55 protein-coding genes, 5 tRNA genes, 1 pseudogene, 1 riboswitch and 1 other annotated feature (1 of these 63 running past the window's edge) are annotated in these 57671 nt (G+C 39.3%); of the genes and pseudogenes, 58 read left to right on the forward strand and 3 right to left on the reverse strand.

Features of this window, described 5'->3' with window-relative positions; genetic code table 11:
* Positions 1-370: 370 nt before the first annotated feature.
* From hpf to VER_RS09210, 38 genes are all read left to right on the forward strand, one after another.
* Complete coding sequence (gene hpf, locus VER_RS09025; protein WP_162100502.1) at positions 371-901, forward strand: ribosome hibernation-promoting factor, HPF/YfiA family; 531 nt, start codon at positions 371-373, stop codon at positions 899-901.
* 487 nt (positions 902-1388) lie between these two features.
* On the forward strand, positions 1389-2411 hold the full coding sequence (locus tag VER_RS09030; protein ID WP_162100503.1) for a methionine ABC transporter ATP-binding protein: 1023 nt from the start codon (positions 1389-1391) through the stop codon (positions 2409-2411).
* Positions 2408-3070 (forward strand): methionine ABC transporter permease, encoded by a 663-nt coding sequence (locus tag VER_RS09035; RefSeq protein ID WP_202922156.1) that lies wholly within the window; start codon positions 2408-2410, stop codon positions 3068-3070. The genes VER_RS09030 and VER_RS09035 overlap by 4 nt, the downstream gene beginning before the upstream one ends.
* 53 nt (positions 3071-3123) lie before the next feature.
* Positions 3124-3954, forward strand: coding sequence for a MetQ/NlpA family ABC transporter substrate-binding protein (locus VER_RS09040; RefSeq protein WP_162100504.1), 831 nt, complete (start codon positions 3124-3126; stop codon positions 3952-3954).
* 212 nt (positions 3955-4166) lie between these two features.
* Positions 4167-6611 (forward strand): preprotein translocase subunit SecA, encoded by a 2445-nt coding sequence (gene secA / locus VER_RS09045; protein ID WP_162100505.1) that lies wholly within the window; start codon positions 4167-4169, stop codon positions 6609-6611.
* 91 nt (positions 6612-6702) lie between these two features.
* A protein-coding gene (prfB, locus tag VER_RS09050) for a peptide chain release factor 2 (RefSeq protein ID WP_238390202.1) occupies positions 6703-7810 on the forward strand; the annotation gives its coding sequence in 2 pieces (ribosomal slippage) (positions 6703-6759 and positions 6761-7810; 1107 coding nt in all).
* A gap of 13 nt (positions 7811-7823) precedes the next feature.
* Positions 7824-8513 carry an LmeA family phospholipid-binding protein gene (locus tag VER_RS09055; protein WP_162100506.1) on the forward strand — a complete coding sequence of 230 codons (690 nt, stop codon included), beginning with the start codon at positions 7824-7826 and terminating at the stop codon, positions 8511-8513.
* 13 nt (positions 8514-8526) lie between these two features.
* On the forward strand, positions 8527-10569 hold the full coding sequence (locus tag VER_RS09060) for a DUF5693 family protein (RefSeq protein WP_162100507.1): 2043 nt from the start codon (positions 8527-8529) through the stop codon (positions 10567-10569).
* Positions 10562-11656, forward strand: a complete 1095-nt coding sequence (gene csaB, locus VER_RS09065) for a polysaccharide pyruvyl transferase CsaB (protein ID WP_162100508.1) — start codon at positions 10562-10564, stop codon at positions 11654-11656. Before VER_RS09060 ends, csaB begins: the two co-directional genes overlap by 8 nt.
* A 108-nt stretch (positions 11657-11764) precedes the next feature.
* On the forward strand, positions 11765-12598 hold the full coding sequence (locus VER_RS09070; RefSeq protein WP_162100509.1) for a transketolase: 834 nt from the start codon (positions 11765-11767) through the stop codon (positions 12596-12598).
* A 1-nt stretch (position 12599) separates the two neighbouring features.
* Positions 12600-13532, forward strand: a complete 933-nt coding sequence (locus VER_RS09075) for a transketolase family protein (protein ID WP_162100510.1) — start codon at positions 12600-12602, stop codon at positions 13530-13532.
* A 15-nt stretch (positions 13533-13547) separates the two neighbouring features.
* Complete coding sequence (gene ftsE, locus VER_RS09080; protein WP_162100511.1) at positions 13548-14234, forward strand: cell division ATP-binding protein FtsE; 687 nt, start codon at positions 13548-13550, stop codon at positions 14232-14234.
* Positions 14224-15111 (forward strand): permease-like cell division protein FtsX, encoded by an 888-nt coding sequence (ftsX, locus tag VER_RS09085; protein WP_162100512.1) that lies wholly within the window; start codon positions 14224-14226, stop codon positions 15109-15111. Before ftsE ends, ftsX begins: the two co-directional genes overlap by 11 nt.
* A 15-nt stretch (positions 15112-15126) precedes the next feature.
* The gene (locus tag VER_RS09090) at positions 15127-16329 is read left to right on the forward strand and encodes a murein hydrolase activator EnvC (RefSeq protein ID WP_162100513.1); all 1203 of its coding nucleotides are present in this window, start codon (positions 15127-15129) and stop codon (positions 16327-16329) included.
* A gap of 1 nt (position 16330) precedes the next feature.
* Positions 16331-17497, forward strand: coding sequence for a S41 family peptidase (locus VER_RS09095; protein ID WP_162100514.1), 1167 nt, complete (start codon positions 16331-16333; stop codon positions 17495-17497).
* A gap of 60 nt (positions 17498-17557) precedes the next feature.
* Complete coding sequence (gene obgE / locus VER_RS09100; protein ID WP_162100515.1) at positions 17558-18832, forward strand: GTPase ObgE; 1275 nt, start codon at positions 17558-17560, stop codon at positions 18830-18832.
* Positions 18833-18845: 13 nt separating this feature from the next.
* Positions 18846-19133 (forward strand): ribosome assembly RNA-binding protein YhbY, encoded by a 288-nt coding sequence (yhbY, locus tag VER_RS09105; RefSeq protein ID WP_162100516.1) that lies wholly within the window; start codon positions 18846-18848, stop codon positions 19131-19133.
* Positions 19134-19153: 20 nt separating this feature from the next.
* On the forward strand, positions 19154-20320 hold the full coding sequence (gene proB, locus VER_RS09110; protein WP_162100517.1) for a glutamate 5-kinase: 1167 nt from the start codon (positions 19154-19156) through the stop codon (positions 20318-20320).
* Between the two features lie 9 nt (positions 20321-20329).
* Positions 20330-21589, forward strand: coding sequence for a glutamate-5-semialdehyde dehydrogenase (locus VER_RS09115; protein WP_162100518.1), 1260 nt, complete (start codon positions 20330-20332; stop codon positions 21587-21589).
* A 142-nt stretch (positions 21590-21731) separates the two neighbouring features.
* Positions 21732-22343, forward strand: a complete 612-nt coding sequence (nadD, locus tag VER_RS09120) for a nicotinate-nucleotide adenylyltransferase (RefSeq protein WP_162100519.1) — start codon at positions 21732-21734, stop codon at positions 22341-22343.
* 15 nt (positions 22344-22358) lie between these two features.
* Positions 22359-22928 carry a bis(5'-nucleosyl)-tetraphosphatase (symmetrical) YqeK gene (yqeK, locus tag VER_RS09125; protein WP_162100520.1) on the forward strand — a complete coding sequence of 190 codons (570 nt, stop codon included), beginning with the start codon at positions 22359-22361 and terminating at the stop codon, positions 22926-22928.
* An 11-nt stretch (positions 22929-22939) separates the two neighbouring features.
* On the forward strand, positions 22940-24007 hold the full coding sequence (locus tag VER_RS09130) for an LCP family protein (protein WP_162100521.1): 1068 nt from the start codon (positions 22940-22942) through the stop codon (positions 24005-24007).
* A 25-nt stretch (positions 24008-24032) separates the two neighbouring features.
* On the forward strand, positions 24033-24395 hold the full coding sequence (gene rsfS / locus VER_RS09135; protein WP_162100522.1) for a ribosome silencing factor: 363 nt from the start codon (positions 24033-24035) through the stop codon (positions 24393-24395).
* Position 24396: 1 nt separating this feature from the next.
* Positions 24397-25359 (forward strand): S1 RNA-binding domain-containing protein, encoded by a 963-nt coding sequence (locus tag VER_RS09140; protein ID WP_162100523.1) that lies wholly within the window; start codon positions 24397-24399, stop codon positions 25357-25359.
* Positions 25360-25411: 52 nt separating this feature from the next.
* Positions 25412-26761: a Trk system potassium transporter TrkA gene (gene trkA / locus VER_RS09145; RefSeq protein WP_162100524.1), complete on the forward strand. Its 1350-nt coding sequence runs from the start codon at positions 25412-25414 to the stop codon at positions 26759-26761.
* Positions 26762-26773: 12 nt separating this feature from the next.
* Positions 26774-28282 carry a TrkH family potassium uptake protein gene (locus VER_RS09150; protein WP_162100525.1) on the forward strand — a complete coding sequence of 503 codons (1509 nt, stop codon included), beginning with the start codon at positions 26774-26776 and terminating at the stop codon, positions 28280-28282.
* Positions 28283-28320: 38 nt separating this feature from the next.
* Positions 28321-28920 (forward strand): MBL fold metallo-hydrolase, encoded by a 600-nt coding sequence (locus tag VER_RS09155; RefSeq protein WP_162100526.1) that lies wholly within the window; start codon positions 28321-28323, stop codon positions 28918-28920.
* Between the two features lie 87 nt (positions 28921-29007).
* Positions 29008-29204 (forward strand) — a binding site (T-box leader).
* Between the two features lie 334 nt (positions 29205-29538).
* Positions 29539-30678, forward strand: coding sequence for an ABC transporter substrate-binding protein (locus tag VER_RS09160; RefSeq protein WP_370456480.1), 1140 nt, complete (start codon positions 29539-29541; stop codon positions 30676-30678).
* Positions 30679-30736: 58 nt separating this feature from the next.
* The gene (locus VER_RS09165; protein ID WP_162100527.1) at positions 30737-31618 is read left to right on the forward strand and encodes a branched-chain amino acid ABC transporter permease; all 882 of its coding nucleotides are present in this window, start codon (positions 30737-30739) and stop codon (positions 31616-31618) included.
* On the forward strand, positions 31618-32643 hold the full coding sequence (locus tag VER_RS09170; RefSeq protein ID WP_162100528.1) for a branched-chain amino acid ABC transporter permease: 1026 nt from the start codon (positions 31618-31620) through the stop codon (positions 32641-32643). The genes VER_RS09165 and VER_RS09170 overlap by 1 nt, the downstream gene beginning before the upstream one ends.
* Before the next feature lie 10 nt (positions 32644-32653).
* Positions 32654-33412 carry an ABC transporter ATP-binding protein gene (locus VER_RS09175; protein ID WP_162100529.1) on the forward strand — a complete coding sequence of 253 codons (759 nt, stop codon included), beginning with the start codon at positions 32654-32656 and terminating at the stop codon, positions 33410-33412.
* 1 nt (position 33413) lies between these two features.
* A complete protein-coding gene (locus VER_RS09180; protein ID WP_162100530.1) occupies positions 33414-34124 on the forward strand; it encodes an ABC transporter ATP-binding protein in 711 nt (236 codons plus the stop codon).
* 309 nt (positions 34125-34433) lie between these two features.
* Positions 34434-34509 (forward strand) — tRNA-Asp (locus tag VER_RS09185).
* 5 nt (positions 34510-34514) lie between these two features.
* Positions 34515-34590 (forward strand) — tRNA-Phe (locus tag VER_RS09190).
* A gap of 5 nt (positions 34591-34595) precedes the next feature.
* Positions 34596-34670: transfer RNA gene (locus VER_RS09195), tRNA-Gly, on the forward strand.
* Positions 34671-34676: 6 nt separating this feature from the next.
* Positions 34677-34751: transfer RNA gene (locus tag VER_RS09200), tRNA-Cys, on the forward strand.
* Between the two features lie 16 nt (positions 34752-34767).
* A tRNA-Leu gene (locus VER_RS09205) sits at positions 34768-34856 on the forward strand.
* 221 nt (positions 34857-35077) lie between these two features.
* Complete coding sequence (locus VER_RS09210) at positions 35078-35530, forward strand: GNAT family N-acetyltransferase (RefSeq protein WP_162100531.1); 453 nt, start codon at positions 35078-35080, stop codon at positions 35528-35530.
* 89 nt (positions 35531-35619) lie between these two features.
* Here the strand turns inward: VER_RS09210 and VER_RS09215 are convergent, their stop codons facing one another.
* Both VER_RS09215 and VER_RS09220 read right to left on the reverse strand, forming a co-directional pair.
* The gene (locus VER_RS09215; RefSeq protein WP_162100532.1) at positions 35620-37005 is read right to left on the reverse strand and encodes a PHB depolymerase family esterase; all 1386 of its coding nucleotides are present in this window, start codon (positions 37003-37005) and stop codon (positions 35620-35622) included.
* 158 nt (positions 37006-37163) lie between these two features.
* Positions 37164-38990 (reverse strand): phosphoethanolamine transferase, encoded by a 1827-nt coding sequence (locus tag VER_RS09220; RefSeq protein ID WP_162100533.1) that lies wholly within the window; start codon positions 38988-38990, stop codon positions 37164-37166.
* Between the two features lie 210 nt (positions 38991-39200).
* Here VER_RS09220 and VER_RS09225 point away from each other — a divergent pair, with 210 nt between their 5' ends.
* The 13 genes and pseudogenes from VER_RS09225 to VER_RS09285 all read left to right on the forward strand — a co-directional run bounded on the left by VER_RS09225 (position 39201) and on the right by VER_RS09285 (position 50782).
* Positions 39201-39938, forward strand: a complete 738-nt coding sequence (locus VER_RS09225) for a ScpA family protein (protein WP_162100534.1) — start codon at positions 39201-39203, stop codon at positions 39936-39938.
* A 137-nt stretch (positions 39939-40075) separates the two neighbouring features.
* The gene (scpB, locus tag VER_RS09230) at positions 40076-40630 is read left to right on the forward strand and encodes an SMC-Scp complex subunit ScpB (protein ID WP_162100535.1); all 555 of its coding nucleotides are present in this window, start codon (positions 40076-40078) and stop codon (positions 40628-40630) included.
* Between the two features lie 4 nt (positions 40631-40634).
* Positions 40635-41351, forward strand: a pseudogene (locus VER_RS09235) (pseudouridine synthase); the annotation flags it as partial.
* Between the two features lie 134 nt (positions 41352-41485).
* On the forward strand, positions 41486-42736 hold the full coding sequence (locus VER_RS09240; RefSeq protein ID WP_162100537.1) for an NAD(P)/FAD-dependent oxidoreductase: 1251 nt from the start codon (positions 41486-41488) through the stop codon (positions 42734-42736).
* Between the two features lie 47 nt (positions 42737-42783).
* The gene (cmk, locus tag VER_RS09245) at positions 42784-43458 is read left to right on the forward strand and encodes a (d)CMP kinase (RefSeq protein WP_162100538.1); all 675 of its coding nucleotides are present in this window, start codon (positions 42784-42786) and stop codon (positions 43456-43458) included.
* Between the two features lie 14 nt (positions 43459-43472).
* Entirely contained in the window at positions 43473-44090 is a 618-nt protein-coding gene (locus VER_RS09250) for a 1-acyl-sn-glycerol-3-phosphate acyltransferase (RefSeq protein ID WP_162100539.1), read from the forward strand.
* 11 nt (positions 44091-44101) lie between these two features.
* Entirely contained in the window at positions 44102-46009 is a 1908-nt protein-coding gene (locus VER_RS09255; RefSeq protein WP_162100540.1) for a bifunctional 4-hydroxy-3-methylbut-2-enyl diphosphate reductase/30S ribosomal protein S1, read from the forward strand.
* A 230-nt stretch (positions 46010-46239) separates the two neighbouring features.
* Positions 46240-47574, forward strand: a complete 1335-nt coding sequence (gene der / locus VER_RS09260) for a ribosome biogenesis GTPase Der (protein WP_162100541.1) — start codon at positions 46240-46242, stop codon at positions 47572-47574.
* The gene (gene plsY, locus VER_RS09265; protein ID WP_162100542.1) at positions 47574-48176 is read left to right on the forward strand and encodes a glycerol-3-phosphate 1-O-acyltransferase PlsY; all 603 of its coding nucleotides are present in this window, start codon (positions 47574-47576) and stop codon (positions 48174-48176) included. Before der ends, plsY begins: the two co-directional genes overlap by 1 nt.
* Positions 48176-49177, forward strand: coding sequence for an NAD(P)H-dependent glycerol-3-phosphate dehydrogenase (locus VER_RS09270; protein ID WP_162100543.1), 1002 nt, complete (start codon positions 48176-48178; stop codon positions 49175-49177). Before plsY ends, VER_RS09270 begins: the two co-directional genes overlap by 1 nt.
* A gap of 84 nt (positions 49178-49261) precedes the next feature.
* A complete protein-coding gene (gene rsmD, locus VER_RS09275; RefSeq protein WP_162100544.1) occupies positions 49262-49816 on the forward strand; it encodes a 16S rRNA (guanine(966)-N(2))-methyltransferase RsmD in 555 nt (184 codons plus the stop codon).
* A 4-nt stretch (positions 49817-49820) separates the two neighbouring features.
* Complete coding sequence (gene coaD / locus VER_RS09280; RefSeq protein ID WP_162100545.1) at positions 49821-50309, forward strand: pantetheine-phosphate adenylyltransferase; 489 nt, start codon at positions 49821-49823, stop codon at positions 50307-50309.
* A gap of 20 nt (positions 50310-50329) precedes the next feature.
* The gene (locus VER_RS09285) at positions 50330-50782 is read left to right on the forward strand and encodes an ATPase (protein ID WP_162100546.1); all 453 of its coding nucleotides are present in this window, start codon (positions 50330-50332) and stop codon (positions 50780-50782) included.
* Positions 50783-50841: 59 nt separating this feature from the next.
* Here VER_RS09285 and VER_RS09290 read toward each other — a convergent pair whose 3' ends face one another.
* The gene (locus tag VER_RS09290; protein WP_162100547.1) at positions 50842-52593 is read right to left on the reverse strand and encodes an NFACT family protein; all 1752 of its coding nucleotides are present in this window, start codon (positions 52591-52593) and stop codon (positions 50842-50844) included.
* A 177-nt stretch (positions 52594-52770) separates the two neighbouring features.
* Here VER_RS09290 and VER_RS09295 point away from each other — a divergent pair, with 177 nt between their 5' ends.
* The 7 genes from VER_RS09295 to priA form a co-directional block, all read left to right on the forward strand.
* Complete coding sequence (locus tag VER_RS09295; RefSeq protein ID WP_162100548.1) at positions 52771-53652, forward strand: YicC/YloC family endoribonuclease; 882 nt, start codon at positions 52771-52773, stop codon at positions 53650-53652.
* 26 nt (positions 53653-53678) lie between these two features.
* The gene (gene remA / locus VER_RS09300) at positions 53679-53945 is read left to right on the forward strand and encodes an extracellular matrix/biofilm regulator RemA (RefSeq protein ID WP_115309612.1); all 267 of its coding nucleotides are present in this window, start codon (positions 53679-53681) and stop codon (positions 53943-53945) included.
* Between the two features lie 8 nt (positions 53946-53953).
* Positions 53954-54571: a guanylate kinase gene (gmk, locus tag VER_RS09305; RefSeq protein ID WP_162100549.1), complete on the forward strand. Its 618-nt coding sequence runs from the start codon at positions 53954-53956 to the stop codon at positions 54569-54571.
* 13 nt (positions 54572-54584) lie between these two features.
* A complete protein-coding gene (rpoZ, locus tag VER_RS09310; protein ID WP_162100550.1) occupies positions 54585-54797 on the forward strand; it encodes a DNA-directed RNA polymerase subunit omega in 213 nt (70 codons plus the stop codon).
* A 36-nt stretch (positions 54798-54833) separates the two neighbouring features.
* Positions 54834-56015 (forward strand): bifunctional phosphopantothenoylcysteine decarboxylase/phosphopantothenate--cysteine ligase CoaBC, encoded by a 1182-nt coding sequence (gene coaBC, locus VER_RS09315; protein WP_162100551.1) that lies wholly within the window; start codon positions 54834-54836, stop codon positions 56013-56015.
* 59 nt (positions 56016-56074) lie between these two features.
* A riboswitch (SAM riboswitch) is annotated at positions 56075-56175 on the forward strand.
* Positions 56176-56229: 54 nt separating this feature from the next.
* Positions 56230-57420: a methionine adenosyltransferase gene (gene metK / locus VER_RS09320; RefSeq protein ID WP_162100552.1), complete on the forward strand. Its 1191-nt coding sequence runs from the start codon at positions 56230-56232 to the stop codon at positions 57418-57420.
* Between the two features lie 142 nt (positions 57421-57562).
* Positions 57563-57671 carry the beginning of a primosomal protein N' gene (gene priA, locus VER_RS09325; RefSeq protein WP_162100553.1) on the forward strand. The gene runs 2072 nt beyond the window's last position, so 109 of the gene's 2181 nt are visible here — the first part of the coding sequence; it begins with the start codon at positions 57563-57565; its stop codon lies beyond the right edge, outside the window.

The raw sequence follows: 57671 nt of genomic DNA on the forward strand, positions 1-57671 counted from the left end.
ATCTACCAACGATTTAACGAAAGGGAGAAAGTAGATTATTCTATTCCTCAATGGGGAGATGGGCTTGCATGGAATGAACTTCATCGGAGCACAGAGTTTCCTACTTATTGGGATTAAAAACCAACACGTTTTGTCCTATAACCCGTATTATCGATGTAGTTAAGGTATTACCAATGTAGTGTGGTGGCAAGGCAAAGTTATTAATAAGATAATATTAAAGTAATACTAAAGTAATATTAAAGTAATACTAAAATAAAAAAATTTAAAAATTTTTCAAAAAATAAAGAGGACTTTTGTATTTGCATGGAGAATTATTATAATATAGAAAAACAAGTTCGATGTTAGAACTTGGAAGAAAGGATGTTTGCATATGAAAGTAACAGTAAGAGGTAAAAATTTAGAAGTAACTGCAGCACTACGTGAATATTTGGAAAAACGTGTGGACAAGCTTGCTCGTTATTTTGATGCACCATTTGATGTACAAGCCGTGCTTTCTGTAGAAAAAGAAAATCGAGTAGTTGAATTGACTTGTTTTGTTGAAGGTGTTGTACTTCGTGGTGTAGCATCAAATACAGACATGTATGCAGCGATCGATTTAGTTGTAGATAAAATTGTTCGTCAAATTCATAAATATAAAACACGCTTAGCCCGTCGTTTTAAGAAGGAAGCTGGTTTCAAACCAGATGCTTATGTGCCTGAAGTACCTGTACAGGAAGAAGAAATCAGTGTAGTTCGTCGTAAACACTTCGCCGTTCGTCCAATGAATGTGGAAGAAGCTATTATGCAAATGAACTTAGTCGGTCATGACTTCTTTATGTTCTACAATGCAGAAACTGAAGTTATGAATGTAGTGTATCGTCGTAAAAACGGTTCCTATGGTTTAATTGAGCCAGAGATTTAAGGGCAACTCCAGTGGGAGAGCGAACATAGGACGTTTACATAATTAAATAAGAAGTAAGCGCAGGTTGCTATATAGTGGCCTGCGCTTACTTTTGTCCTATAATCCCCTTTTGTTCGGTAATGTAATCCTTTAATTTTCTTACTTAGTCCTATCATTTAGTTTTGTAATTTAATTTTTAATTACACCTTGACAAATGAGAATTTAAAACCTATTATATTAGTATGTTTTAAATTGAAACGCGATGAACAAACCAAGTACAGGTAATGAACTAGACAGAGAGACGAGTCTTGGCTGGAAGCTCGTTGTAGGGTAGTTACTTTGGAATGCCTTTGTGAGCGGGAAAATTGAAGGGAAGTAGATTTTCACGGCCACCCACCGTTATGGGATTTGAGTACAACAATCGTTGTAAGCAGAGTGGAACCGCGGGCCACCGCCTCTGTATAGGGGACGGTGGCTTTTTTGTGTTTAAATTTATAGGAGGTGAACTATGATTGAACTAAGGCATATTAATAAAGAATTTGTTGTAAAAAAGCAACAGGTTCAAGCATTGCAAGATGTGTCACTAACCATCAATGATGGAGATATATTTGGCATTATCGGATTTAGTGGCGCTGGCAAGTCCACCTTGTTACGCATGGTCAATGCATTAGAAACGCCTACCAGTGGCGATGTGTTTATTGATGGCGTAAATATTAATGCTTTAAGTCATAATGAATTGCGACAAGTTCGCAAGGGGATTGGTATGGTGTTTCAGTCGTTCAACTTGCTCAACTCTAAGACGGTATATGATAATATTGCCATTCCTTTACGCCTTAATAAGGTCGATCAAACAACGATAGACAAACGAGTGAAAGAGTTATTGGAATTTGTTAATTTGCCGGATAAGGCTAATGCGTATCCTACTCAATTATCTGGCGGGCAGAAGCAGCGTGTAGGCATTGCTCGGGCCTTAGCTACCAATCCATCTATTCTATTATGTGATGAAGCGACAAGTGCTTTAGATCCTGAGACAACAGAAGCTATATTGGCTTTGTTAAAACGAATTAATCAGGAATTTAATATTACTGTTTTAGTAGTAACCCATGAGATTCAGGTCATTAAAGAAATTTGTAATCGTGTAGCTGTTATGGAACATGGTCGGGTCGTAGAAACGGGCACTGTATTAGATGTGTTTAGTCATCCTACGGAGGCTATGACTAAGCGATTTGTGCAAACTGTCATTCCTGAACGAATTCCTGATAGTATTGTAGCTAATTTACAAGCGGATACACGGCACTATGAGCTTATAAAAGTTAGATTCCTAGGTGATACGGTGACTAAACATGTAATTTATGAGATTAACCGTACGTTAGCAGTGGAAACTAATATTATTTTTGCTTCGGTAAATCAGTTACAGGACTCAGCTTTAGGGATATTTATCTTACAAGTTGTGGGGGATGAAGCGACGATTCAATCTGTTAAAGAGTTTATTTCGCAAAATGGTTTAGAGTGGGAGGTGGTGAAAGTATGATGCCTGATTTAGGAGTACCTAATGAACAAATTATTTTGGCCGCTCAAGAAACCTTGTACATGGTCTTTGTGTCTTTAATTATAGGTTCAATTATTGGTCTGATTTTAGCGGTTATTTTAGTGTTAACCAATAAAGATGGAATTTTACGAAATGATTATGTCTTTGTTGTTATTAACACGATTGTAAATATTATTCGCAGTGTGCCATTTATTATCTTAATGGTGTTCATATTACCGTTAACAAAATTATTGGTAGGCACGCGTATTGGCACAACAGCAGCTTTAGTGCCACTAGTAATTTTTATTGCCCCTTATTTGACCCGTTTGTTTGAAAACTCACTACTGGATGTGGATAAAGGGATTATTGAAGCGGCTCAAGCAATGGGAGCTTCTCATTTTGAGATTGTATGGAATTTTATCTTGCCAGAAGCTAAAGCCTCTTTAATCCTTTCCGTTACTACGGGGACGATTGGTCTTATTGGTGCAACAGCTATGGCCGGTGCCATTGGGGCTGGTGGGGTTGGTGACTTAGCCCTTACGTATGGCTATGAACGACTTAATTTTCCTTTGATGTTATTTACTGTTATTATTTTAGTTATTTTTGTACAGATTATTCAGTCTATTGGGAATCACTTTGCTTTTAAAATGAGAAATCATTAATTTGATTTTTATTTTTAAAATATATTAAATTGAGAAAAGAAAGAAGGCTTAGTATGAATATGAAACGTTTTAAAAAATTAGGGGCTTTGGCCTTGTCAGTGGCACTTGGGGCTGTTTTATTAGCTGGTTGTGGTAATGATGCTAGTTCGTCTGATAAAAAGGAACTTGTTTTTAGTAAATCGCAGGGTCCATATTCAGAATTATTTGAACAAGGTGTTCAGCCGATTTTGGAGAAGAAAGGCTACAAAATTACAGCTCGTGACATGTCTGATTTAGTACAAGCTGATGTGGCTTTAAACGATGGAGAAGTTGATTTTAACGTAGAACAGCATACGGCTTATATGGAAAACTTCAATAATAAACAAGGTGGCCATTTAGTAGCTTTAACACCGATTCCTACTGTGCCAGCTGGAATTTATCCAGGCTCAAAAACACAGTTAAGTCAAATTGCTGATGGTGATACCATTGCAGTTCCTAATGATGCATCTAATACAGCACGAGCTTATGCATTGTTACAAAAAGCAGGGCTTATCAAGTTAGACCCTAATAAAGATTTATCTACGGTAACCAAAGCGGATATTATTGAAAATCCACATAATCTAAACTTTGTGGAAATGAAATCCTTAACGATTCCATCAGTTCGCACAGACTTTGCCTTCATTGTAATTACAGGGGCTATTGTTTATAATGCTAAAATTGATCCAGCTACCGCCTTGGTAAAAGAAGATATTTTACCACATCTCTTACTTCAATTAGTCGTATTGGATAAAAACAAAGATACCCAATGGGCCAAAGACATTAAAGATGCCTACAATTCACCAGAATTCAAAGAATACATGAAAACACACAATAATGGCTTATGGTACGTGCCAGAAGATAAATAAGTGAAAATATAATATAGTTTTAATGAAATTTATTTTTAAAAAGGTAATACCTATCCTTTGCGGTTGGGTGTTACCTTTTTTGTGTAATACATGCTGTTAGGGTGTAAAAACCTTGTAAGTACGCTCTTTATTTTTTGTTTTTTATAGACTTTGTGATATAATAAATTGAATATGTATATATGAGAATATACAGTCTTAAGGAGTTGATTTATTTGTTTGGTTTTATACAACGATTAATTGGTAATAATAGTGCGCGCGAAATTAAAAAAATGCGTGCCATTGTAGATGAGATTAATGGCTTAGAATCTAGTTTAAGTAGTCTTAGTGATAGTTCCTTAGCAGGTAAAACGCAAGAATTTAAAAAGCGCTTAGCTGATGGGGAAACACTAGATGATATTTTACCAGAAGCGTTTGCCGTTGTACGTGAAGCTTCCAAGCGCGTACTAGGCATGCGCCATTTTGATGTACAGCTTATTGGTGGTATTACTTTGCACCGTGGCAATATTGCTGAAATGCGTACTGGTGAAGGTAAAACGTTGGTAGCTACGTTGCCAGTATATCTTAATGCATTAACGGGTAAAGGGGTTCATGTAGTTACGGTTAATGATTACTTGGCTTCTCGCGATAGTGAGTGGATGGGTAAATTATATCGTGCTCTTGGTTTATCCGTTGGTTTGATTGTAGCTAATCTTGATTACAATCAACGTAAGATGGCCTATGCAGCGGATATTACCTATGGTACTAATAATGAATTTGGCTTTGACTATTTGCGTGATAACATGGTAGTTCACGCGGAACAAATGGTACAGCGGCCACTTAATTATGCCATCGTCGATGAAGTAGACTCTATTCTTATCGATGAAGCCCGTACACCATTGATTATTTCAGGTCCAGGGGAACGGTCTACAGATAGCTATTACACCTTAGCTAAAGTAGTGCCTCAATTAGTAGCTGGTGAAGATTATACAATTGATGAAAAACAGAAAACCATTGCCCCAACAGAATCAGGGATTGCTAAAGTTGAAAAATTACTTAAAATTGAAAACTTATATGATTCAGCTAATTTAGAGCTTAACCATTTATTGAATGCTTCTTTGCGCGCTTATGCTATGATGCATCGCGATAAAGATTATGTAGTAAAAGATGGTCAAGTTGTTATTGTTGATGAATTTACAGGGCGCTTAATGTTTGGTCGCCGTTACTCGGATGGTTTACACCAAGCTATTGAAGCTAAAGAAGGTCTTAAAGTTGAACGTGAAAGCCAGACTTTAGCAGCGATTACGTTCCAGAACTATTTCCGTATGTATGAAAAATTATCGGGTATGACTGGTACTGCTAAGACGGAAGAACAAGAATTTAACAATATTTATGGCCTTGAAGTATATGAAATTCCGCCAAATCGTCCATTATTGCGTAAAGACTTGCCTGACTTGATTTTTAAAACTAAAAAGGCTAAGTATAAAGCCGTAGTAAAAGATGTTGTGGAACGCCATAAAAAAGGACAGCCTGTATTGGTAGGTACTACGTCGATTACACAGTCTGAAGAATTGAGCGACATGTTACTTAAGAGTGGTGTGCCACATAATGTATTAAATGCTAAGCACCATGAAAAAGAAGCGGAAATTGTTGCTAATGCAGGCCAACGTGGGATGGTTACCATTGCTACGAATATGGCTGGTCGTGGTACCGATATTTCCCTTGGTGAAGGGGTAGCTGAATTAGGTGGTTTACACATCTTAGGGACGGAACGTCATGAAAGTCGCCGTATTGACAATCAGTTGCGTGGTCGTTCTGGCCGTCAAGGGGACCCAGGTTCTAGTCAATTCTTCTTATCCTTAGAAGATGATTTAATGCGAATTTTTGGGGCCGATAATATTTCTGGCATGATGGATAAATTAGGTATGGAAGAGGATGAACCAATTGAACATTCTTTAATTACTAAATCCATTGAACGAGCTCAGAAAAAAGTGGAAAACCACAACTTTAACATTCGTAAATATATCCTTGAATATGACGATGTAATGAATCAGCAACGTGAAGTGTTGTATGATCAACGTCGTAAAATTTTAGGTAATGAGTCACTTCGTGACACAATTATGGATATGGTTGATTCCTTGGTTGTGAAGGCGATGGATCAGTATGCGGATGAAAAATTATATCCAGAAGAATGGGATTATGAAGGGTTACTAAAACATTTAGAACTTTTCTTCTTAGAACCTGGACAATTGACTGTAGCCGAAATGGAAGAATACGGTCGCGGTGAATTACAAGAAAAATTACTTTCTATTGCGCATGAAGAATATGAAAAACGAGAAAAACTTATTGGTGAAGCCAATATGCGTGAACTCGAAAAAGCTGTTATGCTTAAAGTTGTAGATAGTAAGTGGATGGAACATTTGGATTCCATGGACATGTTGCGTGAAGGCATTGGTCTTCGTGCTTATGGTCAAAAAAATCCGCTTGTAGAATATAAATTTGAAGCATATGACATGTTTGAAGCTATGATTGAAGCTATTCAAGAAGATACGATTATGTATCTCTATCGCATTCGCATTGAATTAAATGATGAAGTGATTGAAGAAGAAGCCACAGCAGATCCCCTGGCCAATGCGCAAACCCATCATGATGATGTGTTGGAACCACAAAATGTAGACTAGATAACGCAGAATGGTTCGTTGCCGGGAGCTTTTACTTCGGCACGGCCATTTTCTGTTTTTATTGCACTTAGATTAGAAAGAGGTGAATAGATTGTTAGAGGATTTAAAAGGCCCTATTGACAATTTAGAGGAGCGTATTTATGGAATGAGGGATTCACTTTAACATCGCTCAAAAAGAAGATAGAATTTTTACATTAGATGTTAAAATGAGTGACCCTGAGTTTTGGAATGATCCAGAATCAGCCAAAGAAATATCTCAAGAAGCCACACAATTAAAAGATGCGGTGGAAGGCTATAAAGCGTTGGTTGGCGAGATTGAAGATGTAAAGTTGATGCTTGATATGGCTATTGAAGAACAAGATGTGTCTATGGAAAGTGAATTAGCTGCTTCTGTTCAACAAATTCAAGAAGAAGTAGAACGTCGTGAAGTTCTTTTACTATTGAGCGGCGAATATGATAAAAATAATGCCATTTTAACGTTTCATGCTGGCGCAGGTGGTACGGAAGCTCAGGACTGGGTATCCATGCTTATTCGCATGTATTTGCGTTGGGCTGAACAACATGGTTTTGCTATTACTATGATGGATGAGCAGCCTGGTGATGAAGCGGGTATAAAAAGTGCTACCTTTTTGATTAAAGGTGAAAATGCCTTTGGCTATTTAAAATCAGAAAAAGGGGTGCATCGTTTAGTTCGTATCTCCCCATTTGATGCTAATGCACGGCGTCATACGTCTTTTGCAGCCGTCGATGTTATGCCTGAAATCGATGATACGGTAGATATTCAATTGGATATGAAAGATGTTCGTGTGGATACTTATCGAGCTAGTGGGGCTGGTGGGCAGCATATTAATAAAACAGATTCTGCTATTCGTATGACTCACATCCCGACCGGTATTGTGGTGCAATGTCAAAGTGAACGTTCACAGATTCAAAACCGCGAACAAGCATTAAAATTATTGCGGGCTAAATTATTTGAATTAGAATTAGAAAAACAAGCTGAATTAAAAGAGAAAATTGGTGGTACCTATCAAGCGATTGAATGGGGGAGCCAGATACGTTCCTATGTTTTCCATCCTTACAATTTAGTGAAAGATCATCGTACGGGTGTAGAAACAGGAAATATTCAAGCTGTTATGGATGGTAATTTGGATCCATTTGTGGAAGGTTTCTTAAAAAAAGAAGCTAATTTAAAAGTGTAGGAGAGTTAGACTGATGAAAAAGTTTATCGCTTTCGTAGTAGTTGTTATTGTAGCCCTCGTGGTGGCAGCTCAATTTTTCTTGCCTAGTTTTGTGGCCAAACAATTAGAGCGTGAAATTGGTAATAAATTAAACCCCGAAACTATTTCCTTGCGTATCGAGTCTTCCCCAGCAATTACTATGTTGGGAGGTCATGTAGATACTATGCGGGGCGTACTGGAAAATGTTAAATTAGGTCATTTGAATTTTGCTGATATTCATTTAGATGTGACCAATTTAGAATTTAATCCCATTGCTTTATTGATGAATCAGACTATGGAAATCAATCAACTAGGCAAAGGGGAAATTGAAGGTACTGTGACGGCTAGTGATTTACAGAATTTTATGGAACAATCTGTAAAAGGTTTGTCTATTAAAGATGTAGTCATTAATTCCAATGGCATTGAAGTAATTGGTTCGGTAGATATGGGTTTTGTCAAAGGGACAGCTAATATTAAAGGGTTATTAGAAATTAAAAATAATGCCCTCGTGTTTTCACCACAGCGCTTTGAAATCAATGGTGCTGGTATTGGTGGGTTAAATGCATCTGTATTAAAACCAATTACTATTTATGATTTTGCAGAATTCCCAATTCCTGTAAAAGCGGATCGCATTGAAACGATGAATGATGAAATTCATTTATTTGTGAATCCTATAGCAAAGTAAGAAAGGTGTTATTGTGAAGGACGCTATTAAAAAGAAGAGAAAACATTCGTTAATACTCATAGCCATCATTGTTATAGGCTTATTGGCTGGTTTATTTTTAGTGCAACAGCGCAATCAAATTGAATCAGCTCAGCATCAAGTAGAAAATATCGTCGATTATGACGCAGCTTTACGGGCCGCTTCGTTTGAAAAACGTAGCACCGCAGATGCGCTACAAGCTTTGAAAGATGCTGGCGTAACAGCTATGGCTATTTATGACCGCACCATAGACAAAGCCCGTGATGCTGGCGAAATCATTGTGTATCAAGGGGTAGAGGCGAATGCTCTACAATTTTATGGTACACAACCATTACCTGGGTATACTTATTTGGTAGCGGCTCATGGTAAAGAAGGATATTTCAAAGAAATTCAAGATGATTTGGTACAACGGTTAGGTAAAGATAAGGTAACAATTTTATATTCTAATCGTGGCCCTGTTATCGCCTTAGCTCAGCCCTATGAAGCGCTTATGGATATGAAATTAAGCATTTCTCGTTTACAAGCTGAAGAAGTAAACCGTTTAGGTTTTAACGTTATTGTTCGCCCTACTAATTTTAAACAAGTAACGCGAGATAATGTAGACCATGTGTTTAGTCGTATTGATGGTATTCCTAATATTACAGGTATGGTGTTTGTAGGTAAAGAAGCGTTAGGGTATCCTGATTTTATGGGGGTTACTAATGAATACTTACATAATTTACGCATTCCTGTTGTAGGGATTGAAGCTGTTAATCAGTTGCAATATGAAAATCAAGTAGGTTTCAATAATGATTTGGCGGTAGCAGATAATTATAGTGTAGGTCGTTTATATACAATTTCTAAAGATGAACTTAAAAAATTAAGTCCTGAAGAAGTATCTCAGCGATTCTATATTAGTGATATTGAACGTAATATTCGCTATAATTTATTGCCAATTTACGAAGAAGGCAGTGATAATAAGACCGCCTTGGCTACTAGCATTACGTATATGAATTCGTTAAAAGAAAAATTAACGGATCGAGGCTTTACGTTTGGTCGTGCTTCTATCTATCCAGCTTATACGCCTAGCCCTATTGCAGTAGTATTGACTATGGCTGGGTCCGTAGCGCTTTTCACCTTTATGTTGAATTTGTTCTATCCTATGGGCAAACATCGCCAATTGGTAGTTAATTTTACCTTATTGCTTATTACAGTTGTTTTATATGCCGTAACGGGTGGTACGTTAATTACTCAAATTTGGGCGTTAAGTGCGGCGATTGCTGCACCGGTAGTAGCCATTATTCTAATTATGGATTGCTGGGTACGCCGTGCAGAGGGACCTGTAGTAGGGCCTTGGCGAGCTACGTTAGAAGCTGCTTTATATTTAGTAGGGGCAGCGCTTATAGCAACAGTGGGTGGTATTTTAATTGCTGCCATGTTAGGAAATACCCGCTTCTTTATGGAGTTTGCTTTATTCCGCGGCGTAAAATTAGTTTTTGTGGCACCTATTATTTTAACAGCCATTGCTTATTTGCAGCGATTCCCATTATGGCAAGGCCGCACGGTGGATTCCTGGCCAGAATGTCGTAGTTTCTTACGTTCCTTCTTAACTTTAGATGTAAAACTATATATGATTTTAGTGTTTGCTTTCTTAGGTATTGTTGGTTGGATATTTGTAGGGCGCAGTGGCCATACAGCAGGTGTGCCTGTACCAAGTTTTGAAATTGCGTTGCGTCGCTTCTTAGAAAATACTTTGTATGCACGGCCAAGAGAAAAAGAATTCCTCATCGGTCACCCCGCCCTAATGTTGGCATCCTTTGCAGTATTGCGTCGTTGGCCTATGATGTTCCATTTCCTTTGCACCCTCGCTGGGGTTATTGGGATTGGCTCTTTAGTAGAAACGTTCTGTCATTTGCGTACACCAGTTCTTATGTCGATTGCTCGTGGCTATGATGGTTTATGGATTGGTATTTTGGCTGGCGTAGTGGCTATTTTAGTATTCCGTTTCTTGGCATATATTATTGCTTGGTCCCGTCGTGGGGAGGTGTCTAATGACTAGACTTGTCATTTCTGGCTATTATGGGTTTGGTAATGCTGGTGATGAAGCTATGTTAGCCGCCATTTTAGAAGCCATTTTAGAAGTGGTTCCCGATGCCGATATTACGGTCATTTCAGGCAATCCAAAGCAAACGGCGGCCAATCATGGCGTGAAGGCTGTAGGGCGTTTTGATATGTTTGGTATTTTAAATGCTATTGGTCGTTGTGATTTACTGATTAGTGGTGGCGGTAGCTTGTTACAAGATGTAACCAGTAAACGTAGTTTATACTATTATTTGAGCATTATTACCCTAGCCACTACCTTTGGTAAACGAGTTATGCTATATGCACAAGGGATTGGTCCTTTGCGTCGTAAACGAGCCCGACAGATTGTGGGGCAAGTGTTAAATAAGGTTACTATGATTACGGTGCGTGATGAGCGTTCTAAAGCAGAATTACTGGATATGGGTGTTACTAATGTGCCGATTCAAGTGACTGCCGATGCGGTATTAGCCATGCATCCTGTAGATTTAACTATTGGTAAGCGTTTATTGAAACCATATCAGCTTTCAGGCGTGCGGTATCGTGTAGGCGTATCGGTGCGTAATTGGAAGCAAGCGATTGCTTATCGCAGTGAACTAGCGCAGGCGCTGGATCAATTGCACGATGAATTGGGCGCTCAAGTTGTGTTTATTCCTATGCAACATCCAGCGGATACGAAAGAAGCATTAGCTATTAAAGCGCTTATGAAAAGCGACCCAGTTGTATTAGAACGAATGTATAATACAACGGAATTGCTTTCTTTAGAAGGTTGTATGGATGTATTAATTGGGGTGCGTCTTCATGCGTTAGTATTTGCATCCCTCATGGAAAAACCAGTAGTGGGCATTTCTTATGATCCTAAAATTACTAATTTCTTGCATATGATAGGTCAAGAACCGGTGGGGACTTTAGATGAAATTAGTGCTCGTACTATTTACGAAGCTACTGCTAATTTCTTAGAAAATACAGCCTTACAACAGCAAGTAGTACAGCGTATTATAAAGTTGAGAGAGGAATCTCTCAAAAATGCTCACATTGCCTTATCTCTCTTAGATTCTAAAAACTAGATTTTACTAAGACAAAGGGGTACAATAAGAATTGATTCCTATCGTTATTTCGTATACGATTTTATACAATCTGTTTACTTATTTTCCAACTAGGAATGGAGGGTCTTTATGACAACATTAACAGCTGAACAAACATCTTTAGTTCAGGAAAAAGCGACAGCGATTCGCGTAAGTATTTTAAAAGCTGTAACCGCCGCCAAATCGGGGCACCCAGGTGGTTCTTTATCCATTACAGATCTCATGTCGTTGTTGTACTTTGTAGAAATGAATGTAAATCCAAAGGACCCAAAAGATCCTAATCGTGACCGCTTTGTATTGTCTAAAGGTCATGCGGCACCTGCTTTATATGCTACCTTAGCAGAAAAAGGATTCTTCTCTAAAGAAGAATTGCTTAATTTGCGTAAAATTGATTGCATTTTACAAGGTCATCCAGATATGAAACATACGCCAGGTGTTGATATGTCTACTGGCTCTTTAGGGCAAGGCATTAGCGCTGCTTGTGGTATGGCCTTAGCTGGTCGTATTGATCAGAAAGATTATCGCGTATATGCAGTGCTTGGTGATGGTGAATTAGAAGAAGGCCAAGTATGGGAAGCGGCTATGTTCGCTGGTCATTACAAATTAAATAATCTAACTGCGTTCGTTGATTTCAATGGCTTACAAATTGATGGTGATATTCGCAAAGTTATGTCACCATTACCAATTGGTCCCAAATTTGCAGCGTTTAATTGGAATGTAATTGAAGTAGATGGTCATAATTTAGACGAACTTCATCAAGCTATTGAAGCTGCTAAAGCTTGCACTGATAAGCCAACGGTTGTGGTAATGCATACTGTAAAAGGTAAAGGTGTAAAAGAGATGGAAGGCCAAGCTGGTTGGCATGGTAAAGCGCCATCCGCTGAAGAATGCGAAAAATTTGTAGCAGAAGTTTTGGAGGTGTAAGATGGGTAAAGCAACTCGTGAAGCATATGGTAATGCCTTAGTGGCTGTAGGGGCTACTCATGAAAATGTAGTCGTATTAGATGCAGATTTATCTAAATCTACGAAGACGGATAACTTTAAAAAAGAATATCCCGATCGTTTCTTTAATGTAGGGATTGCCGAACAAAATTTGATTAGCGTAGGGGCTGGTTTAGCCGCTGCTGGCAAAATTCCTTTTGTATCGTCCTTCTCTATGTTTGCCACTGGTCGTGCGTTTGAACAAGTGCGCAATGCTGTGTGCTATCCTAAATTGAATGTAAAAATTTGTGCCACTCATGCAGGTATCACGGTAGGTGAAGATGGGGCAACTCATCAAAGTTTAGAAGATATTGCTTGTATGCGTGCTATTCCTAATTTAACCGTTATTGTGCCTGCTGATGAAGCTGAAACTACGGCGGTTGTAAAATGGGCTGCTGATTATGAAGGGCCTGTATATGTTCGGTTAGGTCGTGCCGGTGTGGATGATGTAACCCCAGAAGGCTATACTTTTACGCCAGGTAAAGCAGTAGAATTAGTAGCTGGTACTGATGTTACTATTATTGCCTGTGGCGCTTTAGTAGGTCCTGCCGTACAAGCAGCTAAACAATTAGCTGATACTGGTGTAAAAGCTCGTGTATTAAATATGGCCTCTATTAAACCAATTGATGCTGATGCCATTGTAAAAGCGGCTAAAGAAACAGGTGCTATTGTAACTGCTGAAGAACATAATGTTCTGGGTGGTTTGGGTGCTGCTGTAGCTGAAGTAGTTACTGAATTGGCACCGGTACCAGTGATTCGTGTAGGTACAAAAGATACCTTCGGTGAATCGGGTACTCCTAAAGAATTAATGGCAAAATATGGCCTAACAGCTGAACATATTGTAGCAGCAGCTAAAACGGCTATGGAACGAAAATAGTAAAGGAAGTTATCAATGATTGAATTTAACCATGTCAACAAAGTGTACGACAATGGCTCATTAGCTTTGGATGACGTATCTATACATATTGAGAAGGGTGAGTTTGTACTCATTTGTGGTCCTAGTGGAGCTGGGAAATCCACGTTTATTAAACTATTATCACATGAAGTAGTACCTGATTCGGGAACCGTTATCGTAAATGACATGGAAGTTTCTCATTTGAAAAAACGGAAGATTCCGTATTTACGTCGGCGTTTAGGCATTGTATTCCAAGATTTCCGTTTATTACCTAATAAAACGGTGGCGGAAAATATTGCCTTTGCTTTGGAAGTTATTGAAGAAAAGCCTAAAGTTATTAAAGAACGAGTGGCCTCTGTATTAGAAATGGTTGGACTTAGCCATAAGGCGAATGATTTGCCTCAGGATCTTAGTGGTGGTGAACAACAGCGAGTAGCCATTGCACGAGCTATTGTAAATAAACCATTAGTTTTGATTGCCGATGAACCAACTGGTAACTTAGACCCTAATACAAGTAAGGGCATTGTAGAGCTTTTTAAAACGATTAATAATTCAGGTACAACCATCGTTATGGTTACTCATGATATGGAAATGGTAAAGTATTTGAATAAGCGGGTTATTGCATTGGAAGATGGCCGCGTAACAAGTGATAGAATGCGAGGTGCTGAATTCAATGAAGCTTAGAACATTTAGATACTTTGTGAAAGAAGCGCTTAAGTCTATGACCCGTAATGGGCTTATGACCTTGGCGTCTATTTCGACGGTAGCGTTATCCCTTTTCATTTTAGGTGTCTTTACCTGTGGCGTAGTAAACTTAAATAACTTAGCCTCCAATTTGGAAAGTCAGGTAGAAATCAGCATTTATATGAAAGATGGTTTAACGACTAATCAAGTGATGGAAGTAGGCAAGAAATTAAAAGCCTTACCTAAGGTTAAAAACATTGAATTTGTCAATAAAGATGAAGCAATGAAGCGTTTTAAAGAACGTTTAGGGGATCAACAAGGATTAGTAGCGGCTTTAGATGGTAATAATCCACTACCGTCTTCCTATATTATTACCTTTGAAGATCCAGAAGAAGTAAAAAATACGGCCAAATTAGTAGCCACTTTCCCAGAAGTAGAAAGTGCTCACTATGGTCAAGATGTAATTGAACAAATCTTTAAAATGACTCAAATTATCCGTATTGGTGGCATTGCTTTAATTGCTTTCTTAGCAGGGGCTACCTTGTTCATTATTTCTAACACGATTCGTTTGACAGTATTCGCTCGTCGTAAAGAAATCGGGATTATGAAATATGTAGGTGCTACTAACTGGTTTATTCGTTGGCCATTCCTCATTGAAGGTATGTTGTTAGGTTTCATTGGTGGAGCTATTGCTACGGCTTGTGTTTGGGAATTCTACCATTTCATTACTGTAGAAGTGGAAAACTCCTTAGCCTTTTTACCATTAGTACCAATGTTGCCATTCTTCTATGACCTAAGCGCTATTTTATTAGGCGTTGGTGTCTTAGTGGGGGCTATTGGCTCTACGATTTCGTTGAAACAATATATGAAAGTATAGAAAAGAAGGGTATGTATGGCAAATAATAAATTATCCATGCGTGTAGCGGCCGTTCTTTTAAGTACTACTGTATTAGCCTCCATTCCGTTTGGCACTATGCGGGCGGAAGACGAAGATTTGACGAATCAGCTCAGTGGCATTCAACAGCAGATGGATGAAGCAAGCAATAAGAAAGCCAATGCTGAAATTACCATCACAAATGTATCTGAACAATTGCATCAGATTCAAGTGGAATTGAATGAGGCAACAGCTAATCTAAAAAATTACGAGCAGCAACGTTTGGCTGTGGAAAAAGAAATTGTTAAAAATGAAAAGTTATTAGCCGAAGCGCAAGCGCGTTTAGCTAGTCGCGAAGGTGTATTTAATAAACGAGTGCGAGATATTTATATTAACGGTCGTCTTAGCTACTTAGAAGTTATCATTGGTGCTAAGGACTTTAGTGATTTTGCTAATCGTTTAGAAATGTTAAAACGCATCATTGATGCTGATATTAAATTAATTAGCAGCATTAAGACAGAACGGGAAGAAATTTCCCAACGAAAAGCTGAATTAGAAGCTGATCGAGCTAAAGTAGTTGAATTAGAAAATAAAGCTCGTGAAGCACAAGCTGTTATTCAGAAGAAAAAAGATGAACAATCGGCCATTTTAGCTAAAGCTCAAAATGATAAAGCCGTAGCTGAACAGATGCAGGCTGATTTACAAGCTTCTTCTAATGCCATTAAAGCTATGCTACAACAGCGTGCGGCCGAACGAGCCGCCGCAGCCGCAGCCGCAGCGGCAGCAGCTCAAAGTGGTGGCGGTAGTAGCGGCGGTGGCTATACCTATGTACAAGGGTCTGGCGTATTAAGCTGGCCTGTATCAGGACCTATTACGTCTGACTTTGGTTGGCGTGAACATCCTATTTTTGGCCGCCAAATTCTTCACTCTGGTATCGATATTGGGGTGGATGAAGGTACACCAGTACATGCTGCTGATGGCGGTTATGTAGAATACTCCGGTTGGATGGATGGTTATGGCTATGTTGTGGTTATTGACCATGGCAATGGGATGTCTACTTTATATGGCCATAATTCTGATTTGGCCGTTTCTGAAGGGGAATCGGTAAGCAAAGGTTCCGTTATCGCTTATGCTGGTAGTACAGGGAACTCTACAGGACCTCACGTACACTTTGAAGTGCGTATTAATGGTGATCCAGTAGATCCGCAAGGGTATTTATAAGATGAAAGATAATTTTATTAAGCGTTGGTTGCCAAGCTCTATTCGGTCTGGTATCCAATTTGCCATTAAATTTACAGTAGCAGGTATTGTATTTTTATGGCTTGTATTTTGGTATATTTCTGGTTCTCCTGCAGGAGCGATTAAATTCTTTTTCACTTACTTTGTAGCGAGCCATTTTTATATGGATCCAGTGGCTAAGAATACACTCTTTGAAGGCACTTTAGCAGGTATGATTGACTCTTTAGGTGAGCCTCATAGTCAATTTTTAAATGAAAAAGCCTTTAATGATATTTATATGCAAACCTCTGGTAGCTATAGTGGTGTAGGCATTGTATTGGGGCAAGATAAAGAAGGTCTCATGAAAGTAGCTACGGCCATTGAGGGCCAACCAGCAGCTACCGCCGGTATTCGTTCTGGTGATGTCATTGTAGCTATTAATGGCATTAAGACGAGTACGTTATCCATGGAAGAAGCATCTAAGATGATCCGTGGTGAAGAAGGAACACAAGTTGTTTTAAGTGTCATGCGTGATAATGACGTTAAAGACTATACGATTACACGGCAACAAATAACCTTACCAACAGTTAAGGGGAAAATGTTGGATGATCATATGGGCTATATTCGTATTAGTCAATTTGCGGAACCGACAGGTCCAGATTTTGCTAAAATTTATAAAGAATTAAAAGATAAGGGCATGACTAAACTTGTCCTTGATTTGCGAGATAATCCAGGCGGTCTACTTACGACAGCTCAGGAAGTATCCAATTATATTTTACCGGCTGGTCCTATTGTAACGATTCAAGATCGGTCAGGACAGGTGGAATCGTATGATTCGGAAGGTTTAGAACCAATGATTCCGTTAGTCGTATTAATTAACCAAGGGTCAGCCAGTGCCTCTGAAATTATTGCTGGCGCTGTGCAGGACGAAAAAGTTGGTACTATTGTAGGTACTAATAGTTATGGTAAAGGAACGGTACAGACTGTATTGAGTATGTTAGGCAATGAAGGTATCAAGATTACCATTGCTAAATATCATACACCGAATGACCGTGTCATTGATGGTACCGGTATTAAACCGGATGTGGAAGTAACACTTCCTGAAGGTGTTTCTTCTGAAGCAGAAGATACACAACTTCAAAAAGCAATTGAGATTTTAAAGACAAAATAATAGGTGGCGGTAGCTAACATCAGTTACCGCCCATATTAGTATTAGTAAAGGATGAAAACTATGTTTATCGATCGTGCACGAATTTTTGTGAAAGCCGGTGACGGCGGCAACGGGATGAGTAGTTTCCGACGCGAAAAGTATGTTCCTAATGGCGGCCCAAACGGCGGCGATGGCGGTAAAGGAGCAGACATCATTTTAAAAGCAGACAGAAACATCAATACTCTTGTTGATTTTAGATATAAGCGTCAATTTAAAGGCCCTGCTGGAGAAGGGGGACAAAGTAGTAATAAATATGGTCGTGGTGCTGAGAATATGATTATTCCAGTACCTTTAGGAACTACTGTAAAAGACGAAGAAAGTGGTAAATTAATGGCTGATCTCATCGAAGACGGTCAGACGTATGTAGTGGCTAAAGGTGGCCGTGGTGGCCGTGGTAATGCTCATTTCCACACTAGTGCTAACCGTGCGCCTACGTTTGCTGAAAAAGGGGAACCTGGGGAAGAACGGTGGTTGCAATTAGAGCTAAAAGTGTTAGCAGATGTAGGTTTATTAGGCTATCCTAGCGTTGGTAAATCCAGTATTATTCGTAAGGTTTCCTCAGCTAAACCTGAGGTAGCAGCGTATCATTTTACCACATTAACGCCTGTATTAGGAGTGGTATCTGTCAGTGAAGGTCAAAGTTTTGTTATGGCAGATATTCCAGGCCTGATTGAAGGAGCTAGTGAAGGGGTGGGGCTAGGCCATTCCTTCTTACGCCATGTAGAGCGAAGCAATATTTTAATCCATGTACTGGATGTATCTGGTATGGAAGGGCGTGACCCGATTGAAGATTTCCATACCATTAATGCAGAGTTAGCAAAATATAGTGAAAAATTGAGCAAAAAACCACAATTAATCGCGTTAAATAAGATTGATATGCTACAGGATGAGGAAACGTTGCCACGAGTTACTGCTTATTTTAAAGAAAAAGGCTATGAAGTGTTTCCTGTAAATGCATTAACTGGTGAAGGTCTACCTGATTTAGTGGCTCGAGCTTGGTATTATGTAGAAAATTATGTACCAGAACCAGAAGCTGTAGATGATACCGTTTTATATGAAGCAAAACCAGATACAGATTTTACGATTACCCGTGGTGATGATGCATCCTTTATTATTAGTGGGCCACGTATTGAAAAATTAGTAGCCATGACGAATTTAGAGGCTGAGCAAGCACTTCGTCGTTTCCAAAAAATTTGGTCCTATATGGACTTAGACCGTCGCTTGAAAGAGCGTGGCTGTAAAGATGGGGATGAAGTAGTCATTGGGGATCAACGTTTTACATTCCATGATTTATAAGGCAGGAGATAGTATGACAGGGAAACAAAAACGATTTTTACGGGCTTTAGCGAGCACTATGCCAGCTGTAGTTATGATTGGCAAAGGCGGTTTGGAAGAAGCTGTTATTGATAGTGCCCGAGCAGCTATTACAGCACGAGAATTAATTAAAGTTAAAGTGTTGAATAATGCACCAGTAGATCCAACAGAAATATTCGAAGAATTAGCGGATATGTTAGGGGCTGAATTAGTACAAGTTATTGGTCATAATGGTGTACTTTATAAGGCTAAAAAAGAACCAAAGATTATTTTGCCACGCTAGAGAGATAGAAGGAGACGCCTATGAGTGAAAGAGAGCAAGCATATACAGTTGAACATCTTGTAACAGGGCGCGAAGCATTGACTAAGGCGAAGCGTATTGTAGTGAAAGTAGGCACTAGTACATTGACTTACGCGAATGGTCGCTTGAATTTAAATCGTATTGAAGCCATAGTAAAACAACTGGCAGACTTGGCCAATCAAGGCAAGGAGATGATTTTAGTCAGTTCTGGTGCGGTGGGCGCAGGGCTAGCACCGTTAGGTTTTAAAGAAAAACCTAAAGATATTGCGATGAAGCAGGCCGCCGCTGCTGTAGGACAGGGAATACTACTTCATATGTATGAAAAATTATTTCGTGAATATGGACATACAGTGGGTCAGATTTTATTAACTCGTGAAGATAGTACACACCGCTCGCGCTATATTAATTTGCGTAATACTTTATTTTCACTCATTGAGTTAGGCGTTATTCCTATTATTAATGAAAATGACGTAGTGGCTATTGATGAAGTCAAAATAGGTGATAATGATACATTATCAGCTACCGTAGCTAGTATTGTAGAAGCTGATTTATTGATTATTTTGTCAGATATTGAAGGTTTGTATACGGCTAATCCACAAACTGAGCCAACAGCTACATTAATTAGTGAAGTGTCTACTATTACCCCTCACATTTATGAAATTGCTGGTGGAGCAGGTACCGCTCGTGGTACTGGTGGTATGTTTACTAAAATAGAAGCTGCTAATATTGCAGTTAATTCAGGGGTTCATATGGTCATTGCCTCAGGTGAACATAGTGATTCTATTCAAGTGATAGCGAGAGGTGAGGCCCGAGGAACGCATTTTGTCGCCCGTCACACTAAGCCTCATATGCGCAAACGTTGGATGGCGTTTGGTTCACGCCTAAAAGGTTCAGTTTCAGTTGATGCTGGCTGCGCTAAGGCATTATTACAAAATGGCTCTAGTTTATTGCCTGTTGGAGTTACTGCTGTGACCGGTGAGTTTCACGAAGGGGAAACAATTAGTATTCTCTTTGAAGGGGAAGAAATTGCTCGTGGGATGGTTAATTTTTCTTCTCAGGATATTGAACAAATCAAAGGTTGTAACTCGCATGAAGTGGCAGGGCGTTTACAAGTACAATCAGCTCATGCAGAAGTTATCCATCGAGATAATTTAGTCGTGCTGCGTTAGGAGGTTCTTATGACAGATTATGCAACTCTTTTTAAAGAAATGGGCCAACAAGCTCGTTTAGCAGCAAATGATCTCCAGTTAGCAACTACGGAGGTAAAAAATTCCTTATTATTAGCAATTGCACAGACATTAGAATCTAATATAGCAGCTATTTTAGCAGCCAATGAACAGGATATGGCGAAGTCGAGTGATTATGATTTGCCTACGATTATGTTAGATCGATTACGCCTTACAGAAGACCGGATTAAACAGATGGCTTTAGGAGTTCGCCAACTAGTGGATTTACCAGACCCTATTGGTGAAGTCATGGAGTCTAGCACAAGACCGAATGGCATGCAGATTACTAAAGTGCGTGTTCCTCTAGGCGTTATTGCTATGTTCTATGAAGCTCGCCCTAATGTGACGGTAGATGCTGCGGCGTTAGCATTAAAAACAGGCAATGCGGTTATTTTGCGTGGCGGTAAAGAGGCGTTTTACTCGAATCAGTGTTTAGTAGATTTAATTCGTCAAGCCTTAGAGAGCGTCAATTTGCCTGCTAATGCGGTGCAATTAGTGTCCATTACAGATCGCGCAGCTGTGTCAGATTTACTAAAACAACACGAATATATAGATGTAGTTATTCCTCGTGGTGGCGCTGGTCTTATCAAACGAATTGTGGAAGAAAGTCGCATTCCGGTCATTGAAACGGGTAGTGGTGTAGTTCATGTATATGTGGATGTAGATTGTGATGTCAATAAGATTGTGCCAATCGTTATTAATGCGAAGGTACAGCGCCCATCAGTATGTAATTCAGCAGAAACGCTCCTTATTCACGAAGGGGTAGCTAACGAATATTTACCTATTGTAGCGGAGGCACTATTTAAAAACCAAGTAGAGTTACGTGGAGATGTAGCGAGTCGCGCTATTGTACCAGCTATTCATGAGGCGAAGGCAACGGCGTGGAGCACCGAATATAACGATTTAATTATGAATGTTAAAATTGTGCCTAATGTAGAGGCCGCTATAGCACATATTAATCAATATAGTACCAAACATTCAGAATGTATTATTACGGAAAATAAGTCCACTGCGCAAACCTTTTTACAGCAAGTAGATGCGTCTACCGTGTATGTGAATGTTTCCACTCGTTTCACGGATGGCTTCGAATTTGGTTTAGGTGCTGAAATCGGCATTAGTACACAGAAGTTACATGCCCGAGGGCCAATGGGGCTTTTAGCTTTAACGTCCTACAAGTATTATGTTGAAGGGGATGGACAAATTCGTTCATGAGTAAAGGATGGTTCTATAAAGTGCAGGCTTATTGGCAATATATGAAAAGCCCTAAGGGGCGCTATGAATGGCGTTCCTATGGAATTGCACTTTTACTGTGGATTGTATTATCAATACTAGCTATGAGGATAATGGATAGTCTATGAAAGAAACAGGCAAGATTGGTATTATAGGAGGCACTTTTAATCCGATTCATCTAGGCCATTTAATGATTGCTGAAATGGCACAAGAAGCGTATGACCTTGAGCGCGTAATCTTTGTTCCCGCGTATCATCCGCCTCATAAACATGATGATGTGATTGAAGCGCGTTATCGGTATGAGATGACAGCAGCCGCTGTTATGGATAATCCTAAATTTACCATCTCTGATATTGAATTTAAACGAGAAGGTCCCTCTTATACAGTGGACACAATTAAATATTTTAAAGATCTATATGGTGAGGATAAAGAGTATTACTTTATTGCGGGCACTGATACCATTCAGGATTTGCCGAATTGGAAGTATATTCAAGAATTATTACAACTATGTCACTTTATTGGTGCTGTTAGGCCTGATGGGTCGCAAGCGATTGAACCTATCATTCAATATTTTGGCGATGTAGGCAAAGAGCGCATCCATTTATTGGAAGTGCCATTAATGCAATTATCGGCTACTGACTTGCGAGCTCGTTTGCGTACTAAGCGAAGTGTTCGTTATATGATTCCTAAAGCAGTAGTACAGTATATTGCAAAACATGATATTTATAAGAAGTGAGGCAAGATTGTTTACATGTATGAAGAGATAATTGAAGATTTAAAAACTCGTTTAAGTTCCAAGCGATTTGCTCATACGTTAGGTGTAGCACGGGCTGCAGTCGCTTTAGCTGAACGATATGGAGAAGATCCAGAAGAAGCGTATTTAGCAGGTCTTTTACATGATTGTGCTAAAGAAATTCCTCTATCACAGATGCAGCAGTTAGTGGATAAAAGTGGCTTAACTATCGATGTGGATATGTATGTAAATGGTGCTTTGCTTCATGGCGTGAGTGGGGCTATTCTAGCGCGGTCACGCTATGGCGTAACTAATCCTCATATATTGGAGGCTATTCGTTATCATACGACGGGGCGTGTAGGTATGACGCCATTGGATATGATTATCTTTTTAGCTGATTATATTGAAGAAACTCGGGATTTCCCTGGTGTAGCTGAACTACGTCAAATTGCTTTTAAAGATTTAGAAGCTGGCGTTTTGGCTGGGTATGACAATACGATTCGTCATTTATTAGATCAAGGTTTAAGTATTTATTTTAAAACAATTTTAGGACGCAATGATATAGTACGTCGTATTAAAAGTCGATAGGATGAATTGCCATGGAACAAGAAGAACAAAAACGACCTAAAAGGCGTGTACGTAAAAAGAATAGCGTGCGCTGGGGGCGGGTTGTATTAGCATTAGTCGTACTCATTGCTATTCTTGGCGGCCTAGTATTTGGCATTATGAAAGGATATGAAGCGGCTAAAGGCTATTTCACCGGTACTGGAGAGGCTAATACGGTAGCGAGTACGGACGCAGCGCCACCGACAACCACGCCGAAAGGACCTACCGTGCCTTTGGAACAAAAATCGTTAGATAAGCCTATGTATATTTTAGTAGTCGGTAAAGATAGCTCCAATCCAGCACAAGGGGATTCGCTATTTTTGATGTCTGTTAATGAGCAACAAAAAAATATTGATATTATTGGCATTCCATCAAATACAAAGATTGATAGTCGCGATAAAAAATCAGTAGCGATGATTAATACGATGTACAGTTCTGGTAATATTGAATTGACTAAAGCCGTTGTAGAAGATTTGTTTCACATTCCTATCCCTTATTTTATTGTAGTAGACGAAGCTGCGTTTAAGAAGACCTTAGATGTAGTAGGGTCTCAAGATATGTATGTGGAAAAAGAAATGGTTCATATGGATAGTACTACGGGTAAGGCAGATGTTAACTTAGCTCGAGGTTATCAGACCTTGGATGCTGATAAAGCGTTGCAATATGTACGCTATGTAGATAGTGATAAAAATGCTTTTAGTCGTACCCAGCGACAAGAGCGGTTTTTAAAACAATTATTAGGAACGCAAGAAGATACGTTGACAATTTCTAAAATGTGGCATATTTGGCGCTTATGGAGTTATTTTGACACGAATATCACTACCATGGATGCTGTTAAGTTGGTGATGAACTTAGGCAGTTTATCAGCTAGTCAAATTCAATATTATATTTTGCCAGGTACTAAAGAAACGATTAACAATGAAATTTTCTGGAATTATGATCCTGTAGAAGCCCAACAATTATTAGGCATTACTTTGGGTAATACCCCTATTGAAGGGGGCGGTGATGGAAGTACGGATGACTCCAAAGGAAGTAATGCTAGTAAGGCTAAAGAAGGATAATTAATTTATATATAAAGGAGTATACATGAAAGAGAAACAAGACATTAAACAAATTGCACTAACTTTAGCACAAGCCGGTTTTGATAAAAAAGGAACTGATATTGAAATCCTTGATTTAGAAGGTTTATCTAGTTTAGCGGATTACTTTGTATTAGTTAGTGCCTCTAATGTAAAACAAGCACAGAGTATTGCTGATGAAATTGAAGATAAAGGGGCCGAAGAAGGAGTAACCGTTTTACATCGTGAAGGGTATCACGAAGGGGAATGGATTCTACTTGATTTTGGCGATATTATTTGCCATGTATTTGGTGGTAAAGAAACTCGTACTTTCTACGGGTTGGAACAACTTTGGAGCGACGCGGCTCGCGTAGAATTTGTAGGAGCTTAATATGGCTACAGAATTAGTAGAAAATACCTTAGCTACGTTAAAAGTATTACGCGAAAGTGAGCAAGGCGCCTTTTTAGATGGCGGTACAGGCAATACGAATGATGATATTCTATTGCACAAAGAACAGCAAACCGCACCAGTGGCTATTGGTGAGGAAGTACCTGTATTTTTATATCGCGATCCTAAGGGGCGTTTAACAGCTAGTATGCGCTTACCGGCTATAAAAGAAGGTCAAATTGGTTATGTAGAAGTAATTAATACGACTCAATTCGGTTGCTTTGTAGAAGTGGGTACAGAACGAGGTATCTTTATGCCTCATGCAGAAATGCGTGGTCGACCACAATTAGGGGAAAAAGTGTGGGTTCGTTTATATACGGATAAATCAGGCCGTTTGGCAGTCTCTATGGATGTAGATGATGCTATGCGACGCGCTGCGAAACCGGCTACAGAAGCTACGGTAGGACAAATTGTTCGTGGAGCGATTTATAATTTTACTCCTGATGGTGCTTTTTTTATCACCCCTGAACGATGGATTGCCTTTTTACATCGCAGTGAAATGACACGTCATCTTAAAGTGGGGGAATTAATTAAAGCGCGGGTTACGTATAAGCGAGATGATGGTCGCATTAATGTGTCTATGCGCCCGGTTAAGGAAACAGCGCTTACCATTGATGGGGACCGTCTTTTACAGTATTTATTGCAACGTAATGGTCGTATGCCCTATAGTGATAAGACATCGGCTGAAATTATTAAAGAGAAATTTGGTTTTAGTAAAGCCGCTTTTAAACGTGCTGTAGGTCACTTGATGAAAGCACAAAAAGTAGTGCAAGAAGATGGCTGGACTTTATTGACGGAAACAGGTCGTTTAGCAGCTGAAGCAATTAGCGAAGTGACAGATGGGGTAGAAACGCCGACCGCAGCTAAGCAGGTTAGTGAATCTACGAGCCAAACCGGTGAGGCGTAATTACATTACGCCTTACTTTGCTTTCCTTGTAAGAGTGTATGAGGGTTTTATTATGAAAATTATTGTTGTAGGCGCTGGTAAAGTAGGTTACTCGGTAGCACAGCGACTAGTACAAGATGAACATGATGTATATATTATTGAAAAATCAGCTGAGCGTATTCGCAATTTAGAGAATAGCCTTGATGTGAGCTTAGTACAGGGCAATGGGAGCAGCTTACAATTGCTAAAAGAAATTGGCATGGATGATGTGGGGATGCTCATAGCGGTTACTGACTCTGATGAAGTAAATATGCTGGCTTGTTCCGTTGCTAAAATTGGCGGCATTCCTCGTACGATTGCGCGCGTTCGTGATAATGATTACTTGAAAGAGGAAAACCGTGAATTGCAACAGCAATTAGGGGTGGATTTATTTATTAATCCTGAAATGGTATCGGCGCAAGAAATTGTACAAGTATTACAGACGCCAGCAGCCCTTGATGTAGAAGATTTTGCCAGTGGTGCTGTACGGCTCATGGAATTTAAAATGCATGAAGATGTTCAATATGTAGGCAAGCGATTACGGGATATACAATTTCCGGCAGGCGTTATCATTGTAGGAATTCTGCGTAATGGGGAAATGATTATTCCTCATGGGGAAAGTCGCTTATTATTGATGGATAAAGTATTTATTCTTGGCGCTCGAGACGCTATTTTACAGATTGCGGAAGAGTTTCATGAAGATGCTATGCTGGAACAAACAAAGCGGATTGTATTAGTTGGCGCTGGCCTTATTGGTTGCAATTTAGCTGTATTACTTGAAAAAGCTGGTTATATTGTAAAAGTCATTGAGAAAGATATAGACCGTTGTGAACATTTAGCGGCTATGGTAGATAGCGCAATGATTATCAATGGGGATGGCACCAATATGGAGTTATTAGAGGCTGAAGAGATTTCAGACTGTGATGCTATTATTTGCTTAACTGATGATGATAAACTCAATCTGTTGGTGGCTCTTTTAGCCAAGCATTTAGGGGTCCCTAAAACGATAGTTCGCGTAGGGCGACCGGAATATATTGTGCTTATGGAACAGGTGGGGATTGATATAGTATTTTCTCCACGGTTGCTCACGTCAGGTGAGATTTTACGTATGGTCCGCAAAGGGGAAAATGTAGTTAGTATTTCAACCTTTGAAGGCTCTAAGGCTGAAGCGGTAGAAGTTGTATTAAGTCCTGTATCACCCATTGTAAATTGTGCGTTAAAAGATTTAAAATTACCTGGGAAAGCCTTAGTCGGTGCAATTGTGCGCGATGGCTCTACCATTGTGCCAACAGGTAATACGGTACTACATGCTGAGGATCACATGGTATTCTTTACCTTGCCAAATCATGTTAATAAATTGTTGACCTATTTGAAACCAGTTTAGTAGAGGTGGAGTATGCGTATACAAATTGTAATGCGTCTAGTAGGGCAACTTATCTTAGTGGTGGCTGCTATTATGCTGGTGCCATTCTGCTATGGTTTGGTATTCGAAGAAATATATGTGTCTTTCTTAATGAGTGCCCTATTAGCAGCCGTTACAGGAGGGCTATTATATTATTATGGCGAGCCTAGTTCGTCTTATAGTTTGCGTGACGGCTTTTTGACGGTAAGCTCTATTTGGATTTTAGTTTCCTTTTTTGCAGCCTTACCGTTTTATTTTGGTGGTGTTTTGCCTAACTTTATTGATGCTGTATTTGAGTCTGTATCAGGTATTACGGCTACCGGCGCCTCAGTCATTCCTGATATTGATGTGTTGCCACCAAGCTATGTCCTTTGGCGCAGTTTAACGCATTGGCTAGGGGGCATGGGGATTGTCGTCTTAGTATTGGCATTCCTAAAGAATTTGGGGGCCGATTCAGCTCATCTATTTAATGCAGAAGCGTCTGTGCCACGACCAGGTGTTGTATTGCCTAGAATTCGTTCGATGGCCTTTAAATTATGGACTATTTATTTATTATTCACAGCGGTTTGCTTTATTGCCTTATGTTTAGCTGGCATGAGTTATTTTGATGCCGTTAATATGACCTTTACTACCATTGCGACAGGCGGTTATACACCTAATACTGGGGTGGCTGATATTTATGCTGAAAATGGCATTATTCGAGGGTTACTCATGTTTTTTATGATATTAGCAGGTGGTAACTTTACGGTGTATTATGCGGTGTTCCAACGTGGCTTAAGTGCTGTTTGGCAAGATTTTGAATATCGTATGTACTTGTTAATTTTAGCTATTGGTATTCTTATTGTCATGTTGGCCTTATTCTTTGCAGGGGGGCAGAGCTTTGGCGATGCCATTAATAATGGGGCCTTTATGCTTGTATCCATGCAAACAGGCTCAGGCCTTGCTTTAGGAAATTATGATGTATGGCCACCATTAGCACAAATGATGCTCTTTTCAGCCACTTTCTTTGGTGGTTGTAGTGGTTCCACTACTGGTGGCATTAAGATTATTCGTATTATTATTCTTATAAAAAGTGTAATTATCTATTTGCGCAAAGCGATTCATCCAGATATTGTACAATCCATTACGATTAATGGGAAACGAATGCCACAGAAATGGGTACAAATGACGCAAGAATTTTTCTTCCTGTATATGACCGTGTTTGCTATTTCCGCGTTAGGCATATCAGCAACAGGCCTTAGTTTTGGTGAATCGTTACAATGCGTAGCAGGTATTCTAGGTAATGTAGGATTAGCTTTTGGTTCTTTAGGGCCAGAAGGGTCGTTTACCATCTTACATCCTATCGCTAAATTAATTTGCATCTTAGATATGCTATTAGGTCGTTTAGAATTATTTACTCTCTTAGTATTGTTGCATCCTGATTTTTGGCAAGGGTATTTCTTGAAACGACGTAAACGTAGTTATAAAGTATGGCAACCAACGGGGACACATCGTCGCCTATAGTAGATCTGTTTTGGATTTTGCGGGAAAGGAGCTTCTTAATGGCACAAATTGTAAAACAGCCATTAGGTTTATATAAAGCGAATTGCTATGTCTTAAAAGAGTCTGGTCAGGCTATTATTATTGATCCAGGGTTTCACGCTCATAAAGTATGGGATATGGTTGGTGATGATCAGTTATTAGCGATTGTGCTGACACATGGCCATTGTGATCATATTTGTGCAGTGGATGGGGTACGTCATATAAAACCTGTGCCTGTATATATGCATCCTGGTGATGATGAGCTGTTACATACGAAGCGGCGTATGCCGTCTGCTTATAAAGGCTTATGTCAATCTCCTTATATACCGCTTCATGAAGGTCCTTTAGAAATTGGTCCCTTTAAATTGTTTATTTTTGAAACGCCCGGTCATAGTAAGGGCAGTGTGGTGATTCAATGGGGACAGCATATTTTCACGGGGGATACATTGTTTAAAAATTCAATTGGTGCTACTAATAATTACAATGGGGATGCGGCTGTCTTGGCTCAGTCCTTACAACGTATTATGAGCTGGGACCCTCAATTGATTATCCATCCTGGCCATGCAGAGGACACTACTTTAGAAACAGAGCTAATTCATAACCATTACTTAAAAGCATAGATTATATCTAATTTTGATATAAATAAAAATGTATATTGCTTATTGACAAAAGTCTTTACTTGAGGCATAATAACGTTCATAACATAGATACAAACGATGACCGAGATAAAAGATATACGTCACTGATACAGAGAGTTAGCGGTTGGTGCGAGCTAATACACACGGATATGTAATACTCACTCGAGAGTTTCTTTTGCGATATGTAGTGAAAGACGTTTAGCCCACGTTATGGGTGATAACCAAAGTATAATGTAGGGTGGTACCGCGTATTTGACGCCCCTATTCACAATCGTGAATAGGGGCGCTTTTTTATAAATTCACCGTTGTCTACAAGTTAGCGTGGCCTAACTCATACTTGTTCTTTGGTTACATAAGTATAATGTAGGGTGGTACCGCGCTTTCACGCCCCTATTTGCTGTGGCAAGTAGGAGCGTGTTTTTTTATATAAAAAATAGGGCCTTTAGGTACATAAAATTTTTTACTACAAAATGTCTTTTGACAATGAAAATCTGTGTTGTGTCATTACATGTATTGATTTTGTAATTGTAAAGTTTGAGAGAGAGGACGAGATGTATGAAGATGATGGGTATGAAGCAAATGGGACACATGAGTAAGCGAATGATGCGCAATATGATTGGCTTATCTTTGGTAACCGCTTTAGCTATTGGGGTAGCTGGTTGTGGTTCCTCAAATGGAGGCAGTGCGAATAGTGATGAAGCTAAGGTAGCCTTATTGACAGTGACTTCAGGCGGGGCCGCTGCGTATGGTGAGTCTGTAAAAAATGGCGCTGAATTGGCAGTAGAAGAGATTAATAAAGAGGCCAATAGCATTAAGATTAAATTACAAGTAGAAGATACTAAAGGGGATAAAAATGAAGCTATTAATGCGATGAACAAGGTTATCCATAAAGATAATGTAGTGGCTGTCGTGGGCCCTATGTTATCTGGTGATATGTTTGCAGCAGGGCCGATTGCTAATAAGAATAAAACCGTAGTATTCACTACCACTTCTACTGCTGAAGGGATTACTGAAATTGGTGATTACGCTTTTAGAAATGCAGTACCTGAATCTATTGCTGTAGCGGAAGCTATTAAGCAAGCTCATGAAAAACTTGGTTTTAAAACGGCGGCTATTATGTATTCTAATAATAATGACCAAATGGTATCAGTTAATAAAACGGCAGAAAGTACGTTACAAAGCTTGGGCGTACAAATTGTAGATTCAGAAACATTTGCTGATAAAGATACGGATTTTTCTGCTCAATTAACTAAAATTCAACGAGCTAATCCTGATATTGTTATTGTAGCGTCCTTGTATCAAGAAGGCATTTTGATTGTGAAAAAAATGCGTGAAATGGGGATGACACAAAAGGTAATCGGTTCCAATGGTTTCAATACACCAGTCTTTATTAAAGGTGCTGGTGCTGCCGCTGATGGTGCTATTGTAGGCACACCTTGGTTCCCCAATAAAGATGATCAGAAAGTACGTGACTTCCGCGCTGCTTATAAAGCTAAATATGGTACTGAACCAGACCAATTTGCTGCGCAAGCCTATGATGGGATGTATATGGTTGAAAAGGCCTTGAAAGATTCGGGTAGCACTACGGATCGTGAGAAATTTAGAAATGCGTTAGCTAATCTTAAAGACTTTATCGGGGTAACTGGTAAGTTTGTATTTGATGAAAAACGTAATCCTAAAATGGATGTACAGGTTTTAGAAGTGGTAAATGGTCAATATGATGCTCTTAAAGGAAAGTAATTTTATTTTAAGTAGTGCGTACATATAGTAAGTATATTGAGAAAAGGAGCGAAAGAGAGTGCTTATACAACAATTAATTAATGGCTTAACCCTCGGTAGCTCATATGCGGTTATAGCTCTAGGCTTAACACTTGTCTTTGGGGTGTTAAACATTATCAACATGGCTCATGGAGGCATATTTATGATAGGTGCCTTTATAGGTTTATTATTGGTAACAGAATTTCACGTTAATATTTTTATAGCTATTTTAGGGGCTATGGTAGGAGGAGCCATACTTGGCTATGCTTTGGAAGTTTGTGCTTTGCGGCCATTACGGCGTAAACAAGTATCCCATTTAGCACCCTTAATTAGTACGATTGGGGTATCTATTTTCTTAGAAAGTGTTGCTTTATTAATCTGGGGGCCGCAAACGCGGTCCTTTCCTACCGAATTTACTGGTAGCGTTATAGATTTTCAGTTATTTAAAATTTCCACGGTACAAATCATCAGCTTAGGTACCGCTATTTTGCTCATGGTAGCATTACATATTTGGCTGAAGCGCACTAAGATTGGTAAAGCCATACGGGCTACTTCTTTAAGTACGGAAACGGCCTCCTTATTAGGGGTTAATACCAATTTTATTATTTCCTTAACTGTTATGGTTGCTTCTGCTTTAGGTGCGGCAGCTGGTGTATTAGTAGGCCTTACCTTTGATGCTATTGAGCCTATGATGGGCGTGGTTATTGGCTTTAAAGGGTTAGCAGTACTTATTTTAGGTGGTTTAGGCAATATTCCTGGTGCTATGGCTGGTGGTTTTATTTTGGGCTTAGCGGAAGTATTGACCGTAGCTTATGGCGATTCATCCTATCGGGATGCCGTAGCCTTCGGTTTAATTATTATTTTATTATTCTGGCGTCCACAAGGACTCTTTGGCTCTAAAGATAAAGGGGGTAGACCATAATGGATATATTTAATCCCTATTATCTACAAATTATTATGTTTATGATTGTTAATGCTATTATGGGCATTTCTATCTATATTACGTTAGCTACTGGCCAGTTGAGCCTTGGCGCTGCTGGTTTTATGAGTGTAGGCGCTTATGTAGCCGCTCTATTGACCTTGAAGTTGTCTTTACCTATTAGTTTAGCCATTCTCATTGGTGGTTTATGTGCTATGCTTGTGGCCTTTATTATTGGCTTACCTACAACGCGTTTACAAGGTCTATATTTAGCTATTGCCACCCTTGGCTTTGGTGAAGTGGTGCGTGTTATATTCCTTAATTTGGATATCACTAATGGAGCTTTAGGCTTATCTGGGATTCCGTCTATTGCTCAAGAAATTACCGTATTTTTCTATGAAATTGGTTTAGATAGTATTGGTGATTTAGATGCACAAACCTTGGGTAATATTGGTTTAGTTCTTATCTTATTGATTCTTTTAAGCTTATTGATTTTCTTCTGTGTTCGCATTAATCATAGTCGTATTGGCCGTGCTTTTGCAGCCATTAAAGCAGATGCTCATGCAGCGGAATTGATGGGGATTAATGTAGTGTATTATAAAATGGCAGCCTTTATGATTGGTGCTTTTGTAGCTGGCGTAGGTGGCGGTTTATATGCGCACATAACCTTTTTTATTAATCCTACCGATTTTAGCTATCATAAAGTAGTACAAATTCTACTATATCCTGTATTTGGTGGTTCTAATGTGGTATGGGGCTCTTTACTAGGCTCCTTTGTGCTAACCTTATTACCAGAAGTTTTGCGATTTATGGCAGACTATCGCGATGTCATTTATGGTATTTTGCTAGTAGTACTTATGGCTGTTCGTCCTGATGGCTTGATTACGGAACAGGTAGTAGAGCGCATTGGTCGTCGTTTTGGCTGGATACAGGAGTATAAGCCAACAGCTGAAAAACAAGTATTAACTGAACGATTTCAACGCATGCGGGCTGAGCATTTAGATCAGCCAAAAGATAATTCACGTTAGGAGGATAGCCATGTTATTAGAATTGAATGACGTAAGTAAACGCTTTGGCGGTATTGCTGCATTGACAGGCATATCCTTTGGCGTAGAGCAAGGGGAAGTATATGGTGTGATTGGACCTAATGGCGCCGGTAAAACGACTCTATTTAACTTGATTACCGGTGTATTTCCCGTATCTGATGGGGAGATTGTATTTGATGGTTTATCCATTGTAGGTATAAAGCCTCATCGAACAGTGGAAATGGGCATTGCTCGTACCTTTCAAAATATTCGCCTCTTTGGTAATATGACAGCCTTAGACACTGTATTTACTGGTATGCATTGTCGTACAGGTTCAGGCTTTTTAAGTAGTTTTTTGCGAACGAAGCGACAACGCATTGAAGAAGAACGTTGTCGTGGTATTGCCTATGAATTCTTAGAGTTCGTGGGCTTAGCAGACGATGCTAATACAGTGGCTACTTCCTTACCCTACGGTAAACAGCGCCGATTAGAGATTGCCCGTGCTTTGGCGACCCATCCTCAGTTAATTTTATTGGATGAACCAGCAGCGGGTATGAATGATAGTGAAACGGAAGTATTGCGTCAGTTAATAGGAAAAATTCGTGATTTAGGAATTACTGTAATTGTAATCGAACATGATATGTCCTTGATGATGAATATTTGTGATCGCTTGGTAGTATTTAACTTTGGTAAAAAAATTGCCGAAGGTACGCCAGCAGAAATTCAAGCGAATCCATTAGTTATTGAAGCGTATTTAGGGAAGGAGGGATAATATGCTGACTGTAGAAGGTGTAGTGGCTGGTTATGGTAATATAACGGCCATTAAAAATATTAGTTTTGAAGTGCCTGAAGGGGCCATTGTATCTTTAATCGGTGCTAATGGTGCTGGTAAATCTACAACGATGCGTACTATTATGGGGCTCTTGCATCCCTCAGCCGGTAGTATTCATTTCGATGGCGTGGATATTCGGCATAAGAAGACCCATGACATTGTGAAACAGGGGATTTCTTTAGTCCCAGAAGGCCGTCAGATTTTACAAGATATGTCTGTCTATGAAAATTTAGAAATGGGCGCTTATACGCGTAAAGATAAAGAAATTGAACAAGATATAAAGGCTGTATTTCAACGTTTTCCTATTTTAGATGAACGAAGCTATCAGCTAGGAGGCACGTTGTCAGGTGGTCAACAGCAAATGTTGGCCATTGGTAGGGCTCTTATGGCTAGACCTAAATTATTGCTATTAGACGAGCCTTCCATGGGGCTTGCTCCTTTAGTGGTTACTGATATTTTTAAAACAATTAAAGAAATTAATGCAGCTGGCACGACTATATTATTAGTAGAACAAAATGCTCGACAAGCCCTAAAGATTTCCGATTATGCATATGTATTAGAAACAGGAAAAATTGTGCTTCATGGTACAGCTCAAGAAATTGCTAATAATCCAAGAGTTATGGATGCTTACTTAGGTGGCAAATCGGAATAGACGCTTAGTGTATGGGAAGAGTACATCGTATAGTAGAAGAGATATATCATGTATTAAAATAGGGCCTTAGTGCAACAGATTACAGTCTTTGGACATGGGTATAAAGCCTTAGTATATATGGATTTTTAAAGCAAAAGAAATTTTTGAAATAAAATTTTAAATTTGCACTAGACAAAGTGGTTTAAAAAATGGTAGAATTATTTTCGTTGTTAAGGCATACGGAAGTGAACAACAAAAGCTTAAAAATCTTTTAAAAAAGTTGCTTGACATTTACTTCTGAAACCCCTATAATAACAAAGTAACGTAAACGGCCCCGTGGTGTAGCGGTTAACATGTCGCCCTGTCACGGCGAAGATCGTCAGTTCAAATCTGATCGGGGTCGCCACGTTTGCCCCGGTAGCTCAGTCGGTAGAGCAAAGGACTGAAAATCCTTGTGTCGACAGTTCGATTCTGTCCTGGGGCACCATGTGTGCGGAAATAGCTCAGTGGTAGAGCACCGCCTTGCCAAGGCGGGGGTCGCGAGTTCGAATCTCGTTTTCCGCTCCACTTTTTGGCGGCATAGCCAAGCGGTAAGGCAGAGGTCTGCAAAACCTTTATTCCCCAGTTCGATTCTGGGTGCCGCCTCCATATATATTCCACCCATGCCGGGGTGGCGGAACAGGCAGACGCAACGGACTTAAAATCCGTCGGTTGGAGACAACCGTACCGGTTCGATTCCGGTCCTCGGCACCATTTAGACTGAACATTCGTGTTCAGTCTATTTTTATTTTAAGAAGTTTTAAATCAAAAGCAGGAATTTTTATCCTCCATAGCGAACTAATATAATAAAGAATTAATCATGGAAGTAAAATGATTCTTTTGGCAGGTAGTTTTGTAGTTTGTTAGTTGTAAAGGTAAGTGCTAGGATTTCTGTAGTTAGCATACTATCAGGCCTAGCTAAAGGAGGATTTTGTATGAACTTTGAACTACGGGATGGTCACAAGTATATTGATGAAGTTAAAAGACTATTTGTTGAGTATGTTCGGTCCCTCGGTGTAGCGGCTGATATAAAAGAATTTGAAGGGTTAGAAGAAAAGTATAAAGGTGATAGAGAAGCATTATATATTGCTTTTGTAGATGGTGCACCGGCTGGTTGTGTTGCTTTACGCCATGTCAATTATGAAACGGCTGAAATGAAACGCCTGTATGTACGTCCTGAATTCCGTCGTACGGGCCTAGGTATGAACATTGCTCATATTGTAGTGGAAGAAGCGAAAGAAAAAGGGTACAGAACATTATTATTAGATAGTTTACCAAGCATGGAAAGTGCTAAAGAGCTATATAAAGCATTAGGATTTAAGAGCACTGATAGAAATGTAAAGAAACCAGTGCGTACGGTTGTTCATCTATCCTTGCCATTAGTATAAAGAATCATAAGGCCTCAGTTAGGCATACATAAAAAGCGAAGTAAGGCTCAAAGAGCTTTACTTCGCTTTTTTGTAATTCCTTTAGAAGTTTAACGTTTTTGGGAAGCAGGACGTTTTTGCTGAAATAGCCATTCTAAGGCAGGCTTAATACTATAGCCATATTGCCAAGTGGAGCGATGATTGCCACCTTCAAAGGTAAAATAATAAAGATGGCTATAGGGGGTAAAGGCGTCGCCTATGGTTTCACTGGCTTTGGCTAAATCTGTCTCTGGGTTAACTGTAGCGCGCACCACCGTGTGATGAGATGCTTCTAAGTTGTTCATAATTTTATCGAAGGATGGTTTAGCACCAGGGTCCCCGGCGGATACTAGGGCCATAATATTTTGATTGCCTAAAGGGGCTGTAATCGTATCGTCCCATTTGCCGGCGATTAAATAAGATCCTGCGAAGAAGTCAGGATAGTTAATATCTAACTGTGTAGAAGCCATAGCACCCATGGATTGGCCCGTATTATAGATACGGTCTTTATCAATAGCATACTGTTCTGCTAATTCATTAATTAAATGGATTGTACGATCTAATTCAGGTCCATATTGATATTGATCATTTACAATGACTGTATCATATTGAGGAGCTAATACAAAAGAGGGATGATTTGCCTGCCATTCAGGGCTAGCAAAAGCAATAGCACCTAGGCCTTGTACTAAGGTAGCTTTAACCTCAGGTGATACGGTGCCAGCATCATGTAAGAATACGACTAATGGATATTTCTTGGTAGGATCATAATCTTTTGGTATATACAAATTGTATTGTAAGGTCGCATTGTTTTGAGCACTGTCTACAAAAATACCTGGTTGGAAATCTTTGATGACTAGTTCATCCGTACTTGTGGTGGTAATATTCTTCTCTGGTAATATTAATTTATCTGAAGCTGTTTTCACAATACCTACTTGGGCTAAGGTAGTATCGAAAGTAGGCAAGGGCTGTGGATTACCAGAACTGCCTAATTTAGGGCCACCTTGAAAAGGGCTTTGACCTGTAGTATGTTCTTCAGGATGGGCGTCTACAGTAGGTTTACTCATAGTGGCGCCTTGGCTTGTCATAGGTAAAGGGCTGAGTTGAAGGAGCACATAAGGACTGGTAGCAACGTTTTTACTATTTGTCACATCTGGTGAATCAATGAGTGATACGGCAGTAATTGTTCGATTAGGTACAGTAAAGTCTTCCACTTGTAAGGAATCGCTACGAAGTGGCGTGTCATAGGTTAATAGTATGCGATCCAATTGTTCGCCGTCGCCATAGACTTTAGTAATAGCCTTAGCATTTACTATATGTGACTGTTTATTAGGAAGGGTATCCTCATAGATAAGTTGCGACATAGTATTAGTAGTTGGGGCAGCGGCCTGCAATTGAGTACTTGGTAAGCCTCCTAAGAGGGCAATTATTGTAGTCGTTAGTAGTAGTTTTTGTTTCATAATAAGTCCTTTCTTTATAAGTCCTTTCTTTGTAATAGGAGTATAGATTTTATATATGATATTTTTATGAAAAAAGCAACAGCCTTATAGTTTGAACTTTTGTTTTACTATAGGTGTTGCTTTTTAAATACTTATTATATTAATCGTGTTAAGAAATTTTATGGGTCAACTGCTTCAGGGTCATTGGTTAAGGGTTCTTGGCCTAATAAAGTAGTTAAATTATATTTATCGAATCGATAATTTGGGTTACTGAAGTCACGGCTTCGATCGTAGCGATTAGAAGGGGCTTGTAAAATACCAGCTACTAAATCATAGAGTAAGTCGTTGGTAAAATATTTCCGTTCATGATCGCGTAGGATAGACGTAGTTTCTGGGTAGGCCGCTTCATATTCTGGTGATACATAGACCCAGAGGGGAATGCGGGTCATATCGAAGTCAAAAATATCTGGATTATGGGAGTGATGTAAACTTTCACCATGATCAGAGAAATAAATCATGGCTTGTAAATTTAATTTATTTTTCCCATACGTATAAATTTGCTGTAAAAGCCAGTCGGTATATAATTGACTATTGGCATACGCTTCTTTCCCTTGTGGCACTTCGCCTACTTTCCATTTGCTGAACTCATGAGGATAGCGATCATTATAATAAATATGACTGCCCATAATGTGAATGACAATAAAATTGTTCTTATAGGGTTCGATTTGGTCTAATAAAGGTAATAAAACACCATCATATTTATCGGAGAACATGTATGCTTCGTGGGCCCATAACGGACGATCCGCAGTTTTTGCAATGAGGGAGATAGCTGTATCATATTCGCCATATACCCCTTGGTTACTAAACCAACTAGTAAAATAACCAGCTTTTTTAGCTACATCTAAGATACTGGCGGATTCTAAGAAGGGTTTATCATCGTATTGATTGCGTTCTGTCAAGGCTCGCTCTAAAGTGGGCACGGTTTGTACGTACGAAGAATAGGCATTGCGGAAAAAGATAAAATTAGGATTATTGGCAGCCATTTCACTTTGCCAAGGCGTATCATCATACTCGAAATTAGGATTGTACACTTTCATGTAATTGCGTGAAGACGATTCACCGATGACGAGAATGACTGTACCTGGTACTTTTTGCGCTGCCGTTTCTTTAGTCGTTAATTGTAAATCATTATAAATAGCTTGATGTTTTTCACTATATTGTTGTAATTCTTTCATATAAGTGGCTACATCACACCAGTTTCTTACAATATCGGTTTCATAAAAACCGAATGGTAAGTAAATCGCACAAGCTAAGCAGACCGTGCTTAAACCACCTAGACGGAATTTCGTCATAACTTGACGTCTAGCTAGTTTACTCATGCCTTCATTAGACCAATAATAGAAGGCAAATAGTAATATGGCACCAAGTGCCATGGCAATAAGACCAGTTACGCCACCAGCACTTTTTAAGAAACCAAAGGCTTCTTCAGGATTTGTTTGGTACAAGGCCATGAGGGTAGCTGGTGTTAAACAATGCCAAGTGTTAATATAGTAGCCAATTTGAATTAAAGGAATAATGGAAAGCAACCATTGAATAAGGGCCATAATAACACTCACTCTACGACGGTACGGTAAGTGGTACACAATGAAATAGTGTATTAAACTAAGCCCCATAAAGAGTAAGGCGCCAAATAAAAAATCAGGGAAAAACTCATAAAAGTAAAATGGTTTAGTGTAGGACCAATGATATAGCAAAGGGTAGGTTAAGGCCCAACTAAGGCCTAAGAGACCATGGCCTAAAAATACACGATGCCATAAGGTGCTACGTATTAATTGTTGAAATAAGGCTAATCCCAATAGCGAAGGGATCGCTAATAAGGTTACATCTTCCCAATCAAAGCCTAACGTAATGGGTTCGTAAATGTAGTAAAAGACGGCAAAGATGAGGATACACCACAAGGCTGCCTGTAAGATGGCGTTACGCCACCAAAAAGATAGTGGTTTCATAGTCAAGTCCTTTATAATATAATATCATCAATAAGATAGCAGAATTACTGTAAAATTACAAGGAGATAATACGATTTTACGACTTTATTAGGTTGTTAAATGGTAAATTTCTATGATACAATGAGAAAAAGGTTATCGAGACTTCGTGATAGCAAAAAAGAGGGGCGCATAACCCCTCTTATTTGTTTGACTATAAGGTAAGGAGACAGGATGAAATCCTACGAATATAAATTGGCCGTTTTTGAAGGGCCTCTAGATTTATTACTCCATTTAATTGAAAAACATAAAATAGATATTTATGACATTCCTATTGTTGAAATTACTTCGCAATATATGGCTCAATTGGAATTGTGGCAGACATTTGATATTCAATATAGTAGTGAATTTTTAGTTATGGCAGCTACGTTGTTGCAGATTAAATCTCGGATGTTATTGCCACGGACAGCACCGCTAAATCCAGAGGAAACAGAGGATCCTCGCGATGAATTAGTAGCGAATTTATTAGAATACAAACAGATTAAAGAATTGACAGAAGCCTTGACAGAGAAGACCGAAATGAGTAGTCAAAGCTTTAGTCGTCCCGATGCGCTTAGTCAATGGGGGCAGGAGTCAGTGTTTCGATTTGACATTGCTCAATTATATACTATTTTTAAATCTTGTTATGAGCGTTCACAAGAAGTGGTGCCAGAGCCACCTAAGGTTACAGTGGAAAAAGAGGCCTATAGTTTGGATGAAATGATTGATTCCTTATTGCTTCGGGCTAAGCAAACACGACGCTTTAGCTTTATAGGACTACTAGAAGAAGTGACTGTAAGAGCGGCTAAAGTAACTATGTTTATTGCCGTTTTAGAATTACTGAAGCGGCAGATTTTTACCATTAGTGCGCCTGTAGATAGTACTAATGATGGCTCCCTTGAAGATGTAACTTTAATTAGTGAAATGGTATAGTTAGAGACAGGCAGTCCTAGCCTTAAATTTATATAAATAAAGATAGCTGTAAAGATTGAAACAAAGATAGAACTAAAGAAAGATAGAACTAAAAATAGAAATAAAGATACGAACAAAGAAAGGTAAGACAATACAGTATGACAGATGTGAATCAGCCTACGGACACCTCGTTGTTGGCCCATTTAGAAGCGGTGTTATTTTCCGCAGCTAAGCCGGTGCCACTTGCTTTATTAGGTGAATTATTTAACCTTGATGAAGCGGCTTTAGACCAGGTATTACAACTTTATAGTGAACAATTAGTAACTTATCAGCGAGGCCTTCGGCTTAAACTGAGTGGCGTTGGTGCTGAGCTTGTAAGTGCGCCTGAAAGTAGTGCTTATGTAAGTCAAATTCGGCAACGGGAGGATCGTTTATCGCCAGCAGCTATGGAGACTTTGGCTGTTATAGCTTTTAAACAGCCTGTTACTAAAAGTGAGATTGAAGAAGTTCGTGGCGTCAATTGTGAGAAAGTATTAAAACAATTAGTAACTCGTGATTTAGTGATGGAATTAGGACGTAAAGAAAGTATTGGCCGGCCTGTATTATATGGCACGACGGATACATTTTTACGCAGTGTAGGCATTGAGTCGGTGGAAACATTAAAGCAAGAAGTGGCTACCCAAGATGAGTTAACGGTAAGTAAGGAGACGTAAATAAATGGAAACAGAACGTTTGCAAAAATATATTAGTCGTTGTGGCTATGTGTCGCGCCGTAAGGCAGAAGAATTAATTGTAGCAGGCAAAGTACAAGTAAATGGTCGATTTATAACGGAGTTAGGCGTTAAAATTAATCCAGCCATTGATCGTGTTAAAATTGACGGTCAACGAATTGAGCCAGAAGCTTTAGAATATTATATTTTCAATAAACCGAAAGGGAGTATTACTTCTGTAGGTGATCCTCAAGGTCGTGCTACGGTCATGGACTATTTAAAGGATATTAAGACCCGCGTTTATCCTGTAGGACGCTTGGATTATAATACGGAAGGTTTATTGCTATTTACTAATGATGGCGCTTTAGCTCAAGCTTTAATGCATCCTTCTAAAGGGGTTACTAAGACTTATGAAGTCAAGCTTAAAGGTCGTGTATTAGATGAACACTTAGAGGCTTTGAGTCAAGGTGTTTCTTTAGAAGATGGCGTTACTTCGCCTGCAGAATTAGTAGACTATGGTTTTGATAGTAAAACGAATACGACTACGGTTGAAATTACGATTCATGAAGGCCGTAATCGCCAAGTTCGTCGCATGTTTGAACATTTTAAATATAGTGTATATAACTTAAAACGAATTGCTTATGGTGGTTTGACCTTAGCTGGTTTGAAACGTGGCGCGTACCGTAAATTACAAGGGGAGGAAGTGCGCCAATTGAAAGCTCTTTGTAAATTACCATTTGGTAAAACAAGCAGTGGTGATACGGTTAATAAACGCTCTTTAACTAAAGATAATAAAAAACAGTTCGGCCGTAGTGGAGCTACTCGAGGTAGTCAACGTCGTCCTAGAGGAGGCCGATAATGAAACATATTATTGTAGTTGGCGCTGGTGCCGCTGGCTTAATGGCAGCCACTATAGCAGCTCGCGAAGGGGCTAAGGTTACGCTCTTAGAGAAGATGAATATGGTGGGTAAAAAAATGGGGATTACAGGTAAAGGTCGCTGTAATATTACGAATGATGCCCCCATTGCTGATTTTATTGCCAAAACACCGGGCAATGGTAAGTTTTTAATGAGTGCTTACCAGCAATTTGATAATCGTGATTTGCTCGATTTATTGCATAGTTGGAAATTGGCTACCAAAGTAGAACGAGGTGGGCGTGTTTTTCCTGAATCTGACTCCGCATTAGAAGTGCGCAATATGTTTATGCGCGTTTTTAAAGGGTATGGTGGTATCCTTCATTTAAATGAAGCAGTTAAGCAATTAATCGTACAAGATGATAGTATTAAAGGGGTTATTACTGATAAGGAAACCTATTATGGAGATGCGGTTATTTTAGCTACTGGTGGCCTGTCTTATCCATTAACAGGTTCTACTGGTGATGGCTATGAGATGGCGCAGGCAGTAGGTCATACTATTACAGATTTACGGCCGTCCTTAGTGCCCTTAGAAACAAAGGAAACTTGGGCAAAGGATTTGATGGGGCTAAGTTTACGTAATGTAGAACTGTCTGTAGTGGCGAAGGCTAAAGTGCAGGCTAAACAATTTGGTGAAATGATGTTTACCCATTTTGGTATTACGGGACCGATTGTACTTTCCTTGAGTCATACAGTGGGCAAATTATTAAAGAAAAAGAATATAGGCATTATTAATTTAGAAATTAATTTGAAGCCAGCCTTAACAGTAGAACAATTGGATCAACGGGTACAGCGAGATTTTGTAACATACTCGAAGAAACAATTAGTGAATGGGTTAAAAGATTTATTACCACAACGCTTAATTCCTGTTATTATAGAATTAGCTGGGTTAACTCCAGAAAAGTTTATTAATCAAATTAGTCGTGAAGAGCGGCAACGTTTAGTTCATGTATTACAACATATGCCGTTGACGTTTAAACAAATGCGTCCCATTGCGGAAGCCATTGTAACAGCTGGGGGCATTTCTGTGAAAGAATTTGTCCCTAAAACAATGGAATCTAAGAAAATAAAAGGTTTGTATGCAGCTGGTGAGGTCTTAGATATTGATGCCTTTACGGGGGGCTATAATTTACAAGCTGCTTTTGCGACCGCATTTGTAGCAGCTCAACATGCAGTATACGGCGATGAGACATAGGATGTTGTATAAGGCCATGACATGATTCATGGGAGGAGTTTTTAGGTATGAGTAAACAACGAATTGCTGTAGCCGTAGATGGACCGGCTGGGGCAGGTAAAAGTAGTATCTCTAAAGTAGTAGCTAAAAAATTAGGCTATTTATATATCGATACAGGTGCCATGTATCGTGCTGTTACTTGGGCCGTGCTTCAAAAAGGCATAACGCCTACCGATGAAGCGGCTGTAACGGCGTTATTGCCAACCTTGACCTTACGTTTAGAGCCGACGGACGAAGCATTTACTGTTTTTGTAAATGGTGACGATGTAACGGAAGCGATTCGTAGTCAAGCGGTTAATCAAGCGGTATCACAAATTGCTAGCATTAAAGCAGTTCGTCAGTTTTTAGTAGCTCAACAACGAGCTATGGCAACAAGCGGTGGTGTTATTCTTGATGGCCGTGATATTGGATCTGTAGTTTTACCTAAGGCGGAATTAAAAATCTATTTAACCGCTTCTGTAGATGCGCGTGCCAAACGACGTTGGTTAGAAACAAAGGATAAGGAAACTATTTCTTTAGAAGACATTAAGGCCAGTGTAATGGCTCGTGATGAGATGGATACGAATCGTAAGGAATCCCCTTTAGTTTGCGTTCCCGAAGCCATTGTAGTCAATTCTGATAATTTAACTTTTGATGAAACTGTAGAGCGTATGATACAATTGATTACAGATGCTGAAAAGTAAAGGAGTATCGCTTTATGGATAAGTTTTCAGAATGTTTATGGCGTTCAGCCTTTCAAATTGTGTATGGTTGGATTTATAAAACGGATGTAGTAGGGCGTGAGAATTTTCCTAAAGAAGGGCCTGTCATTGTAGCTCCTAATCACAAGAGCAATAATGACCCTTGTATTGTAGGGCATGCTTTACCACGGCACGTTAGCTTTATGGCGAAAGAAGAATTATTTAAGAACCCTATTTCTAATTTCTTTTGTCGTTGGTTAGGCGCGTTTCCTTTGAAACGAGGCGGCGTCGATAAAATTGCTATTCGTCATGCTATGAACTTATTAAAGAACAATTTGGTATTAGGAATATTTCCGGAAGGAACACGTCAAAAGAAAGATAAGACCTTAGGTCGTTTTCATGATGGCGTTGCTTCTATGGCCTTGCGAACGGGCGTACCCGTGGTACCAGTGGCGCTCATGGGCTCTTATGATATTAAACGAGGGCAAGTAGCCGCCATTATTGGTAAACCGATTCCCGTGACTAAAGCAAAGCCTACGGCAGAAGCGATTGCTGCTTTAAATGAGCAAGTTAAGAGTGCTTTGGAAACCTTAATGGCAGACTATCGGGCTAGCCATCCAAACTTTAAACGATAAAGGAGGCAAACGTGGAAATACGTATTGCAGAGAATTGTGGCTTTTGTTATGGTGTTAAACGAGCTGTTAATATGGCTCAAGATACATCGAACCATTTAGACCGCAGTTATACATTAGGTCCTATTATTCACAATCCACAGGTGGTGGCTAATTTAGAACATCATGGAGTATATGCGGTAGATACATTGGAAGAAATTCCGAAGGGAACCGTGATTATTCGCTCGCATGGTGTGGGGCCAGCTATTTATGAGGAAGCTAATGAAAAAGGCCTTCATGTCGTGGATGCTACTTGTCCCCATGTTAAGAAAGCACAGCAGGATGCTAAGTCGGTAATTGACTCGGGAATGTCGCTTGTTATTTTAGGTGAAAAAAAGCATCCTGAGGTAATTAGCATTAATTTATGGGCTCGAAACAAAGGTATAGTCATCGAATCGGAAGAAGAAGCTGAAATTCTGCCTTTCGTGGAAAATAGGGGTGTAGTTGTACAAACTACCTTTTCACAATTTAAATTTCAAAGTATAATAGATATATTAGAGAAAAAAACTCAAAATCTAAAGGTTTTCAAAACGATTTGCACGGCTACCCAAGAACGTCAAAATTCGGCAGTAGCTTTAGCAAAAACGGTGGACCTTATGATTGTGGTAGGTGGTAAGAACAGCGGTAACACCAACAGATTAGCAGAGGTCTGTCGTGACGTTGGATGTACTACCTATCATATAGAGACCGCTACTGAATTAGAACTGACTTGGTTTAACGAAGTCAACACGGTAGGGGTTACAGCCGGTGCATCGACACCCGACTGGATAATTAAGGAGGTCATTGACACAATGAATGAATTTGAAGAATTGTTAGCCAAAGAAGCTGACTGGGCAGAAGACTTTAAGAAAGGCACAGTAGTAGAAGGTACAGTAGTAGAAGTTGACGACGACAAAGCGTACGTTTCCTTCGGTTATAAAACAGAAGCAACTTTGAACCGTACTGAAATCGCTTATCCAGCACCTGCCTCTGCTAAAGACGTGCTAAAAAATGGCGATCACATTAAAGCCGTAATCATGAACCACATCAAGGAAGATAATCCTATCTACTTGTCCATCACTCGTTTGGCTAAAGACGAAGATTGGCAGTATGTACAAGAAGCTCAGGAAAAAGACGAACCTATCATCTGTAAAGGTGTTGACGCTATTCCAGCTGGTCTTGTTGTAACTGTTAAATCCCTTCGTGGTTTTATTCCACTATCTCAAGGGGATGTTCACTTCGTTAAATCTCTTGATAGCTTAGTAGGTACTGAATTTGAAGCTAAGGTATTGGAAATCGATGAAAAGAAAAACCGTTTGGTTCTTTCCCGTCGTGCTGTATTAGAAGTAGCTCGTCAGGCTAAATTAGAAGAAGCCTTGAAAAATATTAATGTTGGCGACAACTATAAAGGTATTGTTCGTAAAATCATGCCTTATGGTGCGTTCGTTGATATCGGTGGTATCGAAGGTTTACTTCACATCTCCGATATTTCTTGGCACAAAATTAAACGCGTAGAAGACGTGTTGTCCGTTGGTCAAGAAATCGAAGTTAAATTACAATCCTTTGACGAAGAAAGCAACAAACTTTCCTTGTCCTTAAAAGCATTAACTAAGAGCCCTTGGGATGTAGCTGAAGAAACTATCAAAGTTGGCGATGTATTAACTGGTAAAGTTGTTCGTTTAGTAGCTTACGGTGCTTTCGTAGCTGTTAACGACGATATCCAAGGTTTACTTCACATTTCCCAGATTACAAAACAACGTAATGCTAAAGTAGAAGACTACTTAACTCGTGGTCGTGAAGTAGAAGTTAAAGTTATTTCCCTTAATAAAGATGAAAAGAAATTGGGCTTAGCTTTAACTGAATTAATGGAACCAGTAGAATCTGCTGAATCCGACGCTGAATAATTTTAGCAATAGCACAATGTGCTCATATAAAGGAGCTGTAGGTGGCTTGCCACTTTACAGCTCCTTTTGCGTATTCTATGATAAAGAAGAAGCAGATAAAGGAACGAAAGAACAAGATAAGGGGTTGCAATCTTGTAGAAACTGTTAGCGTATGTGGCGAAGTTCTTTAAGGATTACGTTGAATATGTTACAATATAGAGTGATATTTTATGTATGATTGAGGTGACAGTATGGCAAAACCATTAGTAGCAGTAGTAGGGCGTCCTAATGTGGGAAAATCTACATTGTTTAACGCCATAGTAAATAAACGTATTTCCATTGTGGAGGATATTCCCGGCGTTACGCGTGATAGAATTTATTTTGACGCTGAATGGCTGAATAGAGAATTTACTATGATTGATACAGGGGGGATTGAATTTATCACTGCTGATAGTCATGAAATTCCTAAAATGATGCGTTTACAAGCACAATTAGCTATTGAAGAAGCTGATGTAATCCTGTTTGTAGTAGATGGCAAACAGGGTGTTGTACCAGCTGATGAAGAAGTGGCCAATATTTTACGGTCCAGTGGTAAACCGGTAATTTTAGTTGTTAATAAAATTGACAGTGTTAACCAAGAAGCTAATATTTATGAATTTTATAATTTAGGAATTGGTGATCCTATTGGCATTTCAGCGAAGAACTTGATGAACTTAGGTGATTTGCTTGATGATGTGGTAAAACACTTCCCTGATGGGGCTAGCGCAGCTGAAGAGGAAGATACTATTCATGTGGCGTTGATTGGACGTCCAAATGTAGGTAAATCTTCTTTGACAAATGCGTTACTCGGTCAAGATCGAGTTATCGTTAGTGATGTAGCTGGTACAACTCGCGATTCCATCGATACGCATTGGACTCATGATGGTCAAAAATTTATTTTAATTGATACGGCTGGTATGCGCCGTAAGGCAAAAATTGATGCCCCTGTAGAACGGTATAGTATTGTTCGCTCTTTGCGCTCTGTAGACCGTGCTGACATTGTAGTGTTAGTTCTTGATGGGGTAGATGGGGTTACGGAACAAGATAAGAAAATTGCTGGCTATGCGCATGAGGCTGGTAAAGGTATCGTCATCGTAGTGAATAAGTGGGATTTAGTAGAGAAAGATGATAAGACGACTATTCGCTACACCGAAGACATTTATGATGAAATGGGCTTTTTGCGGTATGCGCCGATATTATTTGCCTCGGCCTTAACAAAACAGCGTATTCATCGTTTGGCGGATTTAATTAAATTCGTTTCTGAACAGCAACATATGCGCATTTCTACAAGTGTATTAAATCAAGTATTGTCGGATGCGCAAAATGTAAATCCAGTGCCATCTCGCAGTGGCCGTTTGCCTAAGATTTATTACATGACACAAGCATCAGTAAAACCACCCACTTTTATATTATTTGTAAATGAACCAGAGTTAATTCATTTCTCTTATATGCGTTTCTTAGAAAACCGTTTGCGCGAATCTTTCGGCTTTGAAGGTACGCCTATTCGTTTAATCTTACGTGGCAAGAAGGGAAATGATGACGACTAATGTTTACACTATCTACGCTTTTATTTGCCTTAGGAGCCTATCTCTTAGGTTCTATTCCTAGTGGTTTAATTATTGGTAAGGTCTTTTTTAATACTGATGTCCGTCAATATGGCAGTAAAAATATCGGTGCCACCAATACCTACCGTGTGTTGGGGATGAAAGCAGCGTTGCCCGTATTTCTATGCGATGCTGCTAAAGGTATGGCTGGGGTTGCTATTTTTTCACCAGAGCCTAATTTAATGCTCTTAGGGGGTATTTTGGCTATGGTTGGTCACAACTGGTCAATTTTTTTAGGCTTCAAAGGTGGTCGTGGTGTGGCAACGGGGCTAGGAGTACTTATTTTTCTAGTGCCAATTATTTCAGCCATTTGTTTTGCTACTTGGGCGGTTATTGTATACTTTACTAAATATGTGTCCTTAGGCTCCATTGTGGGGGCTGCGTTAGTACCGATTTTGATGATAGTTTTTGGTGAACCTATTTGGTACATCGTATTTGGTGCTGTGGCGGCTTTATTTGTAATTTTACGACATCGTGAAAATATTTTACGTCTCTTACGTGGTCAAGAGCTTAAAGTAGAACGAACGGAGCGTGATGATTCCTAATGAAAATTGGTGTTATAGGTTCTGGGAGTTGGGGAACGGCTTTAGCCTGCAAGGCTACTCAAGCGGGCAATGATACGTGGTTATATTGTCGCCGTGAGGAACAAGTAAAGGCTTTACAAAGCAGTCGTGAAAATGAAGCTTATTTAAAGGGAGTCCGCTTACCAGATAGTTTGCAGATGAGTGCTGATTTAGGTAGTATTGCTAAAGACAGTGATATTTTGCTTATTGTGACCCCTTCAATTTATGTGCGTCATACCTTACAGCAATTAAAGGCTTTTATACATGGTGATACAACCTTAGTCATTTGTTCGAAAGGGATTGAGCGGGAAACGGGGAAGCGCTTATCAGAAGTAGCTGCGGAAGAAGTGGGGACCATAACCGCGCGGTTAGCCATTTTATCAGGCCCTAATCACGCTGAAGAAATTGGTCGTAATTTGCCTGCTACTACTGTAGTATCGGCGAAGACGAAGGAAACGGCTGAATTTGTACAAAAAGCTCTTAGTACGCGCAATTTTAGAGTCTATGTAAACGAAGACATGACTGGGGTAGAATTGGCAGGCACTACTAAAAATATTATCGCCTTGGCAGCAGGGATTGTTGATGGCATGTCTTTAGGCGATAATTGTAAATCCGCTTTATTAACTCGCGGTCTTCATGAGATGACCAAATTTGGTGTTGCCTTAGGTGCGCGTCGTGAAACTTATGCAGGGCTTGCTGGTATGGGTGATCTTATTGCTACTTGTATGAGCAAGCATAGTCGGAATCGCGCAGCGGGTCAAAAATTAGCTGATGGCGAAACGATGGATTATATTATGAATCACTCTAACATGGTGGTAGAAGGCTTTTTTGCAGTAAAAACGGTGTATGAAGTAGCGAAAGTTAAACAATTAGATTTACCGATTACTAGTGCTTTATATGAAGTGTTGTATCATCAAAAAGCACCGCAAGAGGCCTTAATGGATTTAATGGGACGCAATTTAAAAGATGAAATGTTCCTATAATTAATTTTTCACGGGACATGTACTTTTATTTTGTAACATAATATACTATAATTAAGAGACAAGTGTAGGCATAAAGAGGGACGTATGAGAATTATTGCAGGCCGTGCCAAAGGTCATAATTTAAAAGCACCAAAAGGGATGAATACTCGTCCTACCCAAGACAGGGTGCGAGAAAGTATTTTTAATGTGTTAACTAATTATGGCTTGGTAGAGTCGACAGTCCTTGATTTATTCTCTGGCACAGGTGCTTTTGCATTAGAAGCAGTTAGCCGTGGGGCCTCACTAGCCGTTTGTGTTGATAAACGGACAGCACGTATTATCAAAGAAAATGTAGGTCATTGTCATTTTGAGCAAGAGGTTGAGGTGTTGCCAGTAACTATTGAAGTAGCTGGTAAGCAATTAGCGGGTCGGCAATTTGACTATATTTTCTCAGATCCGCCCTATGAACAAGGTTTTGTAGCGGCTACGTTAGCTGTAGTAGTCAATCAACAATTACTAAAAGAAAATGGAATGCTTATTGTGGAGCATCATGAAAAGGAACCACTTGTATTACCAGAAGGCTGGACGATGATAAAAGAACAGCAATTTGGGTATACAAAGGTGACGTATTGTGTACCCTATGAGCTTGAAAGGAGCTAGTATAGTGCGTATAGGCATTTGTCCAGGGAGTTTTGACCCTGTAACAAATGGGCATGTCGATATTTTCGAACGAGCGAGTAAGCTTGTAGATACATTGATTGTAGCGGTTTTAGATAATCCTAATAAACATAGTTTATTTACGCAACAAGAGCGTGTGGAGTTGATTAAAGCCTCTGTAGCCCATATACCAAATGTTGAGGTTGATTGTGCATCGGGATTATTAATTGATTATGCTAAGTCCAAGAATAGTTATATGATTATTCGAGGCTTGCGAGCGCTCAGTGATTTTGAATATGAGTTCCAGCGAGCTTTATTTTCAAAATATTTGGATGATGATATTGAAACTGTGTTTATTATGACGAATAATAAGTACTCTTTTGTTAGCTCTACAGGAGTTCGTGAATTAGCAAAATTTAATGGCTCATTAGATGGTCTAGTTCCTGAAACGGTAAAAGAGGCTTTGGAAGCTAAGTTTGCAAATCGTAGTAAATAGTACTAATAGGAGTGGCGAGAATGAAAACAGAAAAACTTTTAGAAGATTTGGAAAATTTAATCGAAACCAGTGGTCGCATTCCTATGACCACTAAACGGGTCATTGAAGAAGAAGAAATTATGCGTGTCTTAGACGCTATTAATGAGTCTTTACCATTAGAGCTTGAAGAGTCTCGTCGTATTATGGCCGAAAAAGACAAAATTTTGGCAGATGCGCAACGCCAAGCTGACACTTTGATTGCACAAGCTAAAGATTATATTGCTAAGTTGACGGAAGAAAGTGAATTGGTAAAACAAGCGCAGACACAGGCAAACCAAATTATTATGTTAGCTAATCAATCCTCACAGGAATTGAAGGATAGCTCCATTCAATATGCTAGTGATGTAATGCGCTATATTGAAAACAATTTGGAAAAAACCTTAGAAAGCTTACGTCAAAACCGTGAAAGCTTAAAACAATCTAATCGTGAATAAGTAAAGAGGCTCTCAGGAAGCATCCTTAGTATATAAGGAATTTCCTGAGAGCCTTTTCATTATTCATAGTAGTTAGTGGTTTTGTTTAAAACTGGTTCTTTAGGGTCAATAACTGCCGTTTTTTGATTCGTGTAAATAACAAAACCTAGCGGAGAAGCAGGTGGCTTTTTAATATACTTAATGAGCGTGTAATCGACGGCTACTTTCGACGATTCCCGAGCTCTGCTAAAATAAGCGGCATATTGAGCGCCTAAGGTTAGCATTTCATCGGTTGCTGTGGTGCCTTCAGCAGGCCGTAAAATGACATGACTACCTTGTACTTGTAAGGTATGAAACCACATGTCATTTGGTTTAGCAAAACGATGGGTTAAATACTCATTTTGTTGATTATTACGACCAATGAAAATTTCACCACCATCAATAGGAAACCGCATAAAATTATGTTTAGGTGCTTTGTAACTAACCGGTTTTTTAGATTTTTTGAGTAAGCCTGCTTGTTCACATTCATTGTAGATTTCTTGTACAAGGTCTTTGCTATCGGCAATGGTAAGACTATATAAGACGGATTGTAGGTAGTCAATTCGCTGACTACTTTGATTTAATTGATATAGACCACTTTGCATGCGATTTTTTAATTTTGTGTATTGCTTATAATAATGTTGTGCATTCTCTACAATTGTTAATTCTGGTAATAAGGGAATTGTGATAGGTTCAATGGGGTCAGCTAAGATATTATCTACCGTAACAGTTGATTTATATTGAGTATCTAAATAAGCATTAATCATTAATAAATCACCATAGGATTTATATTCCTCAGCTTTGTCGCTAGCATCTAATTCTGTTTGGATTTTAGAATGGCGTAATTCCTCTTTTTTTATAGCTTGTTGTAAAGTTCGCTCCAATTCATTGGAGGTAGTGTTAATACCACCTTGTTTTACTACGGCCAGCTCTAAAGGTTGTGATATAGAATCATAGGTAGCTTGTAGTTGACCGCCTTGAGCCTCTAAATAAGTTAGGGGAATGGGGCTATACAATTTCTTGTGATTAGCATTTTCATACACTAATAATTGGGTAGCAGAGGCAACGGCTTCTTTTACTTTACTTAAAGCTGTACCTAGACAATTCAGGGCTTCCTTTGACAAGGTATCTATAGCTGTTTTTTCGGTAAGATTAGCTAGATAGCACACTTCCTTTAATAGAGCAGGGCCAAAGCCATTAAAAATACGACGCACTGTGTCGGCTACCGTACCTTGACTAAAGTTTTGTAATAACTCTTTTATTTCTTCGTCACTAAATTCGAATAAACTACCACGTTCGCTATTAGGTGGCAATTCGTACGGCAATTTAGGGGCAATGGACCGTTCTCGATTCATTAAAGGGGTTACATGGATTAGGGCTTCTAAAATCAGTCCATCTTGTACAAAAATACAATTTGAATATTTGCCCATTAATTCAATGTAAATGCGATTAGAAATTAAAGAACCATCTAGGTCTAATTTATCGGCACTAATTCGAAGAATACGGTCCCCATTAAGTTGCTCAATGGCGGTAATACGGGCGCCTTCTAAATGCTTCCGTAAAAACATACAGAGGGATGTAGGCTCTTTAGGTAAATCCGTAATGCCATGACTTAAATAGCAAGCTGGTAAATTGCCGGCTGTAATGACTAAGCTCTGGTTGCCAGTAGGGGTGTTTATTTTAAGAACAATTGTTGTTTTATCTATTTGCAATAGCCGTTGAATTTGCCCCGTCACTAAGTGTTGGGCCAATTCTTTGGTTAATACGGCTAAGGTTAAACCATCTAAATTCATCGTTAACTCCTTTTAATATATTCAATATAATAAGTATATCACATTTATAATAGCTATAAGGGATTAGATTCCTTTACCCTACGTAAGTAACATGATAAAATGAAAGAAAATGAAATACAAAATGAAGAAGAATACTAGGAAGTTGACTAGGATAAAATAGAAAGGACATAATATATTATGAATAGTATGACCGGTTTTGGTCGTGGTATTGGCATCGATGAAAGTTTACAAATTATTATTGAAATTAAAAGTGTAAATTCTCGATTTTTAGATCTTCATCTCAATATGCCGGCTACCTTATATTTTTTAGAAAATACATTACGACGTCATATAAAGGATACTTTGCAACGGGGGAAAGTAGAAGTCAATGTTACCCTTAAAAATACGAGTGATCGGGAGAAAGTATTTACTGTTAATAATACCTTAGCCGATCAAATTAGGGATTTTTTGGTAGTCCAAGGGTTTTCACAAACTAAAGAGCGCGCTTCTTTACGAGATATGATGAGTGTTTCACAGGACTGGCTAGTACTAGAAGATATACCTTTTGAAGAGGCTAAATTAGAAGTAGCTACATTGGATGCTTTAAAGACTGCTTTAGCAGGTCTATGTGATATGCGGGCTTTAGAAGGAGCCAATTTAAAAGCTGAAATCGAAGGTCGTGTTAATACATTAGAGGCTGTATTACAAGAAGTAATGGCACATAAAGATATAGCTGTTAAAAAGTATGAAGAGCGATTATTGCAGCGCATTCAAAATGTGCTAGAGAAAACGGACGTAACCGTTAACATGGACCGTTTTCTTCAAGAAGTAGCCACCATGAGTGATAAAACAGATATTACAGAAGAAATTGTACGTTTTGGCTCTCATGTGGTACAATTAAGAAACACACTAAAAGAGAATCAACCGATTGGGCGTAAGTTAGATTTCTTGTTACAAGAAATGAATCGAGAAGTAAATACCATGGGATCTAAAGGATCCGATTTAGCCATAACAGACCGTGTTGTAGTATTGAAATGTGAGTTAGAGAAAATTAGAGAGCAAATTCAAAATATAGAGTAGGTTGCAAGAGTAAGGAGTCACTAAGTATGAGTACAAAGCTTTTAAACATTGGATTTGGTAATATGGTTTCGGCAAATCGCCTAATTGCTATCATCAGTCCAGAGTCTGCGCCCATTAAACGAATGATTCAAGATGCGCGGGAAAAAAGTGTATTAGTAGATGCTACATATGGTCGTAAAACACGAGCTGTCTTAGTGATGGATAGTGGTCAAATTGTGTTGTCAGCGATTCAACCGGAAACAGTAGCACATCGTATTGTTCAAGCTACACCTGCTGAGTCTACGGAAGCGTAGGTGCTATTATGTCGGACAGAGGGATTTTGATTGTTTTATCTGGTCCTTCAGGGGCTGGTAAAGGGACCATTTGCGCAGCTTTGCGCAAACAAATGCCCAATCTTGTGTATTCAGTATCTATGACTACACGGGCACCGCGAGTTGGTGAGGAAGAAGGGGTTAGTTATTTCTTTCGCGATAAAGAAACCTTTCAACGCCTCATTGAAGAGGATGCCTTTTTAGAATACGCGCAAGTGTATGATAATTATTATGGTACACCTAAACAACATGTTATGGACTTGTTGAGCGAAGGTAAAAGTGTTATTCTTGAAATTGATATTCAAGGTGCTATGCAAGTTAAAGAACGATTTAGTGAGGCTGTATTTATTTATATTGTGCCACCGTCTTTAGATATTTTATCCAATCGTCTGCGCGATCGTGGTACTGATGCAGCTGAAGTCATTGATAAGCGACTTTCTAAAGCTAGCTCTGAATTAGCGTTAGCTCATCGTTATGACTATATTGTAGTGAATGATGTGTTGCCAGATGCAGTGGAAAAAGTAGCGTCTATTTTACGAGCAGAAGCTTGTAAAATTAAACGAAATAAAGAAAAAATCCAATATATTTATAAGCAATATGCGAAATAAGGAGTAATGCGTTATGATGGTAAAACCTTTATTAAAGGACTTGGAAAAACATGTAGATAGTAAATATACTTTAGTTACATTAGCCGCTAAGCGTGCTCGTGAATTAACTGACGGTGATGAAGCCTTAGTAACTGGTTTAGATACAGATAAACCAGTATCCGTTGCGCTTCATGAAATTGCAGATGATAAAATCGGCTTTGCTCGTACTAAAGACGGTATTAAATAAGCGGTACTAAAAGGTGAACGATAATAGGTGTTGAGGATGAAAAATAAACACGTAATTGTAGGTGTATCTGGTGGTATTGCTGCGTATAAAGCAGTAGAAATTGTAAGTCGCCTCCGCAAATTAGGGGCTGAGGTGAAGGTGGTTATGACAGAAAATGCCACCAAGTTTGTGTCCCCTATGACCTTTGGCGAAATTAGCGGTCATCCAGTGGCGGTTAAAATGTTTGAAGATGTGCATGATTGGAACGTGGAACATATTGCTTTAGCCACATGGGCGGATGCTTATATTGTGGCACCAGCTACGGCCAATGTTATTGGTAAATTAGCTTCAGGCATTGCTGATGATATGCTTACGACACAATTGATGGCCACTAAAGCGCCTATCTTTTTGTGTCCTGCTATGAATACTAATATGTATGAAAATCCCATAACACAACGAAATATGAATACGTTGCGTGAATTGGGGATGCATATTTTAGAAGCAGATAGTGGACATTTAGCTTGTGGCGTTACGGGCAAAGGGCGTTTGCCTGAGCCAGCCCGCATCGTTGAATGGTTATCTTTCCATATGATGAAAACAGATGTATTGGCTAATAAAACCGTTATTGTAACAGCTGGTGGTACTCAAGAAGCCATTGATCCTGTACGTTATATTGGCAATCGGTCTAGCGGTAAAATGGGATACGCCATTGCGGAGCAAGCTGCTCTCGCTGGGGCGCGGACTATTTTAATTTCAGCACCGACTAATTTACCCGTACCATTTGGGGTAGAATTAGTATCCGTTGATTCAGCAAGAGCCATGGAAGAAGCGGTGAATAGTCGCTACGAAGCTTGCGATGCGGTGATTATGGCGGCCGCTGTAGCCGATTTTAGAGTAGCGAATATGGCGGACACTAAAATTAAGAAGATGGATACCTTAGAGCTTAAATTAGTGAAAAATCCAGATATTCTTAAAGGGTTAGGAGAGAATAAAACTCACCAAAAGCTCATCGGTTTTGCTGCTGAGACTCAAAATGTCATCGAATATGGTAAATCAAAAGTACTTAACAAAAATCTTGATATGTTAGTAGCCAATGATGTGAGTAAACAGAACGCAGGCTTTAATGTTGATACTAACGAGGTAACTTTGATTTATCCAGGTGGGCAAGTTCGTCCTTTACCACTTATGACAAAAATTGATGTCGCTAAGCGAATTATTTCAGCCTTGGCAGAATTGTAATTCTATTGTATAATGAACCAGTGATATAAAGTATCACAATCAGTTTAATAGTAACTTTTGTCTCATCAAGAGTAGTGGAGGGAAAGGCCCTGTGAAGCTACAGCAACCATTCATTGTGAAAAGGTGCTAAGTCCGACGGTAATATGCCGAAAGATGGGGTTTGATTCCTCATCGCTTGGCTGATGAGGAATTTTTTTATGGAGGTAATGGGTAAATGGCTGAAAAACATGTATTTTTCACATCAGAATCCGTAACAGAAGGTCATCCCGACAAAATCGCTGACCAAATTTCGGATGCTGTGCTTGATGCAATTCTTGCGCAAGATCCAACGGCTCATGTTGCGTGTGAAACGCTCGTAACAACAGGTCAAGTTCATGTAGTTGGGGAAATTTCCACTAAATGTTATGTAGATATTAATCATATTGTACGTGAAACGATTCGCGAAATCGGTTATACACGTGCTAAATACGGTTTTGACTGCGATACTTGTGGTGTTAACGTAGCATTAGACGAACAGTCCGTAGATATTGCTATGGGCGTGGATGATGCGCTTGAAACACGCGAAGGTGGTAGCGATAAATTTGATAAAATCGGTGCTGGTGACCAAGGGATGATGTTTGGTTATGCTACGAATGAAACGGAAGAATTCATGCCTATGCCAATCGCATTAGCTCATCGTTTATCTCGTCAGTTAACAAAAGTTCGTAAAGATGGTGTATTACCTTACCTTCGTCCTGATGGTAAAACACAGGTTACTGTTGAATATGTAGATGGCGTACCTAAACGCATTGAAACTATCGTTATTTCTACTCAACATGGTCCTGAAGTATCTCGTGAACAGATTGAGGCTGACCTTAAAGAATTAGTTATTAAACCTGTATTACCAGAAGGTTTTGTTGATGAAAACACTAAATTCTTCATCAATCCTACAGGTCGTTTCGTAATTGGTGGTCCACAAGGGGATGCTGGTTTAACTGGTCGTAAGATTATTGTAGATACTTACGGTGGTATGGCTCGTCACGGGGGCGGTGCATTCTCTGGTAAAGATCCTACAAAAGTAGACCGCAGTGCAGCGTATGCAGCTCGTTATGTAGCTAAAAACATCGTAGCAGCTGGTCTTGCGGATAAATGTGAAATTCAGATTGCTTATGCCATCGGCGTGGCAAAACCTGTATCCATCATGGTTGAAACTTTTGGCACTGCTAAAGTGGCCGAAGAAAAAATTGCGGAACTTGTTAAGAAACATTTTGACCTTCGTCCAGCAGGTATCATCGAAATGCTTGACTTGCTTCGTCCAATTTATCATCAAACAGCAGCCTATGGTCACTTTGGTCGTACTGATGTTGATCTTCCTTGGGAACATACTGATAAAGCAGAAATTCTTCGCAAAGAAGCTGGTTTATAATTAAATAGCTAAGCTAAATATAGAGAGGTTGTAATTTGAGCTATTCAAATTACGGCCTCTTTTTTAGTTCTTGCTGTGTAGTCTTTATTTAAAAATATCGAAAAAAATGGTATAATAAAAAATACTGCAAAGGAGGGATAGTATGCGTGTGGCGGAAGTTATTATCAATCGTCCAGCGAAGAAAATGAATAGTCCATTCAGCTATGCTGTACCGCCACAATTTGGCGAAATTGCTTTAGGTACGCGCGTAG

It is taken from the genome of Veillonella sp. R32 (assembly GCF_010093125.1).
Taxonomy (GTDB): Bacteria; Bacillota; Negativicutes; order Veillonellales; family Veillonellaceae; genus Veillonella_A.

Bases quoted from the DNA above. Each gene is read 5' to 3' on its own strand.
- VER_RS09240 (WP_162100537.1), top strand. From the start codon at position 41,486: ATGAAACATATTATTGTAGTTGGCGCTGGTGCCGCTGGCTTAATGGCA.
- VER_RS09180 (WP_162100530.1), top strand. From the start codon at position 33,414: ATGCTGACTGTAGAAGGTGTAGTGGCTGGTTATGGTAATATAACGGCC.
- VER_RS09155 (WP_162100526.1), top strand. From the start codon at position 28,321: ATGGCACAAATTGTAAAACAGCCATTAGGTTTATATAAAGCGAATTGC.
- rsmD (WP_162100544.1), top strand. From the start codon at position 49,262: ATGAGAATTATTGCAGGCCGTGCCAAAGGTCATAATTTAAAAGCACCA.
- scpB (WP_162100535.1), top strand. From the start codon at position 40,076: ATGACAGATGTGAATCAGCCTACGGACACCTCGTTGTTGGCCCATTTA.
- VER_RS09075 (WP_162100510.1), top strand. From the start codon at position 12,600: ATGGGTAAAGCAACTCGTGAAGCATATGGTAATGCCTTAGTGGCTGTA.
- nadD (WP_162100519.1), top strand. From the start codon at position 21,732: ATGAAAGAAACAGGCAAGATTGGTATTATAGGAGGCACTTTTAATCCG.
- VER_RS09160 (WP_370456480.1), top strand. From the start codon at position 29,539: ATGATGCGCAATATGATTGGCTTATCTTTGGTAACCGCTTTAGCTATT.
- VER_RS09130 (WP_162100521.1), top strand. From the start codon at position 22,940: ATGGAACAAGAAGAACAAAAACGACCTAAAAGGCGTGTACGTAAAAAG.
- VER_RS09285 (WP_162100546.1), top strand. From the start codon at position 50,330: ATGAAAACAGAAAAACTTTTAGAAGATTTGGAAAATTTAATCGAAACC.
- VER_RS09175 (WP_162100529.1), top strand. From the start codon at position 32,654: ATGTTATTAGAATTGAATGACGTAAGTAAACGCTTTGGCGGTATTGCT.
- rpoZ (WP_162100550.1), top strand. From the start codon at position 54,585: ATGATGGTAAAACCTTTATTAAAGGACTTGGAAAAACATGTAGATAGT.
- yhbY (WP_162100516.1), top strand. From the start codon at position 18,846: ATGACAGGGAAACAAAAACGATTTTTACGGGCTTTAGCGAGCACTATG.
- VER_RS09295 (WP_162100548.1), top strand. From the start codon at position 52,771: ATGAATAGTATGACCGGTTTTGGTCGTGGTATTGGCATCGATGAAAGT.
- VER_RS09095 (WP_162100514.1), top strand. From the start codon at position 16,331: ATGAAAGATAATTTTATTAAGCGTTGGTTGCCAAGCTCTATTCGGTCT.
- VER_RS09250 (WP_162100539.1), top strand. From the start codon at position 43,473: ATGGATAAGTTTTCAGAATGTTTATGGCGTTCAGCCTTTCAAATTGTG.
- der (WP_162100541.1), top strand. From the start codon at position 46,240: ATGGCAAAACCATTAGTAGCAGTAGTAGGGCGTCCTAATGTGGGAAAA.
- VER_RS09030 (WP_162100503.1), top strand. From the start codon at position 1,389: ATGATTGAACTAAGGCATATTAATAAAGAATTTGTTGTAAAAAAGCAA.
- hpf (WP_162100502.1), top strand. From the start codon at position 371: ATGAAAGTAACAGTAAGAGGTAAAAATTTAGAAGTAACTGCAGCACTA.
- remA (WP_115309612.1), top strand. From the start codon at position 53,679: ATGAGTACAAAGCTTTTAAACATTGGATTTGGTAATATGGTTTCGGCA.
- VER_RS09140 (WP_162100523.1), top strand. From the start codon at position 24,397: ATGGCTACAGAATTAGTAGAAAATACCTTAGCTACGTTAAAAGTATTA.
- coaBC (WP_162100551.1), top strand. From the start codon at position 54,834: ATGAAAAATAAACACGTAATTGTAGGTGTATCTGGTGGTATTGCTGCG.
- VER_RS09290 (WP_162100547.1), bottom strand. From the start codon at position 52,593: ATGAATTTAGATGGTTTAACCTTAGCCGTATTAACCAAAGAATTGGCC.
- trkA (WP_162100524.1), top strand. From the start codon at position 25,412: ATGAAAATTATTGTTGTAGGCGCTGGTAAAGTAGGTTACTCGGTAGCA.
- VER_RS09150 (WP_162100525.1), top strand. From the start codon at position 26,774: ATGCGTATACAAATTGTAATGCGTCTAGTAGGGCAACTTATCTTAGTG.
- VER_RS09070 (WP_162100509.1), top strand. From the start codon at position 11,765: ATGACAACATTAACAGCTGAACAAACATCTTTAGTTCAGGAAAAAGCG.
- VER_RS09210 (WP_162100531.1), top strand. From the start codon at position 35,078: ATGAACTTTGAACTACGGGATGGTCACAAGTATATTGATGAAGTTAAA.
- obgE (WP_162100515.1), top strand. From the start codon at position 17,558: ATGTTTATCGATCGTGCACGAATTTTTGTGAAAGCCGGTGACGGCGGC.
- VER_RS09220 (WP_162100533.1), bottom strand. From the start codon at position 38,990: ATGAAACCACTATCTTTTTGGTGGCGTAACGCCATCTTACAGGCAGCC.
- cmk (WP_162100538.1), top strand. From the start codon at position 42,784: ATGAGTAAACAACGAATTGCTGTAGCCGTAGATGGACCGGCTGGGGCA.
- VER_RS09040 (WP_162100504.1), top strand. From the start codon at position 3,124: ATGAATATGAAACGTTTTAAAAAATTAGGGGCTTTGGCCTTGTCAGTG.
- ftsE (WP_162100511.1), top strand. From the start codon at position 13,548: ATGATTGAATTTAACCATGTCAACAAAGTGTACGACAATGGCTCATTA.
- VER_RS09055 (WP_162100506.1), top strand. From the start codon at position 7,824: ATGAAAAAGTTTATCGCTTTCGTAGTAGTTGTTATTGTAGCCCTCGTG.
- metK (WP_162100552.1), top strand. From the start codon at position 56,230: ATGGCTGAAAAACATGTATTTTTCACATCAGAATCCGTAACAGAAGGT.
- csaB (WP_162100508.1), top strand. From the start codon at position 10,562: ATGACTAGACTTGTCATTTCTGGCTATTATGGGTTTGGTAATGCTGGT.
- VER_RS09225 (WP_162100534.1), top strand. From the start codon at position 39,201: ATGAAATCCTACGAATATAAATTGGCCGTTTTTGAAGGGCCTCTAGAT.
- gmk (WP_162100549.1), top strand. From the start codon at position 53,954: ATGTCGGACAGAGGGATTTTGATTGTTTTATCTGGTCCTTCAGGGGCT.
- yqeK (WP_162100520.1), top strand. From the start codon at position 22,359: ATGTATGAAGAGATAATTGAAGATTTAAAAACTCGTTTAAGTTCCAAG.
- VER_RS09115 (WP_162100518.1), top strand. From the start codon at position 20,330: ATGACAGATTATGCAACTCTTTTTAAAGAAATGGGCCAACAAGCTCGT.
- proB (WP_162100517.1), top strand. From the start codon at position 19,154: ATGAGTGAAAGAGAGCAAGCATATACAGTTGAACATCTTGTAACAGGG.
- rsfS (WP_162100522.1), top strand. From the start codon at position 24,033: ATGAAAGAGAAACAAGACATTAAACAAATTGCACTAACTTTAGCACAA.
- VER_RS09270 (WP_162100543.1), top strand. From the start codon at position 48,176: ATGAAAATTGGTGTTATAGGTTCTGGGAGTTGGGGAACGGCTTTAGCC.
- ftsX (WP_162100512.1), top strand. From the start codon at position 14,224: ATGAAGCTTAGAACATTTAGATACTTTGTGAAAGAAGCGCTTAAGTCT.
- VER_RS09035 (WP_202922156.1), top strand. From the start codon at position 2,408: ATGATGCCTGATTTAGGAGTACCTAATGAACAAATTATTTTGGCCGCT.
- VER_RS09170 (WP_162100528.1), top strand. From the start codon at position 31,618: ATGGATATATTTAATCCCTATTATCTACAAATTATTATGTTTATGATT.
- VER_RS09215 (WP_162100532.1), bottom strand. From the start codon at position 37,005: ATGAAACAAAAACTACTACTAACGACTACAATAATTGCCCTCTTAGGA.
- VER_RS09090 (WP_162100513.1), top strand. From the start codon at position 15,127: ATGGCAAATAATAAATTATCCATGCGTGTAGCGGCCGTTCTTTTAAGT.
- plsY (WP_162100542.1), top strand. From the start codon at position 47,574: ATGTTTACACTATCTACGCTTTTATTTGCCTTAGGAGCCTATCTCTTA.